Annotated in this window: 51 protein-coding genes (1 of these 51 running past the window's edge); 21 read left to right on the plus strand and 30 right to left on the minus strand. The window is 70.3% G+C overall.

Translation table 11 applies throughout. The annotated features are described in order from the left end of the window. Positions 1-168: 168 nt before the first annotated feature. From AB6A69_RS12320 to AB6A69_RS12330, 3 genes are all read left to right on the plus strand, one after another. Positions 169-2991: a molybdopterin oxidoreductase family protein gene (locus tag AB6A69_RS12320; protein ID WP_371060994.1), complete on the plus strand. Its 2823-nt coding sequence runs from the start codon at positions 169-171 to the stop codon at positions 2989-2991. 73 nt (positions 2992-3064) lie between these two features. Next, entirely contained in the window at positions 3065-3820 is a 756-nt protein-coding gene (locus AB6A69_RS12325) for a 4Fe-4S dicluster domain-containing protein (protein ID WP_371038291.1), read from the plus strand. Continuing rightward, complete coding sequence (locus AB6A69_RS12330) at positions 3820-4686, plus strand: dimethyl sulfoxide reductase anchor subunit family protein (RefSeq protein ID WP_371060995.1); 867 nt, start codon at positions 3820-3822, stop codon at positions 4684-4686. The genes AB6A69_RS12325 and AB6A69_RS12330 overlap by 1 nt, the downstream gene beginning before the upstream one ends. Positions 4687-4699: 13 nt before the next feature. Here the strand turns inward: AB6A69_RS12330 and AB6A69_RS12335 are convergent, their stop codons facing one another. The 4 genes from AB6A69_RS12335 to AB6A69_RS12350 form a co-directional block, all read right to left on the minus strand. Next, positions 4700-5320, minus strand: a complete 621-nt coding sequence (locus AB6A69_RS12335) for a DUF1523 family protein (RefSeq protein WP_371060996.1) — start codon at positions 5318-5320, stop codon at positions 4700-4702. A 12-nt stretch (positions 5321-5332) separates the two neighbouring features. Next, positions 5333-5599, minus strand: a complete 267-nt coding sequence (locus tag AB6A69_RS12340; RefSeq protein WP_371038288.1) for a hypothetical protein — start codon at positions 5597-5599, stop codon at positions 5333-5335. 102 nt (positions 5600-5701) lie between these two features. Continuing rightward, complete coding sequence (locus AB6A69_RS12345) at positions 5702-6910, minus strand: aminopeptidase P family protein (protein WP_371060997.1); 1209 nt, start codon at positions 6908-6910, stop codon at positions 5702-5704. Positions 6911-7056: 146 nt separating this feature from the next. Next, a complete protein-coding gene (locus AB6A69_RS12350) occupies positions 7057-7839 on the minus strand; it encodes an alpha/beta hydrolase (protein WP_371061139.1) in 783 nt (260 codons plus the stop codon). An 87-nt stretch (positions 7840-7926) separates the two neighbouring features. Between AB6A69_RS12350 and AB6A69_RS12355 the strand changes: the two genes are divergently transcribed. The 5 genes from AB6A69_RS12355 (at position 7927) to pnp (ending at position 13188) form a co-directional block, all read left to right on the plus strand. Beyond that, a complete protein-coding gene (locus tag AB6A69_RS12355; protein WP_371060998.1) occupies positions 7927-9405 on the plus strand; it encodes an NAD-dependent succinate-semialdehyde dehydrogenase in 1479 nt (492 codons plus the stop codon). A gap of 178 nt (positions 9406-9583) precedes the next feature. Beyond that, positions 9584-10117, plus strand: a complete 534-nt coding sequence (locus tag AB6A69_RS12360) for a DUF1643 domain-containing protein (RefSeq protein ID WP_371061140.1) — start codon at positions 9584-9586, stop codon at positions 10115-10117. Beyond that, positions 10110-10418 (plus strand): DUF5665 domain-containing protein, encoded by a 309-nt coding sequence (locus AB6A69_RS12365; RefSeq protein ID WP_371038284.1) that lies wholly within the window; start codon positions 10110-10112, stop codon positions 10416-10418. Before AB6A69_RS12360 ends, AB6A69_RS12365 begins: the two co-directional genes overlap by 8 nt. 153 nt (positions 10419-10571) lie before the next feature. After that, positions 10572-10841 (plus strand): 30S ribosomal protein S15, encoded by a 270-nt coding sequence (rpsO, locus tag AB6A69_RS12370; protein WP_371038283.1) that lies wholly within the window; start codon positions 10572-10574, stop codon positions 10839-10841. A gap of 208 nt (positions 10842-11049) precedes the next feature. Next, positions 11050-13188: a polyribonucleotide nucleotidyltransferase gene (gene pnp / locus AB6A69_RS12375; RefSeq protein WP_371060999.1), complete on the plus strand. Its 2139-nt coding sequence runs from the start codon at positions 11050-11052 to the stop codon at positions 13186-13188. 99 nt (positions 13189-13287) lie between these two features. On the opposite strand, the gene AB6A69_RS12380 is transcribed toward pnp, so the two are convergent. Beyond that, positions 13288-14334 (minus strand): succinylglutamate desuccinylase/aspartoacylase family protein, encoded by a 1047-nt coding sequence (locus AB6A69_RS12380; protein ID WP_371061000.1) that lies wholly within the window; start codon positions 14332-14334, stop codon positions 13288-13290. Positions 14335-14495: 161 nt separating this feature from the next. Beyond that, entirely contained in the window at positions 14496-15149 is a 654-nt protein-coding gene (locus AB6A69_RS12385; protein WP_371061001.1) for a peroxiredoxin, read from the minus strand. A 162-nt stretch (positions 15150-15311) separates the two neighbouring features. Here AB6A69_RS12385 and AB6A69_RS12390 point away from each other — a divergent pair, with 162 nt between their 5' ends. Together AB6A69_RS12390 and AB6A69_RS12395 are read left to right on the plus strand one after the other, a co-directional pair. Continuing rightward, positions 15312-16757 carry an aldehyde dehydrogenase family protein gene (locus AB6A69_RS12390; protein WP_371061002.1) on the plus strand — a complete coding sequence of 482 codons (1446 nt, stop codon included), beginning with the start codon at positions 15312-15314 and terminating at the stop codon, positions 16755-16757. Between the two features lie 99 nt (positions 16758-16856). Then, positions 16857-17801, plus strand: coding sequence for a ring-cleaving dioxygenase (locus AB6A69_RS12395; protein WP_371061003.1), 945 nt, complete (start codon positions 16857-16859; stop codon positions 17799-17801). Between the two features lie 10 nt (positions 17802-17811). Here the strand turns inward: AB6A69_RS12395 and AB6A69_RS12400 are convergent, their stop codons facing one another. Beyond that, complete coding sequence (locus AB6A69_RS12400; RefSeq protein ID WP_371061004.1) at positions 17812-18459, minus strand: pseudouridine synthase; 648 nt, start codon at positions 18457-18459, stop codon at positions 17812-17814. Between the two features lie 117 nt (positions 18460-18576). Here AB6A69_RS12400 and truB point away from each other — a divergent pair, with 117 nt between their 5' ends. Continuing rightward, positions 18577-19488, plus strand: coding sequence for a tRNA pseudouridine(55) synthase TruB (gene truB / locus AB6A69_RS12405; RefSeq protein ID WP_371061005.1), 912 nt, complete (start codon positions 18577-18579; stop codon positions 19486-19488). Positions 19489-19569: 81 nt separating this feature from the next. Here truB and AB6A69_RS12410 read toward each other — a convergent pair whose 3' ends face one another. The 6 genes from AB6A69_RS12410 to AB6A69_RS12435 all read right to left on the minus strand — a co-directional run bounded on the left by AB6A69_RS12410 (position 19570) and on the right by AB6A69_RS12435 (position 25797). Continuing rightward, positions 19570-20049 (minus strand): Hsp20 family protein, encoded by a 480-nt coding sequence (locus AB6A69_RS12410; RefSeq protein ID WP_371038276.1) that lies wholly within the window; start codon positions 20047-20049, stop codon positions 19570-19572. Between the two features lie 132 nt (positions 20050-20181). Further along, positions 20182-21009, minus strand: a complete 828-nt coding sequence (locus AB6A69_RS12415; protein ID WP_371056704.1) for a serine protease — start codon at positions 21007-21009, stop codon at positions 20182-20184. Beyond that, positions 21006-21818: a serine protease gene (locus AB6A69_RS12420; RefSeq protein ID WP_371038274.1), complete on the minus strand. Its 813-nt coding sequence runs from the start codon at positions 21816-21818 to the stop codon at positions 21006-21008. The genes AB6A69_RS12415 and AB6A69_RS12420 overlap by 4 nt, the downstream gene beginning before the upstream one ends. 69 nt (positions 21819-21887) lie before the next feature. Then, on the minus strand, positions 21888-23195 hold the full coding sequence (glcF, locus tag AB6A69_RS12425) for a glycolate oxidase subunit GlcF (RefSeq protein ID WP_371061006.1): 1308 nt from the start codon (positions 23193-23195) through the stop codon (positions 21888-21890). A 5-nt stretch (positions 23196-23200) separates the two neighbouring features. Further along, the gene (locus AB6A69_RS12430; protein WP_371061141.1) at positions 23201-24307 is read right to left on the minus strand and encodes an FAD-binding protein; all 1107 of its coding nucleotides are present in this window, start codon (positions 24305-24307) and stop codon (positions 23201-23203) included. 41 nt (positions 24308-24348) lie between these two features. Continuing rightward, a complete protein-coding gene (locus AB6A69_RS12435; protein WP_371061007.1) occupies positions 24349-25797 on the minus strand; it encodes an FAD-linked oxidase C-terminal domain-containing protein in 1449 nt (482 codons plus the stop codon). Between the two features lie 165 nt (positions 25798-25962). Here AB6A69_RS12435 and AB6A69_RS12440 point away from each other — a divergent pair, with 165 nt between their 5' ends. After that, the gene (locus AB6A69_RS12440) at positions 25963-26331 is read left to right on the plus strand and encodes a hypothetical protein (RefSeq protein ID WP_371061008.1); all 369 of its coding nucleotides are present in this window, start codon (positions 25963-25965) and stop codon (positions 26329-26331) included. A gap of 10 nt (positions 26332-26341) precedes the next feature. Here the strand turns inward: AB6A69_RS12440 and AB6A69_RS12445 are convergent, their stop codons facing one another. From AB6A69_RS12445 to AB6A69_RS12460, 4 genes are read right to left on the minus strand one after another with little or no spacing between them, the layout of a single operon-like run. After that, positions 26342-28384, minus strand: coding sequence for a hypothetical protein (locus AB6A69_RS12445; RefSeq protein WP_371061009.1), 2043 nt, complete (start codon positions 28382-28384; stop codon positions 26342-26344). Continuing rightward, a complete protein-coding gene (locus AB6A69_RS12450) occupies positions 28381-31146 on the minus strand; it encodes a DUF4159 domain-containing protein (RefSeq protein ID WP_371061010.1) in 2766 nt (921 codons plus the stop codon). The genes AB6A69_RS12445 and AB6A69_RS12450 overlap by 4 nt, the downstream gene beginning before the upstream one ends. Further along, entirely contained in the window at positions 31143-32018 is an 876-nt protein-coding gene (locus AB6A69_RS12455; RefSeq protein ID WP_371055160.1) for a DUF58 domain-containing protein, read from the minus strand. Before AB6A69_RS12455 ends, AB6A69_RS12450 begins: the two co-directional genes overlap by 4 nt. Beyond that, a complete protein-coding gene (locus AB6A69_RS12460) occupies positions 32015-33022 on the minus strand; it encodes an AAA family ATPase (protein WP_371061011.1) in 1008 nt (335 codons plus the stop codon). The genes AB6A69_RS12455 and AB6A69_RS12460 overlap by 4 nt, the downstream gene beginning before the upstream one ends. Before the next feature lie 69 nt (positions 33023-33091). Between AB6A69_RS12460 and AB6A69_RS12465 the strand changes: the two genes are divergently transcribed. Then, complete coding sequence (locus AB6A69_RS12465) at positions 33092-33685, plus strand: DUF1285 domain-containing protein (protein WP_371061012.1); 594 nt, start codon at positions 33092-33094, stop codon at positions 33683-33685. A gap of 39 nt (positions 33686-33724) precedes the next feature. Here AB6A69_RS12465 and AB6A69_RS12470 read toward each other — a convergent pair whose 3' ends face one another. From AB6A69_RS12470 to AB6A69_RS12485, 4 genes are all read right to left on the minus strand, one after another. Then, positions 33725-34639 carry a cation diffusion facilitator family transporter gene (locus AB6A69_RS12470; RefSeq protein WP_371061013.1) on the minus strand — a complete coding sequence of 305 codons (915 nt, stop codon included), beginning with the start codon at positions 34637-34639 and terminating at the stop codon, positions 33725-33727. Positions 34640-34646: 7 nt separating this feature from the next. Beyond that, positions 34647-35066: a universal stress protein gene (locus tag AB6A69_RS12475; protein ID WP_371061014.1), complete on the minus strand. Its 420-nt coding sequence runs from the start codon at positions 35064-35066 to the stop codon at positions 34647-34649. A gap of 85 nt (positions 35067-35151) precedes the next feature. Continuing rightward, positions 35152-37959, minus strand: a complete 2808-nt coding sequence (gene polA / locus AB6A69_RS12480; protein ID WP_371061015.1) for a DNA polymerase I — start codon at positions 37957-37959, stop codon at positions 35152-35154. Positions 37960-38083: 124 nt separating this feature from the next. Continuing rightward, positions 38084-38272 carry a zinc-finger domain-containing protein gene (locus tag AB6A69_RS12485; RefSeq protein WP_371061142.1) on the minus strand — a complete coding sequence of 63 codons (189 nt, stop codon included), beginning with the start codon at positions 38270-38272 and terminating at the stop codon, positions 38084-38086. Between the two features lie 88 nt (positions 38273-38360). Here AB6A69_RS12485 and AB6A69_RS12490 point away from each other — a divergent pair, with 88 nt between their 5' ends. After that, the gene (locus AB6A69_RS12490; protein ID WP_371038262.1) at positions 38361-39296 is read left to right on the plus strand and encodes an ABC transporter ATP-binding protein; all 936 of its coding nucleotides are present in this window, start codon (positions 38361-38363) and stop codon (positions 39294-39296) included. A 12-nt stretch (positions 39297-39308) separates the two neighbouring features. On the opposite strand, the gene AB6A69_RS12495 is transcribed toward AB6A69_RS12490, so the two are convergent. After that, positions 39309-39680: a histidine triad nucleotide-binding protein gene (locus AB6A69_RS12495; RefSeq protein ID WP_371061016.1), complete on the minus strand. Its 372-nt coding sequence runs from the start codon at positions 39678-39680 to the stop codon at positions 39309-39311. Between the two features lie 10 nt (positions 39681-39690). Further along, positions 39691-41268 carry a DUF5928 domain-containing protein gene (locus AB6A69_RS12500; protein ID WP_371061017.1) on the minus strand — a complete coding sequence of 526 codons (1578 nt, stop codon included), beginning with the start codon at positions 41266-41268 and terminating at the stop codon, positions 39691-39693. Positions 41269-41444: 176 nt separating this feature from the next. On the opposite strand from AB6A69_RS12500, the gene AB6A69_RS12505 reads away from it, so the two are divergent. Together AB6A69_RS12505 and AB6A69_RS12510 are read left to right on the plus strand one after the other, a co-directional pair. Continuing rightward, positions 41445-42263, plus strand: a complete 819-nt coding sequence (locus AB6A69_RS12505) for a sulfotransferase family protein (protein WP_371061143.1) — start codon at positions 41445-41447, stop codon at positions 42261-42263. 104 nt (positions 42264-42367) lie between these two features. After that, positions 42368-43207 carry a phosphate ABC transporter ATP-binding protein gene (locus AB6A69_RS12510; protein WP_371061018.1) on the plus strand — a complete coding sequence of 280 codons (840 nt, stop codon included), beginning with the start codon at positions 42368-42370 and terminating at the stop codon, positions 43205-43207. 19 nt (positions 43208-43226) lie between these two features. On the opposite strand, the gene AB6A69_RS12515 is transcribed toward AB6A69_RS12510, so the two are convergent. Both AB6A69_RS12515 and AB6A69_RS12520 read right to left on the minus strand, forming a co-directional pair. Then, positions 43227-43682: a GAF domain-containing protein gene (locus tag AB6A69_RS12515; RefSeq protein WP_371061019.1), complete on the minus strand. Its 456-nt coding sequence runs from the start codon at positions 43680-43682 to the stop codon at positions 43227-43229. Positions 43683-43714: 32 nt separating this feature from the next. Next, positions 43715-44887: an acetyl-CoA C-acyltransferase gene (locus tag AB6A69_RS12520; protein ID WP_371061020.1), complete on the minus strand. Its 1173-nt coding sequence runs from the start codon at positions 44885-44887 to the stop codon at positions 43715-43717. A 103-nt stretch (positions 44888-44990) separates the two neighbouring features. Between AB6A69_RS12520 and AB6A69_RS12525 the strand changes: the two genes are divergently transcribed. The 3 genes from AB6A69_RS12525 (at position 44991) to AB6A69_RS12535 (ending at position 47650) form a co-directional block, all read left to right on the plus strand. Next, positions 44991-45344 carry an STAS domain-containing protein gene (locus AB6A69_RS12525; RefSeq protein ID WP_371055169.1) on the plus strand — a complete coding sequence of 118 codons (354 nt, stop codon included), beginning with the start codon at positions 44991-44993 and terminating at the stop codon, positions 45342-45344. 28 nt (positions 45345-45372) lie between these two features. Further along, on the plus strand, positions 45373-45882 hold the full coding sequence (locus AB6A69_RS12530; protein ID WP_371061021.1) for an ATP-binding protein: 510 nt from the start codon (positions 45373-45375) through the stop codon (positions 45880-45882). Positions 45883-46072: 190 nt separating this feature from the next. Continuing rightward, positions 46073-47650 (plus strand): gamma-glutamyltransferase family protein, encoded by a 1578-nt coding sequence (locus AB6A69_RS12535; protein WP_371061022.1) that lies wholly within the window; start codon positions 46073-46075, stop codon positions 47648-47650. A gap of 36 nt (positions 47651-47686) precedes the next feature. Here AB6A69_RS12535 and hspQ read toward each other — a convergent pair whose 3' ends face one another. Further along, a complete protein-coding gene (gene hspQ / locus AB6A69_RS12540) occupies positions 47687-48013 on the minus strand; it encodes a heat shock protein HspQ (protein ID WP_371038254.1) in 327 nt (108 codons plus the stop codon). Positions 48014-48209: 196 nt separating this feature from the next. On the opposite strand from hspQ, the gene AB6A69_RS12545 reads away from it, so the two are divergent. Next, positions 48210-48800 (plus strand): lytic transglycosylase, encoded by a 591-nt coding sequence (locus AB6A69_RS12545; RefSeq protein ID WP_371055172.1) that lies wholly within the window; start codon positions 48210-48212, stop codon positions 48798-48800. Here the strand turns inward: AB6A69_RS12545 and AB6A69_RS12550 are convergent. The 4 genes from AB6A69_RS12550 to AB6A69_RS12565 form a co-directional block, all read right to left on the minus strand. Beyond that, complete coding sequence (locus AB6A69_RS12550; RefSeq protein ID WP_371061023.1) at positions 48797-49393, minus strand: outer membrane lipoprotein carrier protein LolA; 597 nt, start codon at positions 49391-49393, stop codon at positions 48797-48799. The two genes, AB6A69_RS12545 and AB6A69_RS12550, sit on opposite strands and share 4 nt — an antisense overlap. A 92-nt stretch (positions 49394-49485) precedes the next feature. Then, positions 49486-52341 (minus strand): DNA translocase FtsK 4TM domain-containing protein, encoded by a 2856-nt coding sequence (locus tag AB6A69_RS12555; protein ID WP_371061024.1) that lies wholly within the window; start codon positions 52339-52341, stop codon positions 49486-49488. A gap of 14 nt (positions 52342-52355) precedes the next feature. Further along, on the minus strand, positions 52356-53534 hold the full coding sequence (locus tag AB6A69_RS12560; protein ID WP_371061025.1) for an aminotransferase class I/II-fold pyridoxal phosphate-dependent enzyme: 1179 nt from the start codon (positions 53532-53534) through the stop codon (positions 52356-52358). Between the two features lie 140 nt (positions 53535-53674). Beyond that, positions 53675-55006 carry an amidase gene (locus tag AB6A69_RS12565; RefSeq protein ID WP_371061026.1) on the minus strand — a complete coding sequence of 444 codons (1332 nt, stop codon included), beginning with the start codon at positions 55004-55006 and terminating at the stop codon, positions 53675-53677. A 49-nt stretch (positions 55007-55055) separates the two neighbouring features. On the opposite strand from AB6A69_RS12565, the gene AB6A69_RS12570 reads away from it, so the two are divergent. After that, positions 55056-55535, plus strand: partial view of an FAD-dependent monooxygenase gene (locus AB6A69_RS12570; protein WP_371061027.1) — the beginning only. 771 nt of this gene lie beyond the right edge of the window; 480 of the gene's 1251 nt are visible here — the first part of the coding sequence; the start codon lies at positions 55056-55058; the stop codon falls past the right edge of the window.

The raw sequence follows: 55535 nt of genomic DNA on the forward strand, positions 1-55535 counted from the left end.
AGGAACTCGGCGAACCGTTCCGCCGCGACGCAATGAAAAAACCCGTCGCCGTCGCAGGAATAAACCCCGCCGACATGCGCGCCCAGGCCGTTTGAACATCCTTGTTTGCCCTCGCCCCGGGCGGCGATCTGCCCTAGCGTGCCCCCTGGCCCAGACAGCGAGACACGGATGACACACCGCCAGCCCCCTCTCGACCTCTCGCCACCCGTCTCGGACGAGGTCCGCAAGACGACCTGCTACATGTGCGCCTGCCGCTGCGGGATCGACGTGCACATGAAGGAGGGCCGCGTTGCCTATATCGAGGGCAACCGCGACCACCCGGTGAACCGCGGCGTTCTCTGCGCCAAGGGCTCCGCCGGGATCATGCAGCACAACGCGCCCTCGCGGCTGCGCGCGCCGCTGCGCCGGGTCGGCCCCCGGGGCTCGGGCGAGTTCGAGGAGATCACCTGGGAGGAGGCGCTGGAGACCGCCGCCGGCTGGATGAAGCCCCTGCGCGAGACCGCGCCGGAAAAACTCGCCTTCTTCACCGGGCGCGACCAGTCCCAGTCGCTCACCAGCTTCTGGGCGCAGCAGTTCGGCACGCCCAACTACGCCGCCCATGGCGGGTTCTGCTCCGTCAACATGGCGGCCGCGGGCATCTACACCATGGGCGGCGCGTTCTGGGAGTTCGGCCAGCCGGACTGGACGCACACGAAGCTCTTCATGATCTTCGGCGTGGCCGAGGACCACGACTCGAACCCCATCAAGATGGGCATCGGCGAGATCAAGGCGCGGGGCGCCCGGGTGATCGGCGTGAACCCCATCCGCACCGGCTACAACGCGGTCGCGGACGACTGGGTGGGGATCACGCCCGGCACGGACGGGCTTTTCATCCTCGCCCTCGTGCACGAGCTTCTGCGGGCGGGCCGGATCGATCTCGACTACCTCGCGCGGTGGACCAACGCCCCCGTCCTCGTGAACGGGGACGCGGCCTCGCCCGAACACGGGCTTTTCCTGCGCGACGACGAGGGCCGCCCGCTGGTGATCGACCGGCGCACCGGCAAGCCCGCGGCCTTCGACGCGCCGGGCGTGCGCCCCGATCTTGCGGCAAGCTGGCGCAAGGCGGGGGTCACGCACCGCCCGGTCATGCATCTGATCGCCGAGCGATACCTCGACCCGGCCCACGCGCCCGAGGCCGTGGCCGGGCGCTGCGGCGTGCCGGCCGAGCGCATCCGCGCGATCGCCGCGGAACTCGCCCGGGTGGCATTCGAGGAATCCTTCGAGGTCGCGCAGGAATGGACCGACTTCCGCGGCGAGACCCACGAGACGGTCACCGCGCGGCCCGTGAGCTTTCATGCGATGCGCGGCATCTCGGCCCATTCCAACGGCTTCCAGACGGCCCGCGCGCTTCACATGCTGCAGATCCTGCTCGGCACCGTCGAGCGGCCGGGCGGCTTCCGCTTCAAGCCGCCCTACCCGAAACCGCCCGAGGCGCATCCCCGACCCCATGCCCGCTGCGCGCCCGAGACGCCGCTCGCCGGCCCGCATCTGGGCTTCCCGCTCGGGCCGGAGGACCTATGCCTCGACGAGGCGGGCGATCCCGCCAGGATCGACAAGGCGTTCACCTGGGAAAACCCGCTCTCGGCGCACGGCATGATGCACATGGTGATCTCCAACGCCCATGCGGGCGATCCCTACCGGATCGACACGCTGTTCCTCTACATGGCGAACATGGCGTGGAACTCGTCGATGAACACGCGCGGCGTCGTCGAGATGCTGACCGACACCGACGAGGCGGGCGACTACGTCATCCCGCGGATCATCTATTCCGACGCCTATGCGTCGGAAATGGTGGCCTACGCGGATCTCGTGCTGCCCGACACGACATACCTCGAGCGGCATGACTGCATCTCGCTTCTCGACCGCCCGATCTCGGAGGCCGACGCCGCGGCGGACGCGATCCGCTGGCCCGTGGTGACGCCCGACCGCGACGTGCGCGGCTTCCAGTCGGTGCTGCTCGATCTCGGCGCGCGCCTCGGCCTGCCGGGCTTCGTGACCGATGACGGCGCGCCGAAATACGCGGACTATGCCGACTACATCGTCAACCACGAGCGCCGCCCCGGCGTGGGCCCACTTGCGGGCTGGCGGACGGGTGAGCACGGCCTCGCGCACGGGCGCGGGGCCGCCAACGCCGCGCAGCTCGAAAGCTACATCGCCAATGGCGGGTTCTTCCTGGCCGAGGTGCCGGAGGGCGCGCGCTACATGAAACCCTGGAACCGGGCCTACCAGGACTGGGCCGTGTCCATGGGGTTCTACGACGCGCCGCAGCCCTACCTCTTCCAGCTCTACGCCGAGCCGCTGCGCCGCTTCCAGCTCGCCGCCGAGGGGCATGGCGACCGCCAGCCGCCCGAACACCTGCGCGAACGGATCAAGGCCACGCTCGATCCGCTGCCCGCCTGGTACCCGCCCTTCTCGGACGGACACGCCGATCCGGCGGAATACCCCGTCCACGCGCTCACCCAGAGGCCCATGGCGATGTATCATTCCTGGGGCTCGCAGAACGCCTGGCTCCGTCAGATCCACGGGGTGAACCCGCTCTACATGCACCCCGACCTGATGCGGCGGCACGGGCTCGAAGAGGGCGACTGGGCACGGCTCGCCTCGCCCCACGGCGAGATCACCGTGCCCGTGGCGGCGATGGCCGCGCTCAACCCCGACACGGTCTGGACCTGGAACGCCATCGGCAAGCGCAAGGGCGCCTGGGCGCTGGACCGCGACGCGCCGGAGGCGACGAAGGGTTTCCTGCTTAACCACCTGATCCACGAGCTTCTGCCCGAGCGCGGCGACGGGCTGCGCTGGTCGAATTCAGACCCGGTGACCGGGCAGGCGGCATGGTTCGACCTGCGCGTGAGGATCGAGAAGTCGAAACCGCCGGAAGAGGCGCTGCCGGTCTTCGACGCGCTCGCCTCGCCCGTTCCCGCGCCCCCCGCGGAACTGAAATGGAAGATCTGAGAATGGGCGCTGAGATGCTGCAGGAGATGAGCCGGGCGAGCCTCGGCCCGCGCACGCGCGAAGGGAGGCACGCATGACCGAACTGCCCGCACGGACCGAGCGCAAGCTCGGCCTCGTGATCGACCTCGACACCTGCGTGGGCTGTCACGCCTGCGTCGTGGCCTGCAAGGGCTGGAACACGCAGGCCTACGGCGCGCCGCTCTCCGATCAGGATCCCTATGGCGCCGATCCGTCGGGCACTTTCCTGAACCGGGTACATTCCTACGAGATCACGCCGGCGGACGGCGCGCCGCAGCTCGTGCATTTCCCGAAATCCTGCCTGCATTGCGAGGACGCGCCCTGCGTCACCGTCTGCCCCACCGGCGCCTCCTACAAGCGGTCCGAGGACGGGATCGTGCTGGTGAACGAGGACGCCTGCATCGGCTGCGGCCTCTGCGCCTGGGCTTGCCCCTACGGCGCGCGAGAGATGGACCAGGCCGAGGGCGTGATGAAGAAATGCACGCTCTGCGTGGACCGCATCTACAACGAAAACCTGGCCCCCGAGGACCGGGAGCCGGCTTGCGTGCGCACCTGCCCGGCAGGCGCGCGGCATTTCGGCGACCTGGGCGACCCCGAGAGCGACGTCTCGAAGCTGGTGGCCGAGCGCGGCGGGATCGATCTCATGCCCGAGCAGGGCACGAAGCCCGTGAACAAGTATCTGCCCCCGCGCCCGCGCGACCGGCTGGAGGCTGCGCCCCCCGCGGCCCTGGAACCGGTGGCCGACGCGCCCGGGGGGTTCCTTGGCTGGCTTGACCGGGCGCTCGACCGACTGCCCGGGGGCCAGGACTGATGCATCCCGCGCCTTCGCTCATCGCCTTCACCACGCTTTCGGGCGCCGGGTTCGGGCTGCTTTTCTTTCTCGGGCTCGGCATCCCCGGCGTGACCGGCTGGACCGCCTTCGCCTTCTTCGCGATCGCCTACGCGCTGGCGGGGGGCGGGCTGCTCTCGTCCACGCTGCACCTGGGCCACCCCGAGCGCGCGGCGCTCGCCTTCACACAGTGGCGGACGAGCTGGCTCTCGCGCGAGGCCTGGGCGGCGGTCGCCACGCTTGTCGTGATGGCGATCTACGGCGCGGGGCTCGTCTTTTTCGAGGCCCGGATCGTCCCGCTCGGCTGGATCGGGGCGGCGGGCGCGCTGGGAACCGTCTTCACGACCTCCATGATCTACGCGCAGATGCGCACGGTGCCGCGCTGGCACACCGCGCTGACGCCGGCGCTTTTCCTCGCCTTCGCGCTGGCGGGCGGGGCGCTTCTGGCGGGCGAGGTCCGGCTGGCGAGCTTTCTGATGCTGGGCCTCGCGGGCTTGCAGATCGCGTGGTGGATCACCGGCGACCGCCGCTTCGGCGAAGGCGGGACGGACATGGGCACCGCCACCGGGCTCGGCGGCGCCGTGCGCGCGTTCGAGCCGCCGCATACCGGGCCCAACTACCTGCTGCGGGAGATGGTGTTCGTGGTGGGCCGCCGGCATGCCGGGCGGCTCCGGGTCATCGCGGTGCTGCTCATGGCGCTGCTGCCCGCCTCGGTGCTTCTGCTGCCGCTGGGCCATGCGGGGGCCGCGGTCGCGGTGCTTTCGCATCTGGCCGGCGCCGCGGCGTCACGCTGGCTCTTCTTCGCCGAGGCCGAGCACGTCGTGGGGCTTTACTACGGCGCACGGTGAGGCGCGCGACCGTTCAGCCCGTCGAACCCTTCCACCAGTCCCGCAGGCGGTGACGGCGCTCGGCCACGCTGTCGCCGACATCCTCCAGCATCGGATCGATCCGGTTACGGCGGAAGCGGCGCCAGCGCACCCAGATCGCCCAGAAGACCGCCGCGGCGAAGACCAGGATCACGATGCTGACCCACGGGATCACCCGCGCGTCGGGCCCCGAGGCCGCACGGATGCCCACGGCGTTCGGATAGATCGACAGGATTTCCGACCGCCAGCCGTAATGGGTCACCACGAGCCAGCGCGGGTCGTCCTTGGTGGAGCGCAGATCGGCCGCGTCCGCCTGGAGGTTGGCGGTGTCGAACTTGAAATAGGGCGGCCAGCCCCAGCCCGTGTCCTCGTTGCGGTAGATGATCGGGCGATCGTTGGGCCTGCGCGCCTGGATGAAGAACACGTCGCGCCCGGGCACGCCCTGCGCCTGGCCGGTGTTCGCGTTGGTCCAGAAGATCGAGTTCTCGCCGAAATCGACGCGCTTCTCGTAGGTGTCCGTGACGCGCACGATGTCGTGCTGCGGCAGCGTGTAGTGGAAGAACGCCGCCACGAGGAGCCAGAACAGCGCGATCAGCCCCCATTTCACGTAGGTCATGGCATTCTCCCGTCAGTGATAGTTCACGAAGTAGATGATCGCCGCCACGAGGCAGATGGGCACCACGTAGACACCGAGCAAGAGCTTTCGCCGGACGGAGCCGTCATAACGCTCCAGGCCGCGGCGCACGAAGGCCTCGCGGTCGCCTTTCCGGCCCTTCTCGGCCCATCTTTCCTCCAGCTTCTCGCGGCGCACCGCGCGGGACCAGAGCGAGAGGCTGACATAGATCACCGTCAGCGCGACGAATCCGAAAATGATGAGTCGTGCAAGCGCCGCCATGGCTCTCTCCCCCGTGTCGAGTTGCCGCCAAGCGAGCGGCCCCCGTCCCGAAGGAGATACGCGCCGCGGGCACGCGGGGCAACGCCCCGCGGCCGCGCGCGCTCAGGCGATCACGTTGTGGTCGGGGCCGTAGGGAAAGCCCGTGATGTTCTCGGCGCCGTCCTCGGTGACGACGAGGATGTCGTGCTCGCGGTAGCCGCCGGCGCCCGGCCGGCCCTCGGGGATCGTCAGCATCGGCTCCATCGAGACGACCATGCCCGGCTCGAGCACCGTCTCCACATCCTCGCGCAGTTCGAGCCCCGCCTCGCGGCCGTAGTAATGCGACAGGATCCCGAAGGAATGGCCGTAGCCGAAGCTGCGGTATTGCAGGAGGTCGCGCTCGGCGAAGAAGGCGTTGATCCGGGCGGTGATCTCGTCGCAGCGCGCGCCGGGACGGATGAGCGACAGGCCCAGCTCGTGGGCGGCCACGTTGGCCTCCCAGATCGCGCGGGTCGCGGCGTCCGGCGCGCCGAGCGTCAGCGTCCGCTCGAGCGCGGTGTAATATCCCGAGATCATCGGGAAGGTGTTGAGCGACAGGAGGTCCCCCACCTCGAGCCGCCGCGCCGTCACCGGGTTGTGGGCCCCGTCGGTGTTGAGCCCCGACTGGAACCAGACCCAGGTGTCGCGATACTCGCCCTCGGGGAAGGCGTCGGCGATGGCGCGCTCCATCGCGTCGCGGCCGGCCATGGCCACGTCGATCTCGCGGGCGCCCTCGGCGATCGCCTCGCGGATCGCCCAGCCGCCCAGGTCGGCGATGCGCGCCCCCTCGCGGATGAGCGCGATCTCGGCGGGCGATTTCACCATGCGCTGGCGCATGGCGGGGCGCGCCACGTCGCGCAGCTCACGCGGGGCGAGGAAGGCGCGCAGCTTTTCCGCCTCGGCGAGCGTCAGGTGGTCCTCCTCCATGCCTACGGCGCGGCCTTCGCCCGCGACATGGCGCGCGGCGCGCCAGAAATTGTCGCGCGCCCAGTCGGTGTAGGTGAGGTTGTAGCCGTGGCAGCGCCGCCAGGGCTGGCCGCCGTCGATGCCGGCGCTGATCGTGACCGAGGTCTCGGGCGTGACGACCAGCCCGTAGGGCCGGCCGAAGGCGCAGTAGAGGAAGCCAGAGTAGTAGGCGACGTTGTGCATCGAGGTCAGCACCGCCGCGTCGAGCCCCGCCTCGGCGAGGATCCGGCGCAGCCCGGCGAGGCGGGCCTCGTACTCCTCGGCGCCGAAGGGCAGTGGCGCCTTGGCGCCGTTGTGGAATGTCAGGAACTGGGAACGTTCGGTCATAGCGACCCTCCCTCCGAAGAAAGAAAGGTCCCGGCGTGCAGGACGGCCAGGGGGCGCATCCGCCGCCGCGGATGCGGCGACGCCATCGCCCCGCCCCGGCGCTCTCTTGCCATTCCCCGAGCGTCCGGGCAAGCGCCTGCGCGCGGTCAGGCGAGAAGTTCGCGCACGAGGTCGCTCTCGGGCGCAGCCAGCGCGTCGATCACGTCGAAATGGTGCCGTCCCGGATCGGCGTGCCAAGCGACGCCCCACGCCTCGGCCAGCCAGCGCGCCTGGTCGAGGAAGGCCGGGAGTTCCGCGCCGCCGACCCAGGCGGTTGTCGGCATCTGCGGCGGCGGCTGGTTCACCGGGCTTTCCGCCGCCGCCTCCGCCGCGTCGATCCCGAGGATGTCGTTCATCGAGGTTTCCATCAGCGGCGCGAGATCGGCGAGCGCCGAGATCGGCACCACCCGCGCCAGCCGCGCCGCCACCGGGGCGGGCAGCATGCCCGGCGCGCACATCCGCGCCACGAGATGCCCGCCCGCCGAATGGCCGGTGAGCCGCAACGGCCCCGCCACGCGGCCGGCCGCCGCGGTCACGGCGGCGGCGATCTGCCGGGTGATGTCGGCGATCCGCACCTCGGGGCAGAGGTCGTAGGACGGCATCGCCACCGCCCAGCCCCGGGCGAGCGGGCCGGCGGCGAGATGCGACCAGAAATGCCGGTGCATGGATTTCCAGTAGCCGCCATGCACGAACACCACGAGGCCCGCTGCCGCGCCCGCCGGGTGGAAAAGGTCGAGGCGCTGCCGCTCCGACGGGCCGTAGCTGCGCCCCAGTTCGGCCCGTTCGCCCAGGCCCGCGCGAAACGCCCCTGCCGCCGCTTCCCAGCGCGGCGGGTAGCCGGCCGATTCGGGAACGTGATCGGAATTGGAATAGGCCGCGTCCATCTGCATCGCCCGGGCCTCCTTCGTCGCGGAACTGGACATTCCTAGACGGAATTGCTTTGCCTGTGCCATCTCGAACCTTGCGCGGAGGACGCCATGCTCGACCAGCCCACCAACCTGCCCGGACTTCTGAAGGACCCCTCGCTTCTGGTCACGCAGGCTTTCGTCGGCGGCGCCTGGGTCGACGGAGAGGGCGGCGCGACCTTCAGCGTGACCAACCCCGCCCGCGGAGACGTCATCGCCGAGGTGGCCGATGCAAGCCGCGCCCAGGCGGCCGAAGCCATCGAAGCGGCCCATGCCGCGCAGAAGGACTGGGCCGCGATGACCGGCAAGGAGCGCGCGGCCATCCTGCGCCGCTGGTTCGACCTGATGATGGAGAACCAGGACGACCTGGCCACGATCCTCACCGCCGAGCAGGGCAAGCCGCTCGCCGAGGCGAAGGGCGAGATCGCCTACGGCGCCGGTTTCATCGAGTTCTTCGGCGAGGAGGCCAAGCGCGTCTACGGCGAGACGATCCCCGGCCACCAGCGCGACAAGCGCATCACCGTGCTCAAGCAGCCCATCGGCGTCGCGGCCTCGATCACGCCCTGGAACTTCCCGACCGCCATGATCGCGCGCAAGGCCGGCCCGGCGCTTGCAGCGGGCTGCAGCTTCGTGGCGCGGCCCGCCTCCGAGACGCCGCTTTCGGCGCTGGCGATGGCGCTGCTGGCCGAGCGCGCGGGCGTGCCCGCTGGGGTTCTCTCCGTCGTTCCCTCCGAGGCGGCCTCCGAGATCGGCAAGGAGTTCTGCGAGAACCCGCTCGTGCGCAAGCTGACCTTCACCGGCTCGACCGAGGTGGGGCGCATCCTGCTGCGGCAGGCGGCGGACCAGGTGATGAAGTGCTCCATGGAGCTTGGCGGCAACGCGCCCTTCATCGTGTTCGACGACGCCGACCTCGACCAGGCGGTGGAGGGCGCGATCCTGTGCAAGTTCCGCAACGCCGGGCAGACCTGCGTCTGCGCCAACCGGATCTACGTGCAGGCGGGCGTCTACGACGCCTTCGCCGAGAAGCTCGCGACGCGCGTGGGCGAGATGAAGGTCGGCGACGGGCTGGAGGAGGGCACCGATCTCGGCCCGCTGATCTCGACCGAGGCGATCGAGAAGGTGCAGAACCACATCGCCGACGCCGAATCGAAGGGCGCGCAGGTGATCCTCGGCGGGCGGACCGACCAGATGCCCGGCACGTTCCTGCAGCCCACGATCGTAACCGGCGCCACCCAGGAGATGGTCGTGGCCCGCGAGGAGACCTTCGGCCCCCTCGCGCCGCTCTTCCGCTTCGAGACCGAGGACGAGGCGATCGCCATGGCCAACGACACGATCTTCGGCCTCGCCGCCTATTTCTACGCCCGTGACATCGGCCGCGTGACCCGCGTCCAGGAGGGGCTGGAATACGGCATCGTCGGCGTGAACACGGGCATCATCTCGACCGAGGTCGCGCCGTTCGGCGGCGTGAAGCAGTCGGGCCTCGGCCGCGAGGGCAGCCATCACGGGATCGAGGAGTTCCTCGAGATGAAATACGTCTGCACGAGCGTCTGAACACCGCCGCCGCGGCGCGAGGACGGAGCGGGACCGGCGGATCGCGGGCGCGGGCATCCCATGAGGGTCCCGGAAGGCCCGCCGCCGGCGTCTCCGAGCGCGCCGGCGCGAGACGAGGGCGCGCACCCGAGGCGCACCGCCCGACAGGAACCGGAGGGGCAGGATGGACAGCGCAGCTCTGATCGAACGGGCGCACCGCAAGGGCGACGCGGCCTCGCGCGCCGTCTACTCGCCCTGCGAGCGTTACCGCTACAGCCTGACGCGGGTCTGGGATCCGACCTCGGGCCGCGCGCATTTCATCATGCTGAACCCCTCCACCGCGACGGAGCTGCAGAACGACCCGACGGTGGAACGCTGCGAACGGCGCGCGCGGGCGCTGGGCTTCGGCGCCTTCACCGTCACCAACATCTTCGCCTGGCGCGAGACCGACCCGGCGGCCATGCGCCGGGTGCCCGATCCCGTGGGCCCCGGCAACGACGCCGCGATCGTCGCGGCCTGCGCGGGCGCGGACATCATCGTCGCCGCGTGGGGCACGCACGGCGCGCATCTCGGGCGCGGGGCGGCCGTGGCGGCGCTTCTGCGCGAGGCGGGCGTGACGGTGCATCATCTGGGCTTGACCAAGGGCGGGTTCCCGCGACATCCGCTCTACGTCGCCTACGCGACACGCCCGCGCCCCTGGGATCTCGACGTGCAGGAGACGGAACATGGCTGACGAGCCCCTGGCCCCCCTCGACCGCGGCACGGCGAAGCGCCTCGCCGAGGCGCTGGAAGAGATCGTGGCGCACCGCATCGTCCGCATCCACGACTCCGTCTGGCGGGTGCTGCTGTTCCAGTTCATGCGCGGCCTGGCCTTCGGCTTCGGAACGGTGATCGGCGCCTCGATCCTCGTCTCCTTCGTGGTCGTGGCGCTGTCCCAGGTGGAATTCGTGCCGATCATCGGCGACTGGGCCACCCAGGTCATCGAGGAGATCGAGGAGGGCGCCGCGTCGCGGGACACCGTGCCGCCGCGCTGAGCCGGCCGGCGGCCGGCCGATTTCTCCTTTTCATCCGGGCGGATTCGCCCTATACGCCCGCATCCGCCCGCGCGGGCGGACCGTCTCCATGGGCCTTGCTGGACGACATCCCGGCTCGCGCCATGAACGCAACCTCTCGGAAAGGAGATCACGATGTCGATCACTGTCGAGAAGAAGGCGCAGGTCATGAAGGACTTCGCCACCAAGGAGGGCGACACCGGGTCGCCCGAGGTCCAGGTGGCCATCCTGACCACGCGCATCGAGGCGCTCACCGAGCACTTCAAGACGCACAAGAAGGACAACCACTCCCGCCGCGGCCTGCTCAAGCTGGTGGCCCAGCGGCGCAAGCTTCTGGACTACCTCAGGGCCAAGGAAGAGTCGCGCTATCAGGACCTGATCAAGCGCCTCGGCATCCGCCGCTGAGAGAGTTTCCGGGAGGCGCGGGCGAAAGTCCGCGCCTCTCTCGCTTTCCGCGGGGCCCCTGGCCCCCGGAGCCGGCGAAACATCCGCTCGACCGCGCCACCAGCCCCTGCGGCGCGGAAGGTTGAAGGACGGGGCCGGACGGCAATGGGGCCGTCCGACGCGAAACGGCCAAGGGGGATGGGCCCCGGCGGCCAGGATAGGATACGTGATGTTCGACGTAACGACGAAATCGATGCAGTGGGGGGAAGAGACCCTCACCCTGGAGACGGGCAAGGTGGCCCGTCAGGCCGACGGGACCGTCATCGCCACGCTGGGCGAGACCTCGGTCATGGCCAATGTGACATTCGCCAAAGCCCGCAAGCCGGGAATGGATTTCCTGCCGCTGACGGTTCACTACCAGGAAAAGTATTACGCGGCGGGCAAGGTGCCCGGCGGGTTCTTCAAGCGCGAGGCGCGTCCCACCGAGAAGGAGACGCTGACCGCGCGGCTGATCGACCGGCCGATCCGGCCGCTCTTCGCGCCCGGCTTCAAGAACGAGGTGCTCGTGATGTGCACCGTTCTCAGCCACGACCTCGTGAACGATCCCGACATCGTGGCGATGATCGCGGCCTCCGCCGCGCTGACCCTCTCGGGCGTGCCCTTCATGGGACCGATCGCGGGCTGCCGCGTGGGCTATGCGGACGGCGAGTATGTCCTCAACCCCGATGTCGAGGACATGCACAACCTGCGTCTCAACCCCGAGCAGCGGCTCGACCTCGTGGTCGCCGGCACCCGTGACGCGGTGATGATGGTCGAGTCGGAGGCGTACGAGCTGTCCGAGGACGAGATGCTGGGCGCGGTGACCTTCGCGCATGAGCAGATCAAGCCGGTGGTCGACCTGATCGTCGATCTGGCCGAAGCCGCGGCCAAGGACCCCTTCGACTTCCAGCCGCCGGATTACACGGACATCGCGGCCCGGGTGCGGGAGCTCGGCGAGGAGAAGATGCGCGCGGCCTTCGCGATCACCGACAAGCAGGAGCGCAGCAACGCCATCGAGGCCGCCCGCGAGGAGGTGAAGGCGCAGCTCACCGAGGAAGAGCGCGCGCACGAGAACCTCGGCGACGCCTTCAAGAAGCTCGAGTCCTCCATCCTGCGCGGCACCATCATCGAGGGCGGCGCGCGGATCGACGGACGGGACCATGAAACGGTTCGCCCGATCGTGAGCGAGGTGGGCCTTCTGCCCCGCACCCACGGCTCGGCGCTGTTCACCCGCGGCGAGACGCAGGCGCTGGTCGTGACGACGCTGGGCACCGGCGACGACGAACAGTTCGTCGACGCGCTGCACGGCACCTTCAAGCAAAGCTTCCTGCTGCACTACAACTTCCCGCCCTATTCCGTGGGCGAGGCCGGCCGCGTCGGCCCCCCCGGACGGCGCGAGATCGGCCACGGCAAGCTCGCCTGGCGCGCGCTTCAGGCGGTTCTGCCGCCGCCGACGGATTTTCCCTACACGATCCGCATCGTGTCGGAGATCACCGAGTCGAACGGCTCCTCTTCCATGGCCTCGGTCTGTGGCGGCTCGCTGTCGATGATGGATGCGGGCGTGCCGCTGAAGGCGCCGGTCGCGGGTGTGGCCATGGGCCTCATCCTCGAGGAGGACGGCCGCTTCGCCGTACTCACCGACATTCTCGGCGACGAGGACCACCTCGGCGACATGGACTTCAAGGTGGCCGGCACCGAAAAGGGCATCACCTCGCTGCAGATGGACATCAAGGTCGCGGGCATCACGTCCGAGATCATGCGCCAAGCCCTCGCCCAGGCGAAGGACGGGCGGATGCACATCCTGTCCGAGATGAACAAGGCGCTGTCGTCCGCGGGCGAGTTCTCGGTCCACGCGCCGCGCATCGAGACCATGCAGATCCCGACGGACAAGATCCGCGAAGTGATCGGCTCGGGCGGCAAGGTGATCCGCGAGATCGTCGAGGAGTCGGGCGCCAAGGTGGACATCAACGACGAGGGCATCATCAAGATCGCCTCGCCGAACGCCGAGGCCATCCAGAAGGCCTATGACATGATCCACGCCATCGTGGCCGAGCCCGAGGAGGGCAAGATCTACAAGGGCACGGTGGTGAAGCTGGTCGATTTCGGCGCCTTCGTGAACTTCTTCGGCAAGCGCGACGGGCTGGTGCATGTCAGCCAGATCGCGCCGAAGCGGCTCAACCACCCCTCCGACGTTCTTCAGGAAGGCCAGGAGGTCTGGGTGAAGCTTCTGGGCTTCGACGACCGCGGCAAGGTCCGGCTGTCGATGAAGGTCGTCGATCAGGAGACCGGCGAAGAGATCTCCAAGGAGGCGGAGTCGGCGCAGGGCTGACGCGCGTCGCAGTTTTCGCGGAACAGGACGGGCGCCCCTCGGGGCGCCCGTTTCCTTTGCGCCCGGGCGCCCTCGCGGAGCCGCACGGGTCGCGCGCGCTCAGATGATCTCGTCCTCGTCGAAGAGCGGCGGCGCGTCGATCTCCGCTTCCATCGCCTCGAGCGCGGCTTCGGCATGGGTGGCGCGGTGGGTCGCCGCGATGTGGAAAAGCGCGTCGCCCTCGTTCACCACCGGCATGTTGGTGCGTCCGACGACGATGCCCGTTTCCTCGGCGGTCACCTCGGCGTCCATCTCGCCGAAGGGATCCGAGATGGTGGCGAGCAGCGTGCCTTCCTCCACCAGATCGCCGGTGCCGCGATAGGCGCGCATGAGCCCGCCCACCGGGGCGCGGTACCAGGTCGAACTGCGGCAGAGCACCGGCCTGCCCTTCGGCTTCGGCACCCCCTTCGATCCGATCATGCCGATGTGGCGCATGACGCGCAGGATCCCGGCAACGCCCGCCCGCGCGGCGTATTCGTCGAAGCGAAGCCCCTCTCCCGCCTCGTAAAGCAGCACGTCCACGCCGGCGCCCTCGGCGGCCATGCGCAGGCTGCCATCGCGCAGCTTCGACTCCATCATCACCGGCGCGCCGAAGGCCCGGCCCAGTTCGACGAGGCGGTCGTTGCCCGGGTTGAGCCGGATCTGCGGCAGGTTCGTGCGCCGGATCGCCGCCGAGTGCAGGTCGATCCCGAGATCGGACCGCGCCACGATCTCTTCCATGAAGAGGTTGGCCAGGCGCGAGGCGAGCGATCCGCTGGCGTGGCCGGGAAAGCAACGGTTCAGATCGCGCCGGTCCGGCAGGTAGCGGGAATGGTTGAGAAACCCGAAGGTGTTGACGATGGGCACCGCCATCAGCGTGCCGGACAGCGCATCGAGGGGCTTTGCGCGCAGAAGCCGGCGCACCACCTCCACCCCGATCACCTCGTCGCCGTGGATCGCCGCCGAGACGAACAGCGTCGGCCCGGGGCGCCTGCCATGCACGACATGGGCCGACATCGTGACCGGCGTATGATCCGAGAGGATCGAGACCGGCAGGTCCACCGTGCGCCGGGTGCCCGGCGCGATGGTCTGGCCGCCCAGTTCGAAGCTCTCGCGTTTCGGTGACATTGCCGCCTCCGCCATCCCGTATCGTCCGGGGCGGGGATAGGGGCCGGTGCGGGACAAGTCCAGCCGTCTTGGCGGCGCGGCCCGCCGTCCCCGCGCGGCCACGAAAAAGGGCCCCGCCCGGCGGCGGGGCCCTTCGGATCTTGCGGGCGGCGGTCTGCGGCTCAGGCCGGCCGCTTGGTCAGGCGCAGGTAGGGCAGCTTGAAATCCACGTCGCCGAACTTCTCCTTCGCCTCCTCGTCCGAGACGGTCAGCGCCACGATCACGTCCTGCCCGGGCACCCAGTTCGCGCCGGTCGCGATCGGGGTCTGGTAGGTGGCCTGGAGCGCGTCGAGCGCGCGCAGCACCTCGGCGAAGTTGCGGCCCACCGACATCGGGTAGGTCATGATGAGCTGCACCTTCTTGTCGGGCGAGATGATGTAGACCGAGCGCACGCTGGCCGAGTCCGCGGCGGTGCGGCCGTCGGGCAGGTAGGCGTCGGCCGGCAGCATGTCGAACTGCTTCGACACCGCCAGGTCCACGTCCGCGATGATCGGAAAGTCGGCCGTGGTCTCGGCATAGGTCTCGATGTCGGACTTCCACTTCACGTGGTCCTCCGTATCGTCCACCGACAGGCCAATCACCTTGGTGTTGCGCTTGACCCATTCATCGGCCAGCTGCGCCACTGCACCGAACTCGGTGGTGCAGACCGGGGTGAAATCCTTCGGGTGAGAAAAGAGGATCGCCCAGCTGTCGCCGATCCAGTCATGGAAGGTGATGGATCCCTGATCCGTCTCGGCGGTAAAATTCGGCACGGTATCGTTGATGCGAAGTCCCATGATGTCTCCTTTTCTGTTCGAATCGCGCGGATTACATTCCACGTTTGAGATATGTCATCTCTAGCCTATTCGCACGCCCCTTGCACGGGAAGGGGGGCGGTGACAGAGTGCCGCACAAGCCCGACCGCACGGTCGAATGTGCACCGAGGAGGACCGACGACAATGATCGAGAAGCACCAGTTCTACATCGACGGCCAGTGGGTCGACCCCCGCGAGGGCCGCACCCATCACGTCATCGACCCCTCGACCGAAGAGCCTTGCGCCGCGATCTCGCTGGGCGGTCAGGCCGACACCGACGCCGCCGTGGCCGCCGCCCGCGCGGCCTTCCCCGGCTGGATGGCGACGCCGCCCGCCGAGCGCATCGCGCTTCTCGAGAAGCTCCTCGAGATCTACAAGCGCCGCTGGGACGAGATGGCGCAGGCGATCAGCCTGGAGATGGGCGCGCCGATCGACATGGCGCAGAGCGCGCAGGCCGGCGCGGGCTACGGTCACCTCAAGAACTTCGTGCGCGAGGGCAAGGCGTTCGCGTTCGAGCGCCCGCTGGGCGAGCACGCGCCCAACGACCGCATCATCTACGAGCCGATCGGCGTCGCGGCCATGATCACGCCGTGGAACTGGCCGATGAACCAGATCACGCTGAAATTCGGCGCCGCGGTCGTGGCGGGCTGCACCATGGTCCTGAAACCCTCGGAGGAAAGCCCGCTCAACGCGCTTCTCTTCGCCGAGATGGTCGACGAGGCGGGCTTCCCGCCGGGCGTGTTCAACCTCGTGAACGGCGACGGGGCCGGCGTGGGCTCTCAGCTTTCCGCTCACGCGGATGTGGACATCATCAGCTTCACGGGCTCCACCCGCGCGGGCATCGCGATCTCGAAGAACGCGGCGGACACGCTGAAGAAGGTCCACCTCGAGCTCGGCGGCAAGGGCGCCAACCTCGTCTTCGCCGACGCCGACGAGAAGGCGGTCAAGCGCGGCGTGCTGCACATGATGAACAACTCCGGCCAGTCCTGCAACGCGCCCTCGCGAATGATCGTGGAACGTTCGGTCTACGACCGCACCGTGGAGGCCGCCACCGAGATCGCCGAAAAAGTGGCGGTCGGGCCCGCCTCGGAAGAGGGCAAGCATATCGGCCCCGTGGTCAACGAGACGCAGTTCAACAAGATCCAGGATCTCATCCAGACCGGCATCGACGAGGGCGCGCGCCTCGTGGCCGGCGGCGTGGGCCGTCCCGAAGGCATGAACCGGGGCTTCTACGTCCGGCCCACGGTCTTCGCCGACGTGACCCACGAGATGACGATCGGCCGCGAGGAGATCTTCGGCCCCGTGCTCTCGATCATGGCCTTCGAGGACGAGGCCGACGCGGTGCGGCTGGCCAACGATACCGAGTACGGTCTCACGAACTACGTCCAGACGGGCGACCCGGCGCGGGCCAACCGCCTCGCCCGACAACTCCGCTCCGGCATGGTCGAGATGAACGGCCAGTCCCGTGCCGCGGGCTCGCCCTTCGGCGGCATGAAGCGGTCGGGCAACGGCCGTGAGGGCGGCGTCTGGGGCATCGAGGACTTCATGGAGGTCAAGGCGGTCTCCGGCTGGACCCCCGACGCGGACTGATCCGCGCATCGGCGCACAGAACCGGCGCGGTGGCGCCGGTTCCCTCCCCCGCCCGCGCCCCTACCTCTCAGACCGACGAATGCGAAAGGAGGCGGCGCAATGCTCACCGACATCGACGGGCTCCACCACGTGACGTCGCTGGCCAGCGGCGCGCGGGCCAACGACGATTTCTTCACCCGCGTGCTCGGCCTGCGGCGGATCAAGACCACGGTCAATTTCGACAATCCCCGCGTCTATCACCTCTATTACGGCGACCGGATCGGAACGCCCGGCACGGTGATGACGTATTTCCCCTTTCCGGACGCCTCGCGCGGCACGCCCGGCACCGGGGAGACCGGGCATGTCGCCTTCTCGATCCCGCCGCGCAGCGCGGCGGCCTGGCGCGAACGTCTGCGCGCCGCGGGGGTCGAGAGCACGGAGGAACGCCTCTTCGACGAAACCCGCCTCGTCTTCGCCGGCCCCGACGGCGAGCGCCTCGTGCTGGTCGAGGCCGAGGACGACCGCGCGCCCTGGCTCGAGGGCGGCATCCCGCCGAACATGGCGATCCGCGGGCTTCATTCCGTCTCGCTGCGCGTGGCCGAACGCGAGCCGATGATGAAGCTTCTTCGCTTCATGGGCTTCGAGGAGACCGGCGCGGAAGGGTCCGTCACGCGCCACGCCGACGGGCCCGGTACCGCGGGACACATCGTCGAGCTCGACCACCGCCCCGACATGGCGCCCGCGCAGGAAGGCGCGGGCTCGGTCCATCACGTCGCCTTCCGGACCGCCGACAGGGCGTCGCAGACGAGGATCCGCGAGGCGCTGGAACAGGCGGGGCATCGCGTGACCGAGCTGCGCGACCGCGACTACTTCTTCGCGATCTACTTCCGGACGCCGGCCGGCATCCTCTTCGAGGTGGCCACCGACGAGCCCGGCTTCGCCCGCGACGAGCCGGTGGAGACGCTGGGCCAGTCCTTGTGCCTGCCCGCGCAGCACGCCCATCTGCGCGAAGAGCTCGAACGCACGCTCGAGCCGCTGCCGGAACCGGCCTCCGCCGAGGCCTGACCGGGCGCCCTCAGAACGGCGCGGGCGCGCGGAAACTCGTGCCCGCCCCGCCATCGGGGTGGTGGATGCGCAACTCCTCGGAATGGAGCATCATGCGCGGCCAGTCCCGCGCCGCGCCCTCGGCGTAGAACGGATCGCCGAGGATCGGGTGGCCCAGCTCGGCCATGTGCACCCGAAGCTGGTGGCTCCGCCCCGTCTTCGGCATCAGTTTCACCCGCGTCTCCCCCTCCTCCCGGCGCTGCACGCGCCATTCCGTCAGCGCGGGCTTGCCGGTCTCGAAGCAGACCTTCTGGCGGGGGCGGTTGGGCCAGTCCACGATCAGCGGCAGTTCCACCGTGCCGCTGCGCGGCTCGAGCCGCCCGGCCACCCGCGCGACATAGGTCTTGCGCGTCTTCCGCCGCTCGAACTGCAGCCCGAGATTGCGTTGCGCCGGGGCGGTGAGCGCAAAGACAATGACGCCCGAGGTGTCGCGGTCCAGCCGGTGGACGAGCAGCGCCTCGGGAAAGACCGCCTGGACCCGGGCGAGCAGACAGTCGGCGAGATGCGCGCCCCGCCCCGGCACCGAGAGAAGCCCCGCGGGCTTGTCCACCACGACGATCTCGTGATCGGAATGGAGGATTTGCAACGGCTCTTGCGGAGGGTCGTAGGCATCGGACATGTCGCGCGCTGCTACCGTCCGGCGGCGCGGGTGTCCAGACGCGTGGACCGCGCCGGATTGACGGACCGCGCCGGAGCCGTTACGCCCCGGCGCTTCCGAAAGAGGACGGGGGACGAAATGGCACGCAGGCGCAAGGGGCGCGACATCTCCGGCTGGCTGGTGGTGGACAAACCCGCGGGACCCACCTCCACCCATGTGGTCAACGTGGTGCGCCGGGCGCTCGACGCGAAGAAGGCGGGACATGCGGGAACGCTCGACCCGGCGGCGACAGGGGTTCTGGCCGTCGCGCTCGGCGAGGCCACCAAGACGGTTCCCCATGTCACGGATGCGCTCAAGGCGTATGTCTTCACCGTCCGCTTCGGGCAGGCGACCGACACCGACGACGCCGAGGGCAAGGTGATCGCGGAAAGCGACGCGCGCCCCACCGACGCGGAGATCAAGGCCGCGCTGCCCGCCTTCCTGGGCGACATCATGCAGGTGCCGCCGCAATACTCGGCGGTCCGGGTGGAAGGCCAGCGCGCCCATACGCTGGCGCGCGGCGGCGCGGCGCTCGACCTCGCGCCCCGGCCCCTCTGGGTGGAGGAGTTGCTGCTCGCCGATCGCCCGGACCGCGATCATGCGGTGCTGGAGATGGTGTGCGGCAAGGGCGGCTATGTCCGGGCGCTCGCCCGCGATCTCGGCCGCGCGCTGGGCTGCCATGCCCATGTGACGACGCTGCGCCGCAGCTGGTCCGGCCCCTTCGTCGCCGAGGACGGCCTTTCGCTTCAGGAGGTGGAGGCGCTGGCGGGAGATCCCGCGCTCGACGAGCGGCTCCTCCCGCTGGAGGCCGGTCTTTCCGAACTGCCCCAGGCCCGCGCCACGGCCGAGGCGGCCGCGCGGCTGCGCCACGGCAACCCGGCCCCGGTGGTCGCCAACGGGCTCGACTACGGCGAGGAGTGCTGGGCCTCCTGCGACGGGCGCGCGGTGGCCGTGGGGCGCTACCGGGCGGGAGAGCTGCACCCGGCACGCGTCTTCCGCGATGACGGCTAAGGCGCGGCAGCCCCGATCCGGGCACGAAAAAGGGGGGCGCCTCGGCGCCCCCCTTTCGCGTCCGGGCCATTGGCCTCCGGATCAGTTGACCGCTTTCGCGTCCACCACGTCCTTGTCGGTGGCGGCATCCTCGGCCTTCGCGATCTCGATCCGGCGGGGCTTCAGCGCCTCCGGGATCTCGCGCTTGAGGTCGATGTGCAGCATGCCGTCGGTGTGGCTCGCGCCGGTCACGCGCACATGATCGGCAAGCTGGAACCGGCGCTCGAACGCGCGGGTGGCGATGCCGCGGTGCAGGAAAGTGCGGCCCTCGTCCTCTTCCCTCTCGGCCTTGCGGGCCGAGACGACGAGCGCGTTTTCCTTCACCTCGACCGACAGGTCGTCCGCGGTGAAACCGGCCACCGCGATGGAGATGCGGTAGGCGTCCTCGGCCGTCTTCTCGATGTTGTAGGGCGGATAGCTGGGCTGGCTCATGTCGCTGGCCATGACCCGATCCATCATGTCGGCGACGCGGTCGAAACCGACGGTGGCCCGGTAAAGCGGTGCAAGATCGAACGTACGCATATGGTCATCCTCCTTCAGAGCGATAACGGTTGGTAGCCTTCCCCGGAGGGACAGGCGTTTCATGCCGGCAGCCCATGAGGCGCCCCCGGCATGGTTGGATCTGGGAAGACGTCCGCGCCGTTTCAAGCCCGTTCAGGGCCGGACGAACCGTGCCCCGCCCACCGCGGCCGGCGCCCCGCCCACCGTGACGCGGCGCGCGCCCGGCGAGGGGCCCGCCACCGGCGCGTCGCCGTGGCGCAGGCGGCGCCGCAGTTCGGGCACCACCTCGGCGAGCGGCGCACCGAAGGAGCGCGGCGGCCCGTCCTCGGGGCCGCCCATCGACGACACCAGCGCGAGGATGCGCGCGCGGGTGCCATAGCGCACGAACACCGGCGCGCCGGAAGAGCCGAAGGTCACGTCGCAGTCGAAGACCATGATTCCCGGAGCCTCGTCCAAGAGCCGGCAGCGGCGCTGGCGCGCGGGCGCCTCGGACCGCCCCTCGCCGTAGGAGACCACGCTCACCTCGTCGCCGGGCCGGGGATCGACATGCACCCGGAAGGGATCGGCGACGGCCGCGCCGATGGGCTCCGCAAGGCGCAGAAGCGCCACGTCGTGGCGCACCATGTCTCCACGGATGCTGCCGTCGCGCGAAGGTTCGTAGGCCTCGGGCATGGCCAGCCGCGCGCCCCGCCGCTCTGCCAGCGCGCGCCCGTTCATGTATCCGGCGCGAAAGACGACCTGTTCGGGCGGCACCGGCGCGCCCGTGTCGCGGAAGAACAGGCAATGCGCGGCGGTCAGCACCAGATCGTCGGCGATCAGAACGCCCGTGCAGTATCCGTTTCCGGCCACGTCCACGCGGCCCACCGCCTCCCAGCCCATCAGGTCAGAGCGAAGCTGCATCTGCCGCGGCGCCTCCGCGGCGACGAGGCCCGGAAGGACGAAAAGCGCGATGAGCGCCACGACACGCGCCCGGACCCTCATGGCCGGACGAACTTCGCCCCGGCCGGCGGGCGGGTCGCCCCGTCCGCGCCCATGCTCGGCACCAGCCTGAGATCCAGGTCCATGCGGGCGGAGGCCATCTCGGCCTGCAGGAGGGCCAGCGGCTCTGCCAGCGCGGTGCCCAGTGCCACCTTCGCGCCGCCATACTCGGCCTTGGCCGACACGACGGACACGATGCGCGGCTCGCCCGCGTCGAAGCTGAACACCGGCGCGCCAGAGGCCCCGAAATCCACCTCGCAGTCCATCACGAGCACGCCGTACTGCCGGGCGCGCACGCCGCAGACCTCTTGCAGAGAGGGTGCCTCGGCCCGGTCGCGCGCGTAGGACACGACGCCGATCCGCGCGCCTGGCAGCGGATGCTCGCCCGTCCGGAACGGAATGACGCCGGTATTGCGGATCGGGTGGTGCAGTTCGAGAAGCGCCACGTCGTCGCGCACCCGCGAGGCCGAGGTTTCCGTCTGGAAGCGGTAATTGGGATGCGCCACCGCCCGGCGCACCTGCCGGTAGGCTTCCGCGCGGCCGTTCCGCCAGCCGGCCAGGAACTCGATATCGGTCACCTCGATCCGGGCGCCGGTCTCCCGGTCGTAGAGGCAATGCGCCGCCGTCAGCACCAGATCAGGCGCGATCAGCGCGCCCGTGCAGAAGCCCCGTCCGCCGAGCTCCAGCCGGCCGACGGCTTCCCAGCCGCGGTTCTGCTCGCTCGTTTCCAGCATGCGCAGCGCGCCGTCCGCGGCCGAGGCCACGGGCGCGACGAGCGCGACCAGAAGGGCGAAAAGGGCGACGGGACGCATGAGGCCTATCCTTGGCGGTCGCGACACACCCGGAATAGAGAAAAGTTGAGGCGAAACTACGGCACGAACCTATCCGGCACGGAAACGCAGCGTTTCCGCAACACGGGGCGGGCAGGGCCCGCCGGTCACCCAGTCGAGAAGTTCGACGGTGTGCACGACCGGAATCTCCGTCCCGCCGCCGATCTGCATCATGCAGCCGATATTGCCGGTGGCGATCACGTCCGGGGCGCGCGCCTCGAGCGTGCGCACCTTGCGCGCCTTGAGCTGCCCCGAGATCTCGGGCTGCATCAGGTTGTAGGTGCCCGCCGAGCCGCAGCAGAGATGGCTGTCGGCCGGCTCGACCACCTCGAAGCCCGCGCGCTTCAGCAATGTCTTGGGGGCCGCCTTCACCTGCTGGCCGTGCTGAAGCGAGCAGGCCGCGTGATAGGCCACGCGCAGCCCCTGCGCCGGTCCCTCGGGCAGCCCGAGTTCGGATAGCACCTCGCTCACGTCGCGGGCGCGGAGGGCCACCCGATGCGCCTCGTCGGCGAGCGCGTGGCCCTCGAACATGTGGCCGTAATCCTTCACCGTCGTGCCGCATCCGGAGGTGTTGACGACGATGGCGTCGAGGCCCTCTCCGTCCATCTCGCGGGTCCAGGCGCGGATGTTGGCCGCCGCGCTCGCGTGGCTTTCCGCGGTCTTGCCCATGTGATGGGTGAGCGCGCCGCAGCAGCCCGCGCCCTCGGCCACGACGACCTCGCAGCCCAGCCGCGTGAGCAGGCGGATCGTCGCGTCGTTGATGTCGGTATTGAGCGCGCGCTGCGCGCAGCCCGTCATCAGCGCCACGCGCTTGCGGCGCGCGCCTTCCGCCGGAAAGACCTGCGGGTCGTCGTTGCGGCTCACGGGCGGGATGGTGGCGGGCGCCATGTCCAGCATCGCCCGGAGCCGCTTGTCCGGCACGAGGCCGCGGAACGGCCGCCCGATCTTCGCGGCGAGAAGCGCCACGCGGAACCGCGTCGGATGGGGCAGGATGCGCGCCAGCATCCAGCGCAGCGCCCGGTCGCGCCAGGGGCGGTCGTAGGTCGTCTCGATATATTCCCGCGCGTGGTCCACGAGATGCATGTAATGCACGCCCGAGGGGCAGGTGGTCATGCAGGCGAGGCAGGAGAGGCAGCGGTCGATGTGCAGCACCGTCCTGTCGTCGGGCACCCGCTCGTTCTCCAGCATGTCCTTGATGAGGTAGATGCGGCCGCGGGGCGAATCGAGCTCGTCGCCCAGCACCTGGTAGGTCGGGCAGGTCGCCGTGCAGAATCCGCAATGAACGCAGCTGCGCAGGATGTCGTTGGACCGCTGCATCGCCGGATCGGCGAGCTGCTCTGGGCTGAAGGTGGTCTGCATGGCGCTCAGGCCTCGAGGTCGGGGTTGAGGATGCCGCGGGGATCGAAGCGCGCCTTGAGCCCGGCGGTCAGCGCCGCCACCGGTCCGGCCTCGGGCGGGCGCGCCGGAACGTCCGGCCGGGGCGCGCCACGCACCCGCGTCGCGTGGCCGTCGAAGGTGCCGAGCCGGGCGCGGGCGTCCGTGCCCTCAGGCAGAAGCGCCCAGAGGAGCCCGCCGCCCCAGTCCACAAGCACGCGCTCGGCCTCGAGTCGCGACACCAGCTCCGGCGCCGCGCTCGGCCGGCAATGGATGCGCCAGACGTCGCCCGTGGCGCACTGGAGCGGGGCGGCATCGCGGATTTCACGCCACGCGTCCCGGACGGCGTCAGGGTCGGCCACCGTCTCTGCCGCACCGAATCCCGCAAGGTGCTCGGCAAGCCGGCCCAGCCGGTAGGCGACCTGCGTCTCGAACCCCTCGATCCGGAGCATGGTGCGCCCGGCCGCGGCATCATGCGCCGCGCCCGTCACCTCGTAGGCAGAGCCCAGCGCCGACGACATCGCCGCCACCGCGCGCTCCACGCTCAGCCCGTCGAAGACGATCATGCCCTGCGTCTCGGGCGCGGGCAGCACCTTGAGGCTTACCTCGCTGAGCACGCCGAGACGGCCGCGGCTGCCGGCCATCAGGCGCACAAGATCGTAGCCGGTGACGTTCTTCATCACCCGTCCGCCGTTCTTCACGACACGGCCCGCCCCGTCCACGAAGCGCACGCCGAGCATGAAATCGCGCGCCGCGCCCACGGCCACCCGGCGCGGCCCGCTGACGTTCCCCGCCACCACGCCGCCGATGGTGGGCGCGCCCTCGGTGCCCAGAAGCGCGCGGTGGTCCATCGGCTCGAAGGCGAGGCGCTGGCCCTCCAGCCCGAGAACCGCCTCGATCTCGCCGAGCGGCGTGCCGGCCCCCGCCACGAGGGTCAGCGCCCCCGGCTCGTAAAGCGAAATGCCCGCGAGCCCGGCGGTGGAAAGCACCTCCGCGCCCGCCGCCGCGCCGCTGCGCGTGGCGCCGCCGCGAACGGCCAGAGGCGCGCTCGCCTGCGCAAGCGTTTCGGACAGCTCGGTTTCGGACCCCGGTGCGATCATCTTGCCTGCTTTCGTCAGAGTCCTGCCCGACCGCGCCGCTACTCCGCCGCGAGGCGCGCGGCGCGGCGCGCCTCGGACACCGCCAGCGGGAACACCTTGGCCGGGTTCAGCAGCCAGGCCGGGTCGAACACGTCCTTCACGGCCATCTGCGCCTCCAGGTCGGCCGGCGCGTACTGCTCGCCCATCAGGTCGCGCTTCTCGATCCCGACGCCGTGCTCTCCGGTGAGGCAGCCGCCCACCTCGACGCAGAGCCGCAGGATGTCGGCGCCGAACGCCTCACAGGTCTCGAGGTCTCCGGGCTTGTTGGCGTCGAACAGGATGAGCGGGTGCATGTTGCCGTCGCCCGCGTGAAAGACGTTGGCGACCTCGAGGCCGTACTGCGTCGACATCTCGCCGATGCGGCCCAGCACGCGCGGAAGCTCCGAGACGGGGATCGTCCCGTCGAGGCACATGTAGTCCCCCATCTGCCCCATGGCGCCGAAGGCGGATTTCCGGCCTTTCCAGATGCGCGCGGCCTCGTCCTCGTCGGCCGCCTCGCGCAGCTCCACCGGGTCGTGCTTGCCGGCGATCTGCTTGATGAGGCCGAGCTGGGCGTCGATCTCGTGCTCGGCGCCCTCCACCTCGACGATGAGCAGCGCCTCGCAATCGGGGTAGCCTGCATGGGCGAACGCCTCCGTGGCGCGGATGCAGGGACGGTCCATGAATTCGATCGCCACGGGCAGGACGCCCGCCTTGATGATGTCCGAGACGCACGCGCCCGCGACCTCGCTCGACGCGAAGCCCATGAGCACGGGGCGCGCGCCCTCGGGCTTCGGCAGGATGCGCAGCGTCGCCTCGGTCACCACGCCGAGCTGGCCTTCCGACCCACAGACGAGCCCCAGAAGGTCGAGCCCGCCCGCGTCCATGTGCGCTCCGCCCAGCTCCACCACAGTCCCGTCCATCTGCACGAGCGTCACGCCGAGTAGGTTGTTGGTCGTCACGCCGTATTTCAGGCAATGCGCGCCGCCGGAGTTCATCGCGATGTTGCCCGCGATGGCGCAGGCGAGCTGGCTCGACGGGTCGGGCGCGTAGAAGAAGCCGTCCGCCTCCACCGCGCCGGTGACGGAAAGATTGGTCCGGCCCGTCTGTACGCGGATGATGCGGTCCTCGAGGCTGGATTCCAGAACCTCGGTCATGCGCGCCACGCCGAGGATCACGCTGTCGGCGGTGGGCAGCGCGCCGCCGGCAAGGCTCGTGCCCGAGCCGCGCGGCACGACCGGGACGCCCATCCGGTGACAGAGGGCGAGCACCGCGCTCACCTCTTCGGTGGAGGCGGGCAGCACCACGGCGAGCGGCGCGCAGCGATAGGCCGTGAGCGCGTCGCATTCGTAGGCGCGGGTCTCGGCCGGATCATGAATGACCGCCTCGGGCGGCAGGATGCGGGAAAGACCTTCGACCAGGTCGCGCTTGCGCGCGAGAATCGCGGGATCGGGTGCGGGCATGTCCATCGGCGGATCCTCCTGACAAGAAGGGGTAGTCTTCGCACCGGCCCATGGCAAGGCGCGCGCCGTCGCAGGCGGAGCTGCGCCACTGCCGGCGCGCCCGGTGGCCGAGGCGCGGCGTTCCGGCTAGGCTGAGGGACAAGCAGCATTCATGCGGTAGAGGAAACTTCCATGAACCGTCATGTTTTCCTGATCGCGGCGACCGCCGCGCTGGCCGCCACGGCCGCTGCCGCGGACCCGGCCGTGATCGAGGGCGCGCGGGCCGGGCCCGACGGCGCCGGCTGGCGGGTTTCCGTCACCTTGCGCCACGGGGATACCGGCTGGGACGATTACGCCGACGGGTGGCGCGTGATCGGCCCCTCGGGCGAGGTGCTGGCCACGCGCGAGCTTCTGCACCCCCATGTCACCGAGCAGCCCTTCACCCGCTCTCTCGCAGGCATCACGCTGCCCGAGGGCGTGACCGAGCTGCGCATCGAATCGAGCACCTCCGTCACGGGCTGGGGCGGGGAGCTTTACCTGCTGGAACTGCCGACCGAATGAGGCCCCCGGCTCAGCGGCGCCCTTCGCGCAGCCACGCGCCCACGATCAGCGCCGAGGCCAGAAGCAGCACCGCCCAGGCGGGCAGAAGCGGCATCTGGCGCACGTCGAGGGTCTGGTAGGCCTCGCGCGGGGTGATGCCCACCCAGCCGCGCCCGGCGGCGGGCCGGCCTTCGCGCACCGTGCGGATCGCGGGCATACCCTCCTCCAGCCGCAGGATGCCTCCCCGCACGGCGTCGATGGCCGGCTCCAGCGCGGCGCCGCTGGCGATGGTCTGCACGAACTCGCGCGGGGCCGCCGGGCCAAGCCCGATCACCGCCGTCTGGTCGCCCTGCTCGAGCCGGTAGAGACCGATCTCGGGGCCCTCGTAAAGCGCCTCGAAGCGGCCGGGAGACACCTTTTCCAGGTCGATCGCCTCCTCCTCGCCCGACGGCGTCGTGATCGTCACCGCGCCGACCTCGTCGCCGAGCGTGCGGCGGGCGATCCTCATGCGCTGGCCCGTCGCCTCGGCGGTCAGCGCCTCCTCCTCGAGCTCGGGTTCCTCCATCATCCAGTGCGACAGCCGGCGCAGCAGTTCCAGCTGCGGGCCCCCGCCCTCGTAGCCGCGGCTCCAGAGCCAGGCCTGATCGGAGGCGAGCAGCGCGATGCGGCCCTCGCCCACCCGGTCGAGCACGAGAAGCGGGCGCTCCTCGGTGCCCTGCATCACGACGTCGCCCGAGGCGGGCGTGACCTCGATCTGGCGCAGCCACCGGCCCCAGCCTTCCGGCGCGGGCAGGCCCTGCGTCACGGGGTGGCGCTCTCCCAGCCCCGTCACCGCCGGGCGGAAGCCTTCTTCCACGACGCGGGCCGTTGGCGCCGCGGGGATCACCTCCGACAGCGGCGAGCGGTAGAGGCTGTCCGCGCTGGCGTAGTCGGGCCCGGCGGCCACCAGCACCGCACCGCCCTCGCGGACGTAATTGGCCACGTTGTCGAGATAGATCGAGGGCAGGATGCCCCGGCGCTTGTAGCGATCGAAGATGATCAGGTCGAAATCGTCCACCTTCTCGAGGAAAAGCTCCCGCGTCGGAAAGGCGATGAGGGAGAGTTCGGAAACCGGCACGCCGTCCTGCTTTTCGGGCGGGCGGAGAATCGTGAAATGCACCAGATCGACCGAGGAGTCCGATTTGAGCAGGTTGCGCCAGGTCCGGGTGCCCGGGTGCGGCTGGCCAGAGACGAGAAGCACCCGCAGCCTGTCGCGCACCCCGTTGATCTGCACCAGCGCCGCGTTGTTGCGGTCCGTCAGTTCGCCCTTCGCCTCGGGCACGGAGAAGCGGATCACGTTGCGCCCGGCATGGGACAGGGTGATCGGCAGTTCCACGTCGCGGCCGATCGGCACCTCGAAGCGCTGCGGCGCCTCCCCGTCCACGGAGATGTCGAGGGGCGCGGTCCGCGCGCTCTCGGGCGCGGCGCCCTCGTCCTCGATCCGGAGCGTCAGGGTGATCTCCTCGTCGAGGATCGCGAAGGCGGGCGCGTTGGTGACGACGAGGCGCCTGTCCCAGTCGCTTTCCCGGCCGGTCATCAGCAGATGCATCGGCGCGGTCAGGTCGGGCAGGCGCTCGACGTCGTGAAGCCGCCCGTCCGACAAGAGGAACACCCCGGCCACCCGGTCGCGCGGCTCCTTGGCCAGCGCCTCGGACAGGGCGGTCATGAGAAGCGTGCCCTCGTCGCCCTCCGCGTCGGGCACCGTCACGCGCCGCAGCTCCGTGTCCGGACGGCTCTCGATCTCGGCGGCGAGCTCCTCGGCCGCGGCCTCGGTCGTCGCGGCGCGTTCTGCGAGGCGCTGGCTCGCCGTCGCGTCCTCCACCATGATCACGATGTCGGAAAGCGCCGCGCGCTCCTCCTGCTGCCAGGTGGGCTGCGCGAGCGCGGCGAGCACGACGAACCCGGCAAGCCCGCGGAGCGCCCAGCCGGACAGCCCGCGCCAGAGCGCGAGCGCGGAGGCCGCCGCCACCGCCACGCCCAGCGCGCCAAGCAGCCAGAGCGGCACGAGGGGGTCGAAGAGCACCGTTCCCGTCATTGACCCAACCTGTCGAGAAGCGCCGGAACATGCACCTGGTCCGACTTGTAGTTGCCCGTGAGCACATGCATCACGAGGTTCACGCCGAAGCGGAAGGCGAGTTCGCGCTGGCGCTCTCCCGTGTAGCCGCGTCCCACCGGGTAGAGAGGCTGGCCGCGCTCGTCCACGGCCCACGCTGCCGCCCAGTCATTGCCGCCGATGACCACCGGCGTCACCCCGTCGTTGAGGTTGCGGAAGGGCATCCCCTCGATCCGTTCGGCGTCGGGCGGCGCGGCCTCGACCCAGACCTCGCGGGCGGCATGGCGGCCGGGGAAATCCTGCAGAAGATAGAAGGTCCGGGTAAGGACATGGTCGTCCGGCACCGGCTCGAGCGGCGGGATGTCGAGCGGGCGCGCCAGCTCCTGGAGTTTGCGGCCGTTCGGACTCGACGCGCCGAAGCGCGCAACGTCCGCGTCGCGGGTGTCGAAGACGATCATCCCGCCCGAGCGCAGGAACGCGTTGAGCTTGGCATAGGCCGCGTCCGACGGCGTCGGCTGCGCCGGCGTGACAGGCCAGTAAAGCAGCGGGAAGAAGGCCAGCTCGTCGGTCTCGAGGTTCACGCCGAAGGGCTCTGCGGGTTCCACCGAGGTGCGGAAGAAGAGCGTTTCCGACAGGCCGCGCAGCCCCGCCTCCGCCATCTCGTCGATCGACGCGTCGCCGGTCAGCACATGGGCGAGCACCACCTCGCGGGTCGCGCCCTGGGCAAAGGCATCCTCGGCGGATTGCTGGGCGGCCGCCGGGGGCGCGGGACCGGCGAGAGGGGCCGCGGCCAGAAGAAGCGCCGCCGCGGCACCCCGAAGCCGCCCGGAAAGGGCGAGCGAGGCAAGCACGTCGGCCACGAGCAGCAGGAGCGCGAAGGTCAGAAGCGCCCCGGTGAGCGGCGTCTCCGCCGGGCGGGACAGCCCCAGGACCGTGATCCGGTCGGGCCATGTGACGGGCGCGAGCGTCACCGCTGGCGTCACCACGTTCCGGGCGAGCGTCCGGTCCTCGCCCTGGTAGAGGCCGGGCCGGAGATCGGAGCCGAGCGGCGCCTCCGCCAGGACGGCGCCGTCCACCCCGGGCAGCGCGCCCGCGTCGCGAAGCTGGCCGAAGCCGTCGAGCAGCTTCAGCGGTTGCCAGACCGTGCCCTCGAGGTCCGACGCCTCCGGCGCCGCGACGGCAGAGGAGACGGCAAGGCGTTCCAGCATCTGAACGAAAAGCCCCGAGAGCGGCAGGGTGGACCATTCCGCGTTCGCGGTGACATGGAAGAGGACGACCTGCCCCTCGCCGAGCGGCTTGCGGGTGACGAGCGGGGTGCCGTCGGTCAGCTGCGCCACGACGCGCTCGGACAGCACCGGGTCCGGCTGGGCCATCACCTGCGCCGACACGGTCACGTCGCCGGGCACCTCGAGGCCGCGGAAGGGGCTGTCGTCGTCGAAGGGCGCGAGGCTCTTGGGCTCGCCCCAGCTCATGGCGCCGCCCACCGTGCGCCCGCCCGCGCGCAGGCGGACCGGCATCAGCCTGGCCTCTTCCGCGCGGCTCACGTCGCTCGCGGCGAGGCGGGGTCCGGCGAAGCGCAGCAACAGCCCGCCGCCTTCGACCCACTCGGCAAGACCCGCCTCCTCGGCTGGCGACAGCGTGGCGACGTCGGCGAGCACGATCACGTCGGGGTTGGCGGGCAGGATGTCGGTCAGCGCGCCATCGAGCAGGTCGGCCGTGGGTTCGAGGGCGTTTTCGAGGTAGTGCAGCGGCGACAGCAGTTCGAGCCCCTCGCGGTCGTCGCGCCCGGCGATCAGCGCGACCTCGCGGCGGCGCAGGCTGTCGTCTGGCAGGCTGACCGCCCCCGCGCTGCGCGCGCCCTCGACCTCGAACCGGGTCAGCCGCGCGCGAAGCTCCGCGGGCAGCGACAGCGCGGCCTCCGCCTCCGTCTCGCCGGCGGCGAAGCGCGCCCCCACGCGCGCCAGGATCCGCGGCGCTCCCGCCGGATCCAGCCCGTGGGTGGCGATGGTGATCTCGCGTGGCGCGCCGGGCTCGGAGCGGCGGGCGACAAGGCGGATCGCGCCGTCCTCCACGGTGGGCGGCATGAGACCCAGAACCGGCCCGGGCGATTGCAGCACGCGCACGGTCCCGCGCGCCTCGAGCGCGGAAAGCAGCTCCGCGCGGCTGTCCCGCGCAAGCCCGTCCGACACCCAGAGCGTGTCGAAGCGCGTGCCGCCCAGCCCCGCGAGGAACGTCTCGACATCGTCCGCAGAGGGCTGCCAGGGCTGCGGCTCCAGCCCGACCAGCCGGCCGCGCCAGGCATCGGCGGACTGGAAGACCGGCGCCTCGGGCGCGGTCAGGCGCACCATCGCGACGGTGCGGCCCGCGCGGCCGGCCTCTGCAAGCTCGCGCTCGAGCGCCTCGAGCTTGGCGGCCCAGTCGCCCGCCCCCGCCCAGGACCCGTCCATGAGGACCAGAAGCGGCCCGTCGCCGGACGCGCGCTCCTCCTCGGGGTTCAGCACCGGCCCGGCGAGCCCAAGGACCACCGCCGCCACGGCGAGCATCCGCAGCAGCAGAAGCCACCAGGGCGTGCGGTCGCTCACCTGTTCCTCGTCGCGCAGGCCGAGAAGCAGAACGACGCCCGGGAAATAGCGGCGCAGCGGCGCGGGCGGCACCGCGCGCAGGATCAGCCACAGCACCGGCAGCGCCGCAAGCGCCAGCAGAAGCCAGGGGTTCGCGAAGCCGATCGCGCCGAAAAGCGTCATGCCGTGCCCGCCTCCATCGCCTGCCAGAGCCAGAGCAACGCCGACTGCGCCGAGGCGTCGGTGTGGTGAACGTGAAAGCGCCAGCCGGTCGTGGCGCAAAGCTGGCCGAGCCGTTCCTTCCGCTCGGCCAGCCGCTCGAGATAGCGCCCGCGAAGGTCGTCGGCCTTCAGCGTCTCGTGGCGAAGCCCGCGGCCCATGCTTTCGAACACGGTGCGGCCGCGGAACGGAAACGCCTCTTCCGTGGGGTCGAGCACCTGGATCAGCACCCCGCGCACCCCGCGATCGGCCGCTTTCGCGAGCGCCTGCTCTGCCGGCTCAGGGTCGCCGAGGAAATCCGAGATGAACAGCGCGCGCGACATCGGCAGCATCGCCCGCGCCTCCGGCGTGCCGTACTCCTCGATCCCGTCGCGCGAGAACGCCTCCGCGAGGCGCAGGATCTGCACCTCGCCCCGGCGCGGCGGCAGCGATCCGCCGGTGAGCCCCACGCGCTCTCCGCCGCGGATCAGCAGGATCGCCGCCGCCAGCGCCAGAACGCGGGCGCGCTCGCCCTTGCTGGGCAGGTCCTTCGAGGACGCGAACTGCATGGACGCGGCCTGGTCCACCCAGAGCATCACCGACTGCGCGACGGTCCACTCCCGCTCGCGGACGTAGCGGTCGTCGCCGCGCGCCGAGCGCCGCCAGTCGACCATCCGCAGCGAGTCGCCGGGCTGGACGGGCCGGTATTGCCAGAAATCGTCGCCAAGCCCGGCCCGGCGGCGCCCGTGCTCGCCCAGAAGCACGGTGCCGGCCAGGTGCTCGGCCCGTGCGAGCAGCGGCGGGAACGGGGCGGCCTCTTCCTCGGCGCGGGAACGAAGGACGAGGGGTTCCGTCACGCGGCGGCCTCGGGCCGCGCCATGGCGTCGCAGGTCTCGTCGATCAGATCGGCGAGGCTGTCGCCACGGGCGCGCGCCGAGAAGCGCAGCGCCATGCGATGGCTGAGAACCGGGCGCGCCATGTCCATCACGTCCTCGATCGAGGGCGCGAGGCGGCCCTGCAGCAGCGCCCGCGCCCGGACGGTCAGCATCAGCGCCTGCGCGGCGCGCGGGCCCGGACCCCACGCGACGCTTTCGCGCACCCGCGCGGGGGCGCTTTCGTCATCGGGACGGAAGGCGCGCACCAGATCCAGGATCGCCTCGACCACGCTGTCGCCCACGGGCATGCGGCGCAGAAGCGTCTGCGCCTCCATCAGCTCGGCAGCGGTGAAGACGGCGTGCGCCTCCTCCTCCTCCACGCCGGTGGTGGCGAGCAGGATGTCGCGCTCGGTCGCGCGGTCGGGATAGGCCACGTCGATCTGCACGAGGAACCGGTCAAGCTGCGCCTCGGGCAGCGGATAGGTGCCTTCCTGCTCGATCGGGTTCTGCGTGGCGAGCACGTGGAAGGGCCTGGCGAGCGGCCGGTCCTCTCCGGCGACGGTCACGCGCTTTTCCTGCATGGCCTGCAAGAGCGCCGACTGCGTCCGCGGCGAGGCGCGGTTGATCTCGTCCGCCATCAGAAGCTGGCAGAAGATCGGTCCGGGAATGAACTTGAAGGTGCGGCTGCCGTCCTCGCCCGTCTCGAGCACCTCCGAGCCGAGAATGTCGGCGGGCATGAGGTCGGGGGTGAACTGCACGCGGTTGCCGTCGAGCCCCATCACGGTCGAAAGCGTCTCGACGAGCCGCGTCTTGCCGAGACCCGGAAGGCCGATCAGCAGAGCGTGGCCGCCGCAAAGCAGCGCCGAAAGCGTCAGGTCCACCACCCGTTCCTGCCCGATGAAGCGGCGCGTGATGGAGTCGCGGGCTTCGGCGATCCTCGATTCGAGGGACTCAATCCCGGCGATGAGATCCGCATCCTCGGCCATGACAGGCGCTCCTTGCATCATATATCCCTTTCACGAAGTGTATCGCGCGACAGGAGGAAGGCAAAAACTATGAGCGCACACATTCCCGTGACCCCGTCCGCCGAAAGCCTCGCCGCCTCCGCGCGCGCCGCCCGGGGCAAGGGACGCCCGCCCGTGCATGACTGGAATCCTCCCTTCTGCGGCGATCTCGACATGCGGATCGCGCGCGACGGCACCTGGTTCTATCTGGGCACGCCCATCGGCCGATTCGAGCTCGTGAAGCTCTTTTCCTCGATCCTGCGGAAGGATGGCGACAGGTATTTTCTCGTGACGCCGGTCGAGAAGGTCGGGATCACCGTGGACGACGCGCCTTTCGTCGCCGTCGATTTCGAGGCGCAAGGCAAGGGGCAGGACCAGGTGCTGACATTCCGCACCCATGTCGGCGACACCGTCGCGGCGGGCCCCGACCATCCGATCCGCGTGGAACGCGACCCCGAGACGGGAGAGCCCGCGCCCTACGTCCTCGTGCGCGACCGGCTCGAGGCGCTCATCGACCGCAAGAGCTTCTACCGCCTCGTCGATCACGGCGCGCGCGAAGAGGTGGGCGGCGGGCGCTGGTTCGGCCTCTGGTCCGGCGGTGCCTTCTTTCCGGTGATCCCCGCGGCGGAGCTGCCGGACGGTTGAGCGCGGCGGGAGCCGTCGGGCGGCGCGCCGGGCCGCATGTCAGTCGGGATGGCCGAGCCGTTGCGGCGCCTCGCACGCGGTCTCTTCGGTCTCGATCTCGAGGGTCGTGTGCGCGAGGTCGAAGCGCAACTTCAGCATGTCTTTCAGGGCGAGGCGCACGGTTTGCGCGGGCATTTCTCCCGACAGCACCACATGCGCCTCCAGCGCGGCCTCATGCTCCTGCATCCGCCAGAGGTGCAGGTGATGCACGTCGCCCACGCCCGGCGCGGCGCGCATGGCGGAAAGAACCTCGCGGGCGTCCGGGGTCTCCGGGCTTGCCAGCATCAGGATGCGCACGACGGGCCCCAGCCCCGCCGCGCTTTGCCACAGGATGTAGGCCGCGATCCCGAGCGTCACCGCCGCGTCCACCCAGGTCGCACCGTAGAGCAGGATGAGACTGCCCGCGACGATGACGCCGAGCGAGCCCAGCGCGTCCGCGAGATTGTGCAGGAAGGCCGCGCGTATGTTCACGCTGCTCTTCGCCATCGCCCAGGTGAGCGCGGCGGTCACGAGGTCCACGGCGAGGGCGACCCCCGCCACCGCCACCATGATCCAGCCCGTGACCGGCTCGGGGGTCACGAGGCGCATGACCCCCTCCGCCCCGAGCCAGACGGCGATGACGATCAGCGTCGTGTAGTTGACGAGCGCCGCGACGACCTCGGCGCGCCGGTAGCCGAAGGTCATCGCCGCGTCGGCGGGCCGCCGCCCGATGCGCCGCGCGGCGAGCGCGATCCCGAGCGAGAGCGCGTCGGACAGGTTGTGGATCGCGTCGGCGACGAGCGCGAGGCTTCCGGATATGGCTCCGGCGACGATCTGTACCAGCGTCAGGAACAGGTTCACGCCAACGGCGAGCGCGACACGCAGGTCGCCCGCCCCGGCGTCGATCCCGTGGTGGTGGCCGTGATGGTCGCCCATGGCCGCGTCAGTCCAGCTGGCGCACCACGTAGACGGAGCAGGGCGCATGCGCCACGACGTGGCTTGCGGTCGTTCCGAGAAGGTAGTCGCGGATGCGCGGGTTGGCCGCCTCCATCACGATGAGATCTACCGCCTCGGACATGGCGAGCTTCACGATCTGCCGGTGCACCGCGCCCTTGCGCACGATCAGGCGCGGCGTCACCCCCGGATGGCGGTTGGCGGCGACGAATTTCCGCAACTCGCCCGTCCAGTAGGTCTCCGCGTCGTAGATGTTCAGGTTGCGCTCCATCTCGGGCGCGATGGTCGCGACGATGAGCTCCGCGCCACGCCGCCCGGCCATTTCGCTGGCTTCCTCGTAGGCGCTTTGCTCGTGCTTCACATGGCGAAGATTGACGGGGCAGAGGATCTTTTGGACGGGCTTGACCATGGCGGGGCTCCGGGGGCTGGCGACGCTTCAAGCGTGACTGTCTCACGTCGCGCGCGGGCGGTCCACCGAGACCGGCCGCGCGCGTTCAGTGCGCCTCGGCCCAGTTTGCCCCCTGCCCCGCGTCCACGACGAGCGGCACGTCGAGCCGCACGGCGGGTTCGGCCGCGGCCTCCATGACCGTGCGGGCAGCGGCGACGAGATCCGCCTCGGCGCCTGCCTCCACCTCGAAGAGAAGCTCGTCGTGGACCTGCAGGAGCATCCGCGCGGGCAGTCCTTCGATCGCCCCGGGCATCCGCACCATGGCGCGCCGGATGATGTCCGCCGCGGTGCCCTGAATCGGCGCGTTGATCGCGGCGCGCCGGGCGAAGCCCGCCCGCGGGCCGCGCGCGTCGATCTCGGGCGTGTGGATCACGCGGCCGAAGAGCGTCTCGACCCGCTTGTGCGCCTTGGCGAAGGCGACCGTCTCGTCCATGTAGTCGCGGATGCCGGGGAACCGCTCGAAGTAGCGGTCGATGAAGCCCTGCGCTTCGGACCGCGGGATCCGCAGGTTCCGCCCCAGCCCGAATCCCGAGATGCCGTAGATGACCCCGAAGTTGATCGCCTTCGCCTGCCGGCGGATCTCGGGGGTCATGTCCTCCAGCGGCACGTCGAACATCTCGGATGCCGTCATCGCGTGAATGTCGAGCCCGTCGCGGAACGCCTGTTTCAGCGCGCCGATGCCCGCGACATGGGCAAGGATCCGAAGTTCGATCTGGCTGTAGTCGAGGCTGACCAGCACCTTTCCCTCCTCGGCCACGAACGCCTCGCGGATGCGCCGGCCCTCCTCGGTGCGCACGGGGATGTTCTGCAGGTTCGGATCGGTGGAAGCGAGCCGCCCCGTCGCCGCGCCCGACTGGACATAGGAGGTGTGCACGCGCCCGGTCTCGGGATTGATGTGCTCCTGCAAAGCGTCGGTGTAGGTGCTCTTCAGCTTCGAGACGGCGCGCCAGTCGAGCACCTTGCGGGGCAGCTCGTGCTCCATGGCGAGATCCTCGAGCACCTCGGCGCCGGTGGCGTAGGCGCCGGTCTTGCCGCGCTTGCCGCCCTCGAGCGACATCTTGTCGAAGAGGATCTCGCCCAGCTGCTTGGGGCTGCCCACGTTGAAGGTCTCGCCCGCGAGCTCGTGGATCTCTTCCTCGAGCGCCGCCATCTTCTGCGCGAAGGCCCCCGACATGCGCGAGAGCGTATCGCGGTCCACCTTGATTCCCGCCATCTCCATCTCGGCGAGAACGGGCACGAGCGGGCGCTCCATCCGCTCGTAGACGCGGGTGACATGCGCGACGTGAAGCTGCGGCCGGAACAGCTGCCAGAGCCGCAGCGTGATGTCGGCGTCCTCCGCGGCATAGGCGGTGGCGCGGTCGATGGGCACGCGGTCGAAGGTGATCTGGCTCTTGCCCGAGCCGATCAGCTCCTTGATCGGGATCGGCGTGTGGGAGAGGTAGCGCTCGGACAGCGTGTCCATCCCGTGCCCGTGCAGACCGGCGTTCATCGCGTAGGACATCAGCAGCGTGTCGTCGACGGGCGCGACGGAGATGCCGTACCGGGCCAGGATCTTGGCGTCGTATTTCATGTTCTGCCCGATCTTGAGGATCGCGTCGTCCTCCAGGACGGGCTTCAGCGCCGCGAGCGCGTCCGCCATCTCCACCTGGCCCTCGGCCAGCGCGTCCGAGCCGAAGAGATCGCCCGAGGCCTCGGCCTTGTGGGCGAGCGGCAGGTAGGCCGCCTCCCCGGGCGCGAGCGCGAGCGAGACGCCGACAAGCTCCGCGCGCATGTCGTCGAGGCCCGTCGTCTCGGTGTCGAGCGCCAAGTAGCCCTGCGCGCGGGCGCGGTCGAGCCACGCCGAGAGGGCGGCTAGATCGCGGATGCACGCGTAGCTTCCGGGCTCGAAGCCCGCGGTCTCGGGCGCGTCCTCGCCCTCCGACGGGTCGGCGCCCCCCGGGTTGGTGTCGGGGATCGCCGGCGGCTCGACGCCCAGCGCCTCGGCCACGCGCCGGGTGAGGGTCCGGAACTCCATCTCGGAGAGAAAGCCCAGAAGCGTCCCGGCGTCGGGGTCGCGCAGCTCCAGCTCGTGCGGGCCGACCGCGAGGTCCATGTCGCGGTCGAGTTCCACCAGCTTCTTCGAAAGCCGGATCTGGTCGGCGTGCTCGATCAGGGTCTGGCGGCGCTTGGGCTGCTTGATGTCCTCGGCCCGCTCCAGCAGCGTCTCGAGGTCGCCGAACTCGTTGACGAGAAGCGCGGCGGTCTTCACCCCGATACCGGGCGCGCCGGGCACGTTGTCGATGCTGTCGCCCGCGAGCGCCTGCACGTCCACGACCTTCTCGGGCGGCACGCCGAACTTCTCCTCCACGCCCTCGCGGTCGATGCGGCGGTTCTTCATGGCGTCGAACATCTCCACGCCCTCGCCCACCAGTTGCATCAGGTCCTTGTCGGAACTCACGATGGTGACGCGGGCGCCGGCGTCGCGCGCGCGGCAGGCCAGGGTGGCGATGATGTCGTCGGCCTCGAAGCCCTCCATCTCGATGCAGGGGATGTTGAAGGCCTCGGTCGCGCGGCGCGTGAGCGGGATCTGCGGGCGCAGGTCCTCGGGCATCTCCTCGCGGTTGGCCTTGTAGGCGTCGTAGAGGTCGTTGCGGAAGGTGTGGCTGCCCTTGTCGAAGATCACCGCGAGATGCGTCGCGGCGTCCGGCCCCTCGTTATTGGAGATGTAGCGCTGCAGCATGTTGCAAAAGCCCGCCACGGCGCCCACCGGCGTCCCGTCCGACCGGCGGGTGAGCGGCGGCAGCGCGTGGTAGGCCCGGAAGATGAAGGCCGACCCGTCGATCAGATGCAGATGATGGCCCTTGCCGAAACTCATGGGGAAGCCTCCCGCCCGTGCAGTCGCGCCCTGTCTTGCCACGCAGGGCGGGCGGGCGCCAGTGGCGCGGCCTTGCGGCCGGCCCGCGCCACCGGACGGAGCCGGCAACGCCGCGCCGGGCCGCTCAGCCCTCGCCAGGCGCCTCGGTGAAGTCGCGGTGAACGTATTTCGCGTCGCAGTAGCCGCATTCGACCCAGCCGGTGTCGCGCGGGATCTGCAGCCAGACGCGCGGATGCCCCAGCGCGCCCTCGCCGCCGTCGCAGGCGACGCGCCAGCGATCGACGATTTTCGTCTCGGGCGGCTCGAAGGTCATCGGCATGACGGCTCCTGACGGTTGTAGGCGCGCGGCGCCTCGACTAAGGGCAGATATGCGCGATGAGCGAGGCAGGGACAAGGGCGACATGGCCGGCAACGCGATCGAGATCGAAGGGCTGACGAAGACCTATGCGGGGGGGCGCGGCGCGGCGCCCAAGCACGCGCTGCGCGGCGTCGATCTCGCGGTGCCGGAAGGGTCCGTCTTCGGCCTTCTGGGCCCCAACGGGGCCGGCAAGTCGACGCTGATCAACATCCTGGCCGGGCTGGTGCTGAAAACGGCGGGCCGGGTCGCGATCTGGGGCTTCGACCAGGACGTGAACCCGCGCCAGTCGCGCGCCGCGATCGGGGTGATGCCGCAGGAACTGAACCTCGACCCGTTCTTCACGCCGCGGGCGCTGCTGGAGGTGCAGGCCGGGCTCTACGGCGTGCCGAAATCGCAGCGTCGCACCGCCGAGATCCTTCGCCTCGTCGGGCTCGAGGACAAGGCCGAGGCCTATGCCCGCACGCTGTCGGGGGGCATGCGCCGGCGGCTCCTGCTCGGCAAGGCGCTCGTCCACGATCCCCAGGTGCTCGTCCTCGACGAGCCCACCGCGGGCGTGGACATCGAGCTGCGCCAGATGCTCTGGGCCAATGTCCGGCGGCTGAACGAGCAGGGGATGACGATCATCCTGACCACCCACTACCTCGAGGAGGCCGAGCAGATGTGCGACGAGATCGCCATCATCCACGAGGGCCTCGTGGTCGCCCATGACAGCACCCCGGCCCTGCTGGCGCGCTTCGACGCCAAGACGCTCGTGGTCCAACCCGATGGCGAGGTGCCGCGCCTGCCGGAAGCGGAGGGCGTGACGGTGGAGCGCCGCGCCGACGGCGCGCTCGCGCTGAGCTACCAGACCCGGCGCACGCAGGCCGGGGCGGTGCTGGACGCGGTGCGCGCGGCGGGCATCTCGATCCGCGACGTACGCTCGGAAGAGCCCGACCTGGAGGACGTGTTCCTGTCGCTCACGCGCACCCGCGCGGAGTGACGCGCCGCGCGGCTACTCCGCGCGCGCCAGCATCCGGCCGAGCGGACGGCCGGCGAGGACGTGCACGTGGAGATGCGGCACCTCCTGCACGCCGTCGCGGCCCGCGTTCGAGATGAGGCGGAAGCCCTGCTCCTCCACGCCCTCCATGCGGCAGACTTCGCCCACCGTGCGGACGTAATCGACGATCTCCGCCTCCGACGCTTCCTGCGCGAAGTGGTCGAAGGACACGTAGGGGCCTTTCGGGATCACCAGCACATGCACCGGCGCCTGGGGCTGGATGTCGCGAAAGGCGAGGCTGTGCTCGGTCTCCATCACGGTGTCGTTGGGGATCTCCCCGCGCAGAATCTTCGCGAACACGTTCTGGTCGTCGTAGGCGTAGGCCATCCCCGTCCCCTCAGTCGGCAAACAGATGCTGGGTGCGCGCGATCTCTAGCGCCTGTGCGTCGCCGATCGCAAGGAATTCCGCCAGCGGCCGGGCGTTGGCCTCGGGCGGGTCGTTCTCGCGCAGGCGGTAGTGATGCGCAAAGCCCGCCTCGCGGATGCGGTCGCTTTCGAAGGCGATCTCGTTGCGGATCGTCGGCAGCAGCCGTTCCAGCGTCTCACGCGGCGTGCGCGGCCCGGCCAGTCCGACACGCATCGCATGTCCGACGAGATAGGCATCGGTAAAGGCGCACTCGATCTCCAGGATCCGCGTGACCGAGCGATCGCGGCCGAAATCCAGCATGAGATCGAGATCGGCGGGATCCATGCACACCACGAGCCGGTCGGCGCCGTGATAGTCGAACAGCATCCGCATCAGCGCGCGGCGGTGGCGATGGCGCTTTTCCATGCTTTTCTGGATGCCGCCCAGATCGGGCAGTTCGGCGGTCTCCTCGTTGAAGAGATACTCGGCGCAGGGCAGGTTCGTCATCTGCCGAATGCGCCCGACGAGGCGCTTGGCGACATGCCATTTCTTGCACACCACGATCAGCAGCTCGCGCTCGTGGCCGAGCGTGCCCTCTGCCTCCCAGAAGCGCGGCGCGAAGCGCCGGCCGATGCGGCCGCGCCCGGTGAGGAACCTGTAAAGGCTCCGCCCCTCGTCCGAGATCTGGAACTCGGTGCCCTCGGAGGCGTAGAGATGGCCGAGCCGGCGCTTCAGATCGCGCGCCTCGGGGCTGATCTTGCGGGCGAAAAGCGCATCCTGGCTCAGCAGCAGGTCGTAGTGGTCGTTGTAGAAGGTGACCGGCACCCCGTAGTCGGAGAACATGAGAAAGGTCAGCGTGCGGCTTTCGATCTCGGTCTCGGGCACGAGGTGGCGCACCAGCGTCTGGAACGTCGTCTCGTCCGGGATCCATGTGGTCCGGAAGAAGCGGACGACGTCGGGCCGCCCGGCCAGGAACCCCAGGATCGCCTCCACCGTGCGGCGGCGCAGGCACCACCACTGGCTGCCGATCATCATTTCCAGGTCGGCGGGCACGCGCCGCGCCAGCCCGAGGCGGCGCTGGATGTCGAGCGAGGCGTAGAACAGCCGCTTCTGCCGGCGCTCGTTGAACCAGTGCCGGTAGATCAGCCGTTCCTCCCTGATCCCCGTCCGGATCCAGTCGGAGGCGAAGAAATCGACGCTTTCGATGTAGTCGGCGTCGCGCGCGTCGAGGAAGGCATGGGCGTATTCCGCCGACTTGATCGCCATGCAGTCGCCGGACAGCATGTAGAAATGCGTGGCCTCGGGAAAGGCGCCGAGCGCGGCCTCGACCGCGTTGAGCGTCGCCTGAACCAGCGACCATTCCCCCCAGCCACATCTGACCCGCCGTTTCGCAAAGGTCACGGCGGGGTTGTCGCGCAGCGCGGCGCGAATGCGCGCGAAATGCCCGGGATCCGCGCGCGCGTCGAGGTGGATGGCGATGCAGTCGCCCGCGGCCGTCAGCCGCTGCGCCTGCTTGACGATCGCGTCGGGATCCTTGTGGCAAAGAAGTATGAACGCGATCCTGGCCAAACCTGCGCGCCGCCCCCCCGTGTCCGCTCCCGGTTCCGACGTTGATACCGCCGAAGCCGCGCCGGAGAAACAGTGTTTCCCGGCGCTTCGGCGCGATAGGTTCTTTCCCTGTTTCGCCGCCTCGCGGTATACCGCCAGACAGGCAGGGCCCGAAGCGGCTGACGGAGGCAGGACCCATCGGCTTTCCAGGCACATGGATGACCGAAAGCGGCAGCGTGGTCTACCGCGTGGTGCCGAAATGCGCGTGCTCCACGATCGGGCAGATCCTCTACTACTCCGATCACGGGCGCTACTATGACGGCGACATCCACGACGCGACCGAGGGTCTGCACAAGTGGGCGCAGCCGGAAAGCCAGCCGCGCATCGAGGAGACGGTGAGGGCGCGCGGCGCGGTCGCCTTCACCTGCGTGCGCAATCCCTACAGCCGGATCCTGTCCTCCTTCTTCGACAAGATCTGCGGCATCCAGCGCAACGGGCGGCGCTACCGCGGCAACCTCGTGCCCACGGTGATCCAGAAATATGGGATCGAGGTGGGCGGCGCGGACGGCTGGCAGGAGTTCGACCAGATCAAGAGCTTCCGCCGCTTCCTGCTCTTCGCCCGCGACACGATCCGCTGGAAACGCCCGATGGAGCCCGACATCCACTGGTCCGCCGTCTCGGGCCATGTCTCCACCTTCATCCTGAACGGCGGACGCTACGACCGCATCTTCTGGACCGAAAGGTTCGACGAGGGGATGCAGGCGGTTCTCGACGCGATAGAGACGCCCCACCCCGTCGATCTGGCGCAGGTGCCGCGCTTCAACGAAAGCTCGGGCCACGGCCCGCAGCGCCTGCACCCGGTGGAGGACTACTTCGACGATCTGTCGATGCACCTCGTCTACGAGATCTACAATCGGGATTTCGAGCTCTTCCGCTACGATTTCGAGAACCCGGCCAACCGGATGCCCGTGGGAGAGATCGACCTCGAGGAGGTGCACGCCAAGCTCGGCGAGTGAGCGGCACGGCGCGGGTTCCGGTGCAACGTGAAACTTTTGTGAAATCCGCGGGCGCGTGACCCAGATCAATCGCCCGTCGGACGGCGCCGGGCACCCTCCTGCTCATGCACGAACGGGAGGACGACATGTTCGACCAGAACGGGGCCGCGGACCGGCCAGACGGAAATGCGCGCGACAACGCCGCGCCGATCATCGAAATACGCGATCTGAACCTTTGGTACGGCGACGGCACGCACGCGCTGAAAGATATGAGTTTCGATCTCTACCCGCGCGAGGTCCTCGCCTTCATCGGGCCCTCGGGCTGCGGCAAGTCCACCATGCTGAAGGTTCTCAACCGGATGCACGACGACACCCGCGGCGTCCGGATCGAGGGCAGCGTCTTGATGGACGGGCACGACATCCACGCGCGCGACGTCGATCCGCCGCTTCACCGGCGCCGATTCGGCTGGGTCGCGCAGAAGCCCAACCCCTTTCCCATGAGCATCTGGGACAACGTGGCCTACGGCGCGAAGATCCACGGCCTGACCGGCAGTCGCGCGGAACTCGCCGACCATGTTGAGGACTGCCTGCGCCGCGCGCATCTCTGGGACGAGGTGAAGGATCACCTGCGCGACCTGGAAGCCACCGACCTGTCGGGCGGCCAGCAGCAGCGCCTCTGCATCGCGCGCGCGCTCGCCACCATGCCCGACGTGCTCCTGATGGACGAGCCCACGGGCTCCATCGACCCGATCGCGACCCAGAAGGTCGAGGATCTTCTGTTGGAGATCAAGACGCGCCATGCGGTCGTGGTCGCCACCCACTCGATGATGCAGGCGCGCCGGGTGGCCGACCGCGTGGCCTACTTCCATCTGGGCGAACTGCGCGAGATCGCGCCGACCGAGATGATGTTCAGCGCCGCGCAGGACCCCGAGGCTCGCGCGTTCATCAAGGGCAAGTTCGGCTGAACCCTGGCGCCGGACGGCGTCAGAACCGACCGAACGTCTCCGCGAGGATCGCGCCGAGGCCCGCCGCGTCGTCCAGGCCGAAGGCGGCGGGGCGGTCGCTGTCGATGTCGAGAACGGCGATCAGCCGGCCCGCGCCGTCGTGGACCGGCAGCACGATCTCGGACCGGGTAGAGGAAGAGCACGCGATATGGCCCGGGAACGCCTCCACATCATCCACGATCTGCACCTCGCCGGTGCGGGCCGCGGCACCGCAGACGCCCCGGTCGAACGGGATCGTCAGGCAGCCGTGCCCGCCCTGGTAGGGGCCGATCTTCAGAAGCCCGGGCTCGGTGACGCGGTAGAATCCCGTCCAGTCGAAACGCGCATCGGCGTGGTGGATCTCGCAGGCGAGCGTCGCCATCAGCGCCACCGGGTCCGTCTCGCCCTCCGTCAGCGCCGCCACCGTGCGGGCGAGCTCCGCGTAATCAACCGTCATCGGTGGCCTCCCCTCGCTTGCCGTGTCGGCGATCAGATCCGCTCGATCGCGATCGCCGTGCCCTCGCCGCCGCCGATGCAGATGGCCGCCACGCCACGCTTCAGCCCGCGGGTCTCCAGCGCGTTGAGCAGCGTGACCATGATCCGCGCGCCCGATGCGCCGATGGGATGGCCGAGCGCGCAGGCGCCACCGTGCACGTTCACGATGTCCCGCGGCAGCCCCATCTCGCGCATGAAGGCCATGGGCACCACGGCGAAGGCCTCGTTGACCTCCCAGAGATCGACATCGCCCACCTGCCAGCCGATCCGGTCCAGCAGCTTGCGCGCCGCGGGCACCGGGGCGGTGGTGAACCATCCCGGCGCCTGCGCGTGCGAGGCGTGGCCGAGCACGCGTGCGCGCACCGTCATGCCGATGGCCTCGGCCGTGTCGCGCGCCGCGAGCACGAGCGCGGCGGCCCCGTCGGAGATCGAGGAGGCGTTCGCGGCCGTGACCGTGCCGCCCTCGCGGAAAGCGGGCCTGAGCTGCGGGATCTTGTCGGGTCGCGCCTGGCCGGGCTGCTCGTCCTGGGCGACCACACTCTCGCCCTTGCGGCCACGCACCGTGACCGGCGCGATCTCGCGCGCGAAGGCGCCGCTTTCCTGCGCCTTCAGCGCGCCTTCGAGGGAGCCCAGCGCATAGGCGTCCTGCGCCTCGCGGGTGAACCGGTAGTGTTCGGCGCAATCCTCGGCGAAGGTGCCCATGAGCCGACCCTTGTCGTAGGCGTCCTCGAGCCCGTCGAGAAACATGTGATCGACCGCCTGCTGATGGCCGATCCGCGCCCCGCCGCGCATCGCGGGCAAGAGGTAAGGCGCGCGCGACATGCTTTCCATGCCGCCGGCCACCACGACCCGCGCCTGGCCGAGTGCGATCTGGTCGAAGGCCACCATCGCCGCCTTCATCCCCGAGCCGCACATCTTGTTCAGCGTGGTGGCTGGCACCTCCTCGCCTAGACCGGCGGCGAAACCGGCCTGCCGCGCCGGCGCCTGCCCCTGCCCGGCGGGCAGCACGCAGCCCATCACCAGCTCGTCCACCTCCGGGCGGGCAGCTTCGCCCAGGGCCGCGGAGATGGCGGCGCCACCCAGTTCCGCGGCCGGCATCCCGGCGAACACGCCCTGCAACCCGCCCATCGCGGTGCGCGCCGCCCCGGCGATCACGACTTCGCTCATCTTCTTTCCCCCTGGCTGGGCATGGCTCCCGCGTCTCAATACCGGATGGTAAGGAATCGGGTCTAGCATCTCCTCGCAAGAGGATGGCCGGCCGGGGATGACGATGGAACTTTCGGTGCAGGACAGGGACGGCGTGCGGCTCGTGTCGGTGGCCGAGCCGCGGATCGACGCCTTCGTGGCGATTCGCTTCAAGGACAGGATGCGCGAGATCACGGCGCCCGACCCCGGCGGCGGCACGCCGGGGCGCGTTCTGCTCGATCTCGGGCGGGTGGAGTTCATCGATTCGAGCGGGCTCGGCGCCATCGTCGCCGCGATGAAGCAGCTCGACGGCGCCGCCCGGCTCGAACTCGCGGCGCTGGCCCCGGCGGTGGACAAGGTGTTCCGCCTGACCCGCATGGACACGATCTTCACCATCCACGACAGCGTCGACACCGCCCTCACCGGGGCGGGCGGCTGATGCTCCCAGCCGCCGGCGGGTCGCTGCGATGAGCGCGCCCCCCCACGTGCAGGCGTCGGGTGGCCCCTCTCGGACCGGCGACCGCCGGGTCGTCGCCCGCTGCGCGGCCCGGCCGGCGGACGTCCGGACCGCGCTCGGGCGGGTGATGGCCGGGCTCGCCCCGCATCTCGGCGACTGCGCGGGTCGGACGGCCACCGAACTGGTGCTTGCCGAAGTGCTGAACAACGTGGTCGAACACGCCCATGCGTCGGACGCGCCCTGCGCCATCCGCGTGGAGGTCCGGGTGCGCGAGGGCAGACTCGACCTTTCCGTCTCGGATGACGGACGCCCAATGCCCGGCGGGCGCCTTCCCGCGGGGCAGTTTCCGTCCCTCGCGGGGCCGAAGGCCACCCTGCCCGAGGGCGGCTTCGGCTGGCCGCTCATCCACAGCCTGGCGCGGGACGTGCGCTACAGGCGCCGATACGGGCGCAACGAACTCCGGCTGGCGCTTTGCCTGAAAGCGCCCGGCGCCACGACTGCCCCGAAAACGCCGCAATGAGTCCCAAAGGCGGACAGAATGCCGGGCGACAACAGCTTTGTAGCTGCTTAGGCTTCCCTCGGTGCCGCGTCGTCAACAGCCCCCACCCAGTGCGCGGTACCGAGGTCTTCCCCCTTCATCGTCCCGAGCCTTGCAATCCGGCACGGCAGCCGCGAAAACCCGGCGGCTTGCGTCATGCGGGGAGGGCATCATGCGCGATTTCCAGACACCCGGCCGCTCGGCCGTCTTCTCCACCGAGGGCATGTGCGCCACGTCGCACCCGCTCGCCGCGCTGACGGCGGTGGACATCCTGCGCCAGGGCGGCACGGCCGCCGATGCGGCCGTCGCGGGGGCCGTCATGCTCGGCCTTTGCGAACCGCAGATGACCGGCATCGGGGGGGACTGCTTCGCGCTTCTGTCCGATCCGTCCACCGGAGAGGTGACCGCGCTGAACGGCTCCGGCCGCGCGCCCGCGGCCGCGGATCCGGAGGCGCTGCGCGCCGAGGGGCTGACCACCATCCCGCCCTACGGCGCACAGGCCGTGACGGTGCCCGGCGCCATCGACGCGTTCTGCACTCTGGCGGAACGTCACGGGCGGCTCGGCATCGACGCGCTGCTCGCTCCCGCCATCGCGGCGGCGGAAAACGGCGTGCCGGTGGCGCCGCGGGTGGCCTTCGACTGGGCGGGCGACGCCGCGGTGCTGCAAGGCGCCGCGCGCGACATCTACGCCGTGAACGGCACCGCACCCGCCCCCGGCGCGATCTTCCGCGCGCCCGGACAGGCGGAGGTGCTGCGCCGCATCGCGCGCGACGGGCGCGATGCCTTCTACACGGGCGAGGTCGCCGAGGACATGCTGGCGGTGCTGAACGCCCATGGCGGCGTGCACACCGCCGAGGACTTCGCGGCGACCGCCTCCATGACCGCGGCGCCGGTCTCGGGGCGCTACAAGGACGTGGAGCTTGTCGAGCATCCGCCCAACGGACAGGGCGCGACGGCGATCCTGATGGCGCACATGCTGGCGGAGTTCGACCTCGCATCGCTCGATCCGCTAGGGCCCGAGCGCACGCATCTGGAGACCGAGGCGGCCAAGCTCGCCCACCAGGAACGGGACCGCCTGATCGCAGATCCGGACCACGCCGCGGCGGCCGAGGCGATGCTCGCGCCGGAGACGGCGCGCAGGCTGGCGGCGCGCATAAGGGCCGATGCGGTGCTGCCGCCGCCGCCCGCGCCCGCCTGGGCCGAGCACAAGGAGACCGTCTACATCACCGTGGTGGACCGCGACCGCCGGGCCGTCTCGCTGATCTACTCGATCTTCCACGGGTTCGGCTCGGGCCTCGCCTCGGAGCGGTTCGGGATCCTGCTTCAGAACCGCGGCGCGGCCTTCACGCTGGAGGCGGGCCACCCGAACGAGCTGGGACCGCGCAAGCGCCCGCTGCACTCGATCATCCCGGCGATGCTGCGCGAGAACGGTCGCGTGACGATGCCGTTCGGCGTGATGGGCGGCGGCTATCAGCCGACGGGCCACGCGCGGGTGATGACCAACCTCGTCGATTTCGGGATGGATCCGCAAGCCGCGCTCGACGCGCCGCGCGCCTTTTCCGAGGCGGGAGACCTGCGGCTGGAACGCGGCTACCCCGACGCCACCCGCGCCGCGCTGGCCGAACTGGGCCACAAGGTGGTCACGCCCGCGCGCCCGCTCGGCGGTGCTCAGGCGATCCGGATCCACGAGGACGGGGTTCTCGAAGGCGCCTCCGATCCCCGCAAGGATGGCTGCGCGCTGGGCTACTGATCGCGTCCCGGTGCGCGCAGGCGCGCCGGGCCTTCATCAGTTCAACTGGAAGTGCAGATCGTAGTGACCGTCCTGGAAAGGCCCGAAAAGTTCGGGAATGTCGGGATGGTCGACCGGCTCGCCCGAGTAGTCGGCGACGAGGTTCTGCTCGGACACGTAGGCCACGTAGAAGCTGTCGTCGTTCTCGGCGAGCAGGTGGTAGAAGGGCTGCTGGCGTGCCGGGCGGCTGTCCTCGGGGATGGCCTGGTACCATTCCTCGGTGTTGTTGAATTCGGGGTCCACGTCGAACACCACGCCCCGAAAGGGGTGCTTTCGATGTCGGACCACTTGACCGATACAATATTTGGCGCGCGTTTTTAACATGGTATAGCCCCGCTAACCTTTTAATCGTTTATTGCACGGCTTGTCCATTCCCCGGAACCCGTTGCCCCGGAAACAGACTGTGACTCGCGCAGTCACAATGAAACGTGACCGGCGGCGCCGCGTGGATTGCTGTTTCCCCCCAAGGGTGCGTTGCGTTACACTTGCCCCAATCGGCGCAGAACCGGACACGAGGCAGATGAGCAGAATTCTCGGCGCGCTTCTGACCGCGCTTCTCCTGGCGTCCTGCGGCGCCAAAACACAGTATGCCGCGCCGCGCAATCTGGATGACGCCTGCGCGATCGCGACCGAGCGGCCCCACTACTACCGCGCCTTCCGCGCGACGGAACGGAAATGGGGCGTGCCCGTCTCCGTGCAGATGGCGGCCATGTACCAGGAAAGCAAGTTCATAGGCGATGCGCGCACGCCGTTCCGCTACACGCTGGGCGTACTGCCCATGGGTCGGCAAAGCTCCGCCTACGGTTACAGCCAGGCGCTCGACGGCACCTGGGAGGAATACCAGCGCGAGACCGGGGCGCGCCGGGCGCGGCGCGACGATATCCGCGACGCCACCGACTTCATGGGCTGGTACATGACCAAGAGCCGGGAGCGGAACGGCATCCCGCTCAGCGACGCGCGCAACCAGTATCTCGCCTATCACGAGGGCCATACAGGTTTCGCGCGGGGCAGCTACAACGCGAAATCGTGGCTCGTCCGCGTGGCCGACGACGTGCAGACGCGTGCCGTGCTCTACGGGGCCCAGCTTTCGAACTGCCGCGCCGCGCGCTAGCGCTGCCGTGTATTGAGCTGGATGTTGAACAGCCGGTTCGGCAGCGACGGCCCAAGCTCCAGATCGCCCAGCACCACCGTGGTCGAGCCCCCGCCGCTGTCGTTCACCTTCCATTGGCGCAGCTCGACCGGCGGGCCGGTGAAGACGAGCTGGATGTTCCCGTAGTCGGGGTTTTCGGGATCCTGCGCGGTGACGGTCGTCGCACTGCCGTCATGATCGTGCGCGGTCACCATCCGCTCCCGCGAGAGGTCCACCTGCCGTGCGAGGATGATCTTGAGAGGCGTGCGCTCCAGCGGGTAGGTTTCGGGGCCGGAATTGCCCTTGGGGTCGAACACGGCCACGGCGCCGCCCGAGGCCAGCACGAGCGTCTCTTCGGGGGGATCGTATTCGAACCGCACCCGGCCCGGCCGCCGGATATAGATGGTGCCCGTCTGGATCGTGCCGTCGTCGTTGATCTGCGTGAAGGCGCCCCGCGCCGTCTCGAAACTGTTGAGATAGGCGGAGAGCGCCGAAAGCGACAGCTTCTCGGCGGCGGCCGGAAGCGCGGAGGCGAGGGCGAGCCCCGCGGCGAGGAGGACGGACCGCATGTTCATGAATTGCATTTAACCACTGCGCGCAGGCCGCGCATCCGCAATCTCGCTCACTTTGCCGCGAGCGGCGCCGCGTCGCCTGTCGCCCGCGGCCGCTACTGCGGCTCGGGCAACAGGATCTCGCGCTTGCCGACGTGGTTGGCCGCCGTGACGACGCCCGCGTCCTCCATCTGCTCCACGAGCCGGGCGGCCTTGTTGTAGCCGATGCCGAGCTTGCGCTGGACATAGGAGGTCGAGCACTTCCTGTCGCGCGCCACGATCGCCACGGCCTGATCGTAAAGCGAGTCGTCCCCGTCCGTGTTCCCGCCAAGGCCCAGAACCGCGTCGATGTCACCGGACTTTTCGTCATCGGGCCCCTCGACCACCCCCGAGACGTAGTCGGGCGCGCCGTAGGATTTCAGATGGCGGACGATTTCCTCCACTTCCTCGTCGGAAACGAAGGGGCCGTGGCAACGCGTGATGCGGGCGCCGCCGGCCATGTAGAGCATGTCGCCCTGGCCCAGGAGCTGCTCGGCGCCCATCTCGCCCAGGATCGTGCGGCTGTCGATCTTGGAGGTCACCTGGAAGCTGATGCGCGTGGGAAAGTTCGCCTTGATGGTGCCGGTGATCACGTCCACCGACGGGCGCTGCGTGGCCATGATGAGATGGATCCCGCTCGCGCGCGCCATCTGCGCCAGCCGCTGGATGCAGGCCTCGATCTCCTTGCCCGCGACCATCATCAGGTCGGCCATCTCGTCCACGATCACGACGATGTAAGGCATCTTCTCGGGGGCGAACTCCTCCGTCTCGAAGACGGGCTCTCCGGTCTCGTCGTCGAAGCCCGTCTGGACGGTGCGCGAGAACATCTCGCCCTTGGCCAGCGCGTCGGCCACGCGGGAGTTGTAGCCGTCGATGTTGCGCACGCCCATCTTGGACATCTTGCGGTAGCGTTCCTCCATCTCGCCCACGACCCACTTGAGCGCCACGACCGCCTTCTTGGGATCGGTGACCACGGGCGAGAGCAGATGCGGAATGCCGTCATAGACGGAAAGTTCCAGCATCTTCGGGTCGATCATGATGAGACGGCAATCCTCGGGCGTGAGCTTGTAGAGAAGGCTCAGGATCATCGTGTTGATCGCCACCGACTTGCCCGAGCCGGTGGTGCCCGCGATCAGCAGATGCGGCATCTTCGACAGGTTCGCCACCACCGACGCGCCGCCGATGTCCTTGCCCAGCGCGAGCGGCAGTTTCTGCGTGCCGTCCCCGAACTCGCGCGAGGCGAGGATCTCGCGCAGAAGCACCATCTCGCGCTTCTCGTTGGGAAGCTCGATGCCGATGACCGAGCGGCCCGGCACGGTGGAGACCCGCGCCGACAGCGCGGACATCGAGCGCGCGATGTCGTCGGCCAGGTTGATCACGCGGCTCGCCTTCAGCCCCGGCGCGGGCTCGAGCTCGTACATGGTGACGACCGGGCCCGGGCGGACGCTCACGATCTCGCCCTTCACGCCATAGTCGTCGAGCACGCTTTCGAGCATCCGCGCGTTCTGTTCGAGCGCGTCCTCGGACAGGTGGAGCCGCTCGATCGCGGCGGGGTTGGCCAGCAGCCCCAGCGGCGGCAGCTCATAGGACGAGCCTTGCGCCTCGTCGAACTGCAACGAGGGCTGCGCCTCTTCCCGCGCCCGGCGCGAGGGGGCGGGCGCGCGGCGCACCGGCTGCTCCACCTTCGGCCGCGACGGCTGCGCGGCCGGGATCTGCATGGGCTCGGACCGGAATGCCGCCATCTCCTGTGCCTCGTCCCCGTCATCGGGCTCGTCCTCGAAGGCGGTGTGCGGCGTCTCATGCCGATCGGGCCGCGCCGTCAGGGGCGGCTCGGCGGGCGGGACGGGCATGCCCGAGGTCAGAGGCGGCTCTGCCCGGGCCGCCCGCGGGCGGCTCGTGTCCAGCACGAGCGGGTCCGGGCCACGGCCGCGCCCGCCCGTGAGCGATGCCTCGGGCACGATCGTCATGGGCTTGCGCGTGCGGGCGCGGATGGCGTCCGCGATGCGCGCGCGGATGCGGTCCTCTCCCGGCATGGGCTCGTCGTCGTCGCCGGGAAGCATGGTCTCGACCAGCTCGGGCTCCGGCATCGGGTCGGCCCGGCGCACCAGCGCCGGCACCCGCGAGAGCAACCCGCCCGCGGGCGCACGCGGCGGCGGGGCGGGATCCTCCGCGTCGTCGCACGCCACGAGATCGTCGTCCGCGCGACGCGCCGCCGTCTCGGCACGGCGCGCGCGCCACCCTTCCTGCGCGCCGCGCAGCTGCCGCCCCGTGGCGACCAGGCCGCGCGCCGCGCGTCCCAGCAGCGCCACGAGCGCCGCGTAGGTCATCACGAGCCCGAAGAGCAGGAAGCGCAAGGCGGCACGGACCTCGGCGCGGGTGAAGCCCAGCACGAAGGCGCCCATCGCCAGCAGCAGCAACGCCATCACGGCCGAGGCGACCTTCAGCCCCGCGCCCGCGGCAACGGGCGCGACCGTGAGGATTGCGGCGAGCACGGTGTCGCCGAAAAGGCCGCCCATGCCGAACGGGTGGGCCCAGCCCTCGCCCGGCACCAGCGTGGAGGCGTAGACCGAGGCGAAGGCGATCCAGATCGGCGCGAAGACGAGCCGCCCGATCGCACGGTCCTCGCCGCGATGAAGCGCGAAGCGAATCCCCCAGGTGCCCAGCACCACCGCGATGCCCAGGCTGCCCCACCCCACGATCATGAACAGCGGCGCGGCGAGGGTGGCGCCGACGCGGCCCAGCCAGTTCTGTACCGGCGCGTCGGTCGCGCTCATCCAGCTCGGGTCGTCGGGCGTGTAGGACAGGATCATCGCCGCCGCGGCGGCGCCGAGCAGAACCAGGGCGAGGCCCAGAAGTTCCTTGCCCCGGCGCTCGATCGCCATGGCCGTGTCGCTGTCGAAGAACGGATCGCGTCCGCGTGTCTGATACGCCATTCTACCCCTCGTCCTCACGTCCACAGAACCCGGCGCAGGCTTTTCAGACCGCGCCGCAGATCATCCTCGGGGGCGACCATCGCCACCCGGATGAAGCCCGCCCCCGGGTTGCCCACGCCGGTGTCCCGCGCGAGATAGGCGCCCGGCAGGACGCGCAGCCCCGCCTCGCGCCAGAGTTTCACCGCGGCCGCCTCGCCGTCTTCCACCGGAAGCCACAGGAAAAAGCCCGCCGCGGGGCTTTCGTAGCCGGGGATGTCGCCGAGGATCTCGTCGGCCACCGCGTATTTCGCGCGGTAGCGGGCGCGATTCTCCTCGACATGTGTCTCGTCGGCCCAGACCGCCTCGGCGGCGCGTTGCAGCGGCAGCGGCAGGGGCGCGCCGCCATAGGCGCGCAGCTGTTTCATCCGCGCCACGGCCCGGGGCCCGCCGGCCAGCATCCCCGACCGCAGGCCCGGCAGGTTCGATCGCTTCGACAGCGAGTGGAAGGCGACCACACGCTCGGGGTCGGCGCCCATCTCCGCCGCCATCTCGAGCCCGCCTGGCGGCGGCGCGTCGCGGTAGATCTCGGAGTAGCATTCGTCCGACAGGATGCGGAAATCGTGCCGTTCGGCGAGCGCCAGCAGCGCGCGCCAGTCGTCGCGCCCGGCCACCGCGCCCTGGGGGTTCGCGGGCGAGCAGAGATAGACCGCCGCCGCGCGGTCGAGCGTCTCGGCCGGCAGCGAGGCGATGTCGGGCAGATGGCCCGTCTCCGGCGTCGCTGGAACGAGCACGGGCTCGGCCCCCGCCCCCAGCGCCGCCGCCAGGTAGACCTGGTAGAAGGGGTTCGGGATCAGCACCGCCGCGCGCCGGCCCGCCTTCGTCTCGGGCACCAGCGCGAGAGCGGCGTCGAAAAGCCCCTCGCGCGTGCCGTTGAGCGGCATGACCTGCGTCTCCGGGTCCGCGCGCACGCCGAAGCGCCGCGCCAGCCAGTCGGCGTAGGCCGCGCGCAGTTCCGGCGTGCCGTCGTTCGGCGGGTAGCGGCCGAAACCGGCCGACTCGCGCGCGACGATCTCCGTCACGAAGGGCGGGAACGGGTGCTGCGGCTCCCCGATCGACATGTTCACGACCTCCCCGCCCGGCGCATGGCCGTCGAGCAGCGCCCGCAGACGCGGGAACGCGTAGGGAGGGAGGGTCGAGAACCTCTCGGAAAACATGCTCTTGCTGCCTCGGGCTACGGGATCGTTGACGCCCCGTTTGCGGGGCACGATACGAAATCCCCCCTGCCCCGTCCAGCCAAAGCCCCGCACGACGGGGGCTTGTGGCCTCGCGGCCATAGCGGCGCGAAACGAGTGGCTCAGGCGGCCAGAACGACCTCCGCCGCGGAGCCGAGCCGCAGGAGCCTGCGCTCGGCCGTCGGCGGCGCCAGGAGTTGCAGCCCGCAGGACGGATGGCCGGTGGGCAGGGTGAGCGCGGCAAGCCCCATCAGGTTGCCGATGCGGGTGTTGCGCAGCGTCATCAGGTTTTCGGTGCGGTAATAGGCGTCCTCGGTCTCGAGCCGCGCCAGTTCGGGCGGCATGATCGGCACGGTCGGCGCCAGCACCGCGTCGAAGCCCGCCGTGGCGCGCGCCCAGACCCCGCGCAGACGCTCCAGCGTCCGCCAGGCGGCGACGTAGTCCGCGGCGCCGTGCTCGGCCCCGCCGCGGAACCGCGCGAGGATCTCGGGAAACATCGCCTCGGGACGCGCCTCTATGGTCTCGCGCCAGACGCCGTAGGCCTCGGACGTGTAGAGGATGCCGGAGAGCGCCATCGCCTCCTCGAGCTCCGGCACCGCAAGCTCGACGATCTCGGCGCCGGCGCCCTCCAGCCGGGCCAGCGCATCGGCGTGGGCCGCGGCCGGCCCCTCGCGCAGCTCGTCGAGCGCGACCGTGCTCAGCGCGGCGAAGCGGCGCCCCGACAGGTCGGCGCCGGCAAGATCCGCGGGCGCCCCGCCCTCGAGCGCGGACAGCATCAGCGCCGCGTCCTCCACCGTGCGCGTCAGCGGCCCCACCGTGTCGAAACGCGGGGCGAGCGGCACGACGCCCGAAAGCGAAAGCCGCCCCGAGGTCGTCTTCAGTCCGACGAGGTCGTTCCACGCCGCGGGAACCCGCACCGATCCGCCGGTGTCCGAGCCCACCGCGGCCGCCGCCAGGCCGAAGGCGACCGACGCCGCGGCCCCCGAAGAGGAGCCGCCCGGCGCCGCCCCGGGGTCGTTCACGCAGGGCGGCGTCCCGGTCACCGGGTTGTAGCCCAGCCCGGAGAAGGCGAATTCCGACATGTGGGTCTTGCCGAGGCAGACGAGGCCCAGCGCGGTCGCGTTTTCCAGCACCTCGGCGTCGCGGTCGGGCACGCGCCCGGCAAGAAGCGCGCTTCCCGCCTCCGTGGCCGTGCCGGCCGTGTCGAAGAGATCCTTCCAGCTTACGGGCACACCGTCGAGCGGCGAGCGTCGCAGACCCGCCGCCGCGCGCTCCGATGCGGCCTGCGCCTCGGCGCGGGCGCGTCGGGGCGTGAGCCGCGCATAGATGCGCCCGCTGTCGGGATGCGCTTCGATCGCGTCCAGAAAGACCTCGGTCAGCGCCACGGGGTCGATTTCGCCTGCCCCGATGCCACGCCCGAGCGACGCCGCGCTCATCCCCCGCCACTCGTCCATCGCCATCCCTCCGTTGCGCTCGGAGGCGAGGCTAGCGGCGGCACGGCGCATGGACAATCCCGGGCGCCCGGTCATATTTCCCCCCATGACACATGATGCGGATATCCTCGTTGCCGGCGGCGGCCTCACGGGCACGGCGCTGGCGCTCGCGCTGGCCCGCGGCGGGCACTCCGTCGCGCTGATCGACCCCGCCCCGGCAAAAGCGCGCGCCACGCCAGGTTTCGACGGCCGGTCCTATGCGCTCGCCCTCGCCTCGCGGCGGCTTCTGGCGGCCCTCGGCGTCTGGGACGCGGTGGCCGAGGACGCGCAACCCATCGAGCGAATCGCCGTGAGCGACGGGCGCGCGGGGGAGGGCGCCTCGCCCCTTCACCTGATCTTCGACCATGCCGAGATCGAGGAAGGCCCGATGGGCCACATGGTGGAGGATCGCCACCTGCGGCCCGCGCTGCTGGCCGCCGTGGCGGACGATCCGCGCATCGCCCATGTCGAGGGGGACAGCGTCACGGCGCAGACGCCCGGCCCGGCCGGG

This window comes from Rhodosalinus sp. 5P4 (assembly GCF_041365695.1).
Taxonomy (GTDB): domain Bacteria; phylum Pseudomonadota; class Alphaproteobacteria; order Rhodobacterales; family Rhodobacteraceae; genus Rhodosalinus.

Coding starts and splice junctions, on each gene's coding strand:
- AB6A69_RS12320 (WP_371060994.1), top strand. CDS start 169: ATGACACACCGCCAGCCCCCTCTCGACCTCTCGCCACCCGTCTCGGAC.
- AB6A69_RS12325 (WP_371038291.1), top strand. CDS start 3,065: ATGACCGAACTGCCCGCACGGACCGAGCGCAAGCTCGGCCTCGTGATC.
- AB6A69_RS12330 (WP_371060995.1), top strand. CDS start 3,820: ATGCATCCCGCGCCTTCGCTCATCGCCTTCACCACGCTTTCGGGCGCC.
- AB6A69_RS12335 (WP_371060996.1), bottom strand. CDS start 5,320: ATGACCTACGTGAAATGGGGGCTGATCGCGCTGTTCTGGCTCCTCGTG.
- AB6A69_RS12340 (WP_371038288.1), bottom strand. CDS start 5,599: ATGGCGGCGCTTGCACGACTCATCATTTTCGGATTCGTCGCGCTGACG.
- AB6A69_RS12345 (WP_371060997.1), bottom strand. CDS start 6,910: ATGACCGAACGTTCCCAGTTCCTGACATTCCACAACGGCGCCAAGGCG.
- AB6A69_RS12350 (WP_371061139.1), bottom strand. CDS start 7,839: ATGCAGATGGACGCGGCCTATTCCAATTCCGATCACGTTCCCGAATCG.
- AB6A69_RS12355 (WP_371060998.1), top strand. CDS start 7,927: ATGCTCGACCAGCCCACCAACCTGCCCGGACTTCTGAAGGACCCCTCG.
- AB6A69_RS12365 (WP_371038284.1), top strand. CDS start 10,110: ATGGCTGACGAGCCCCTGGCCCCCCTCGACCGCGGCACGGCGAAGCGC.
- rpsO (WP_371038283.1), top strand. CDS start 10,572: ATGTCGATCACTGTCGAGAAGAAGGCGCAGGTCATGAAGGACTTCGCC.
- pnp (WP_371060999.1), top strand. CDS start 11,050: ATGTTCGACGTAACGACGAAATCGATGCAGTGGGGGGAAGAGACCCTC.
- AB6A69_RS12380 (WP_371061000.1), bottom strand. CDS start 14,334: ATGTCACCGAAACGCGAGAGCTTCGAACTGGGCGGCCAGACCATCGCG.
- AB6A69_RS12385 (WP_371061001.1), bottom strand. CDS start 15,149: ATGGGACTTCGCATCAACGATACCGTGCCGAATTTTACCGCCGAGACG.
- AB6A69_RS12390 (WP_371061002.1), top strand. CDS start 15,312: ATGATCGAGAAGCACCAGTTCTACATCGACGGCCAGTGGGTCGACCCC.
- AB6A69_RS12395 (WP_371061003.1), top strand. CDS start 16,857: ATGCTCACCGACATCGACGGGCTCCACCACGTGACGTCGCTGGCCAGC.
- AB6A69_RS12400 (WP_371061004.1), bottom strand. CDS start 18,459: ATGTCCGATGCCTACGACCCTCCGCAAGAGCCGTTGCAAATCCTCCAT.
- truB (WP_371061005.1), top strand. CDS start 18,577: ATGGCACGCAGGCGCAAGGGGCGCGACATCTCCGGCTGGCTGGTGGTG.
- AB6A69_RS12410 (WP_371038276.1), bottom strand. CDS start 20,049: ATGCGTACGTTCGATCTTGCACCGCTTTACCGGGCCACCGTCGGTTTC.
- AB6A69_RS12415 (WP_371056704.1), bottom strand. CDS start 21,009: ATGAGGGTCCGGGCGCGTGTCGTGGCGCTCATCGCGCTTTTCGTCCTT.
- AB6A69_RS12420 (WP_371038274.1), bottom strand. CDS start 21,818: ATGCGTCCCGTCGCCCTTTTCGCCCTTCTGGTCGCGCTCGTCGCGCCC.
- glcF (WP_371061006.1), bottom strand. CDS start 23,195: ATGCAGACCACCTTCAGCCCAGAGCAGCTCGCCGATCCGGCGATGCAG.
- AB6A69_RS12435 (WP_371061007.1), bottom strand. CDS start 25,797: ATGGACATGCCCGCACCCGATCCCGCGATTCTCGCGCGCAAGCGCGAC.
- AB6A69_RS12440 (WP_371061008.1), top strand. CDS start 25,963: ATGAACCGTCATGTTTTCCTGATCGCGGCGACCGCCGCGCTGGCCGCC.
- AB6A69_RS12445 (WP_371061009.1), bottom strand. CDS start 28,384: ATGACGGGAACGGTGCTCTTCGACCCCCTCGTGCCGCTCTGGCTGCTT.
- AB6A69_RS12450 (WP_371061010.1), bottom strand. CDS start 31,146: ATGACGCTTTTCGGCGCGATCGGCTTCGCGAACCCCTGGCTTCTGCTG.
- AB6A69_RS12460 (WP_371061011.1), bottom strand. CDS start 33,022: ATGGCCGAGGATGCGGATCTCATCGCCGGGATTGAGTCCCTCGAATCG.
- AB6A69_RS12465 (WP_371061012.1), top strand. CDS start 33,092: ATGAGCGCACACATTCCCGTGACCCCGTCCGCCGAAAGCCTCGCCGCC.
- AB6A69_RS12470 (WP_371061013.1), bottom strand. CDS start 34,639: ATGGGCGACCATCACGGCCACCACCACGGGATCGACGCCGGGGCGGGC.
- AB6A69_RS12475 (WP_371061014.1), bottom strand. CDS start 35,066: ATGGTCAAGCCCGTCCAAAAGATCCTCTGCCCCGTCAATCTTCGCCAT.
- polA (WP_371061015.1), bottom strand. CDS start 37,959: ATGAGTTTCGGCAAGGGCCATCATCTGCATCTGATCGACGGGTCGGCC.
- AB6A69_RS12485 (WP_371061142.1), bottom strand. CDS start 38,272: ATGACCTTCGAGCCGCCCGAGACGAAAATCGTCGATCGCTGGCGCGTC.
- AB6A69_RS12490 (WP_371038262.1), top strand. CDS start 38,361: ATGGCCGGCAACGCGATCGAGATCGAAGGGCTGACGAAGACCTATGCG.
- AB6A69_RS12495 (WP_371061016.1), bottom strand. CDS start 39,680: ATGGCCTACGCCTACGACGACCAGAACGTGTTCGCGAAGATTCTGCGC.
- AB6A69_RS12510 (WP_371061018.1), top strand. CDS start 42,368: ATGCACGAACGGGAGGACGACATGTTCGACCAGAACGGGGCCGCGGAC.
- AB6A69_RS12515 (WP_371061019.1), bottom strand. CDS start 43,682: ATGACGGTTGATTACGCGGAGCTCGCCCGCACGGTGGCGGCGCTGACG.
- AB6A69_RS12520 (WP_371061020.1), bottom strand. CDS start 44,887: ATGAGCGAAGTCGTGATCGCCGGGGCGGCGCGCACCGCGATGGGCGGG.
- AB6A69_RS12525 (WP_371055169.1), top strand. CDS start 44,991: ATGGAACTTTCGGTGCAGGACAGGGACGGCGTGCGGCTCGTGTCGGTG.
- AB6A69_RS12530 (WP_371061021.1), top strand. CDS start 45,373: ATGAGCGCGCCCCCCCACGTGCAGGCGTCGGGTGGCCCCTCTCGGACC.
- AB6A69_RS12535 (WP_371061022.1), top strand. CDS start 46,073: ATGCGCGATTTCCAGACACCCGGCCGCTCGGCCGTCTTCTCCACCGAG.
- hspQ (WP_371038254.1), bottom strand. CDS start 48,013: ATGTTAAAAACGCGCGCCAAATATTGTATCGGTCAAGTGGTCCGACAT.
- AB6A69_RS12545 (WP_371055172.1), top strand. CDS start 48,210: ATGAGCAGAATTCTCGGCGCGCTTCTGACCGCGCTTCTCCTGGCGTCC.
- AB6A69_RS12550 (WP_371061023.1), bottom strand. CDS start 49,393: ATGAACATGCGGTCCGTCCTCCTCGCCGCGGGGCTCGCCCTCGCCTCC.
- AB6A69_RS12555 (WP_371061024.1), bottom strand. CDS start 52,341: ATGGCGTATCAGACACGCGGACGCGATCCGTTCTTCGACAGCGACACG.
- AB6A69_RS12560 (WP_371061025.1), bottom strand. CDS start 53,534: ATGTTTTCCGAGAGGTTCTCGACCCTCCCTCCCTACGCGTTCCCGCGT.
- AB6A69_RS12565 (WP_371061026.1), bottom strand. CDS start 55,006: ATGGACGAGTGGCGGGGGATGAGCGCGGCGTCGCTCGGGCGTGGCATC.